Source organism: Kitasatospora sp. NPDC059648, assembly GCF_042734825.1.
Taxonomy (GTDB): domain Bacteria; phylum Actinomycetota; class Actinomycetes; order Streptomycetales; family Streptomycetaceae; genus Kitasatospora.
The window spans coordinates 99610-156811 of sequence record NZ_JBHWDU010000009.1; the positions used below are offsets into that span (position 1 = coordinate 99610).

Sequence of the window (57202 nt, forward strand, 5' to 3'; positions counted from 1 at the left end):
TCCCCCTGCCCCGGGCCGGTGCGAGGGCCGTGGCCACGGGCGCACCGGCGCCGGGTGGTGATTCTGACGCGCCATCATCCCGCATACCGGGCAGGCACGCAGGGCGGTTTCCGCAACGCTTCCAGAACGGTTGCCGGACCGGAACGAGGAGAGGGAGGCCCGAAAGGGGCAGGTGGTGACGGCCGGGAACGGGCCCGGGATCACCCCTCCTCGACCGGGCGCCCCTTCGGCTCCTCGACGATCCTGCGGGCGATCTCGGCGGGCCGCACCGGGCGGCCGAAGTGCCAGCCCTGCGCCCAGTCGCAGCCCATCTCGCGCAGCCGCTCGGCGTCCTTGCGGGTCTCCACGCCCTCGGCCGTGACGTTCAGCCCGAGCGCGTGCGCCATCGAAACCAGGCCGCTGACGATCCGCCACCCGGTGGCCCCGTCCTTCGCCGGGTCGTGGAGGTCGCCGACGAAGGAGCCGGCGATCTTCAGCCCGGAGACGGGCAGGTCGCGCAGGTAGGCGAGGTTGGACCAGCCGGTGCCGAAGTCGTCCACCGCCAGCGACACCCCGAGGTCGACCAGCCCGTGCAGGGTGCGCAGCGCCTCGTCCTCCGGGCCGACCACGGTCGACTCGGTGATCTCCAGCTGCAGCCGGGCCGGGTCCAGGCCGGTGCCGTCCAGGATCCGGCCGAGGTCGCTGACCAGCGCGGCGCTGCGCGCCTGCCGTACCGCCAGGTTGACGTTCAGCTGCGGTGCGGCGTCGCCGTACTGCTTGATCCACTCCGCGGCCTGGCCACAGGCCTGCTCCAGCACCCAGCGGCCGAGCGGCATGATCAGACCGGTCTCCTCGGCGGTTGTGACGAACTCGTCCGGGCCGAGCACACCGAGCTGCGGGTGGCGCCAGCGCACCAGCGCCTCCACGGCGGCCATCCGGCCGTCGGAGAGGCGGTAGAGCGGCTGGTAGTCGATGAAGAACTCGCCGCGGTCCAGGGCGGCCGGCATCCGGACCGACACCGCGTAGCGGCTGACCGCGCGGGCGTTCTCCTTCGGGTCGAACAGCGTCCAGCGGCCGCGGCCGGCCTCCTTGGCGCGGTACAGCGTGAGGTCGGCGGCCCGGACGGCGGCGCCCGGGGTGGTGGTGGACACCCGCCGCTCCAGCACGCCGACGCTCGCGCCGACGGCGAGCTTGTGGTTGCCGATCAGCACCGGCCCGGCCAGCGCCTTGAGCACGGTCTTGGCCGCGGCCACCGCCTCCTGCTCGCCCCGGCAGTTCTCCAGCAGGACGACGAACTCGTCGCCGCCGAGCCGGGCGACCAGGTGGCCGAGCGGGGTGAGGGCCGCCTTCAGCCGGGCGGCGACGGCGGACAGCAGCTGGTCGCCCATGTCGTGGCCGAGACTGTCGTTGACCACCTTGAAGCCGTCGAGGTCGACGTAGCACAGGCCGAAGCGGGCGCCCGGCTCCGGGGCCTCGAACAGCTTCTCCAGCCGTTCGAAGAAGGCTGCGCGGTTGGGCAGGCCGGTCAGCGGGTCGTGGGTGGCCTGGTGGCGCAGCCGCTCCTGGAGCCGGTAGCGGTCGGTGACGTCCTCCAGCATCGCGACCTGGTACTGCGGGACGCCGTCGTCGTCACGGATCAGCGAGACGGTCAGGTGGGTCCAGATGACCTCGCCGTCCTGGCGGTAGTACGGCTTGTCGAACTGGAAGTACTCCCGCTTGCCGCTGATCAGCTCCTCGTACGCCTCCCAGACGCCCGGGGTGTCCTCGGGGTGGACGAGGTCGCCGACCCGACGGCCGATCATGTCCTCCGGGCCCGCGCCGAACAGCTCCTGCAGGGCCTTGTTGACGGCCAGGATGTTGCCGTCGGTGTCGCCGATGCCGATGCCGATCGCGGCGCTCTCGAACAGGGCGCGGAACCTGGCCTCGGAGGCGCGCAGCGCGCGTTCGGCCTCCTTGCGGGCGGCGTCGGCGGCGGTGCGGATGGCCTCCTGCTCGCTCAGCGTGCGCTCGCGCAGGGCGTTCGCCCAGCCGGCCGCGAAGGCACCGGTGAGGGCGGGGCCGCGGTCGTCGCCGACCGGCTGGGACTGCAGCAGTTCGACCGCACGGGCGAGCAGGGCGGGGTCGGTGAAGTGCGCGTCGACCAGTTCGGCGCCGGCCTGGGCGGCCAGCCGGGGCTGGAAGGGCTCGTCCAGCTGGGCGCGGTGCAGCAGCGCGGCGGTGCGCGCGACAAGCCGACCGAGCACTCCGGGGTGGACGACGATGCCGTGGTCGGCGGAGAGCAGCCGGGACCAGTCCTCGTGGAACCGCTCGGCGGCGCCGTTCACCGGGGTCGCGCCGCTCATCCGGCCGCCCAGGTTCTGCGTCCGGTGCGTTCGGGCGTCGCGGACCCGGTGCCACGCAGGGCCGGGCGCCGGACCGTACTCGGAGCCGCACGCCGGGTCGTGCGCAGGGCCGGGCGCCCGGCGGCCGTCCCGTGGTGCGTACGGCCGTCGGTTGCGTGCCCGGTGCGGTCGTTCAAGGGCGGAACCCCACGCCCGCCACCCCGGCGATCCGCTCGGGGTGCTCGCCGACCGTGCCCGGCTGGTCCGGGCGCCACCGCGGCAGCGGGACCACGCCGGGCTCGACCAGCCGGAAGCCGGCGAACATGGCGGTGACCTGCTCGTTGGTGCGCATGGTCAGCGGGGTCGGGGTCATCCGGTAGAGCTTCTGGTGGTCCTCGGCCTGGTCCGGTCGGGCCTCCAGGGAGGCGTGCGAGAGGGCCAGCGCGCTGCCTGCCGGGAGCCGGTCGCGAATCGTGCCGACCAGCTTCCAGGGGTCCTCGTCGTCGCTGACGAAGTGGGCGACGGCCACCAGCAGGACCGCGACCGGCTCGCCCTCGGCCAGCAGCGCGGCCACCTCGGGGCGGCCCAGCAGGTCCTCGACGTCGCGCAGGTCGGCCTGGACGACGGCGCTGTCCGGGTCGCCCTCCAGCAGCAGGCGGCTGTGGGCGACGGCCACCGGGTCGCGGTCCACGTAGACCACCTTCGCCCTGGGGCGGACCGCGCGGGCGATCTCGTGCACGGCGCCGAAGGTGGGAATGCCGGAGCCGATGTCCAGGAAACGGGTGATGCCCTGCTCGGCGAGGAAGGTCACGGCGCGGCGCAGGAAGGCCCGGTTGGAGCGCATGATCTGGGGCAGCTCGGGCCACAGGGCGAGCGCCTTGCGGGCCATCTCCCGATCGACCTCGAAGTTGTGGGAGCCCCCGAGGTAGTAGTCGTAGACCCGCGCGGCGTTCGGTTTGTCCAGGTCCGTACCTTCCGGTACCCAGCTCGGTCGCCGCATGCCCGTGACTCCTTCACTCCGGTTCCGGGGGTGCAGCGCCTGGTGATGCTGCCGTGACTGCTGAGACTACAAGCACGCCAGATCCTCCCCCGCACCCCGAACGGGTGCAAGCGGAGTGTGGACCTCCCCGGGATCTGCACTCTTTGCCCCGAATTTACCGGGCATTCGATCGCCGCCGAGGGGCACGGATCGGCGGAATCCGGCCGACGGGCGCCGGCTCGACCCTCGTTCGCGACCGTTCGCGACCCTCCACGACCGTTCGCGCTCGTTCGGCCCTCGGGCGGCGGGTGCCCGACTAGGGTGGGCCCGTGGATCCCAACCGCTACCGCTTCCGGGGCGTGTGGCGGCTCGCCGCGCCCGCGCCGACGGTGTACGCGGCGCTGGAGGACGTCCGGAACTACCCCCTCTGGTGGCCGGAGGTCCGGGAGGCCCGGGAGGACGGGCCGGACGCCGGGGAGGTGGTGGTCCGCGCACTGCTGCCGTACCGGCTGGTGATCGGTCTGGAGACGCGACGGCGCGACCCTGCGGCCGGGGTGCTGGAGGTGGCGATGCGGGGCGACCTCGACGGGTGGTCGCGGTTCACCGTCACGGCGGACGGACCGGGCGGTGCACCTTGCCGGGTGCTGTTCGAGGAGGACACCCGGCCCGGCAAGCCCCTGCTGCGGCGCCTCGCCCTGCCGCTGCACCCCGTGTTCCGGGCCAACCACGCGGTGATGATGCGCCGGGGGCGCCGAGGGCTGGGGGCCTACCTGGCGGGCGGCGGCCGAGCGCACCCGACGGACGACGGACGAGAGGCGGCGAACAGATGACAGCCGACGACTTTCAGCGAACAGCTGACAGCTTTCGAAATCTGTCAGCTGTCAGCCGCACGCCCGGTTCTCCCTCCCCCGCTTCCTCTTCCTCCCCCTCTTCCTTCTTCTTCGACGCCCCCTTCGACCGCACCGGCACCGGCAGCAGCAAGTGGGCCCGGGCCGCCGCCCCCGGGGTGGTGCCGATGGGCCTGGCGGACATGGATCTGCCCGGCCCGCCCGCCGTCGCCGAGGCACTGGAACGGCGTGCCCGCCACCGCGCCTACGGCTACACCGTCTGCGACCCGGCCGGACGGACCCTGGTCGCCGCCTGGTACCGCGCCCGCCACGGCGCCGACGTCGACCCGGACTGGGTCCTGCTGCTCCCCTGCGGCCCGCGCACCGCCCTGCGCCTCCTCCTGGAGACCGTACGGACGGACACCGCGCACCCGCAGGCCCCCGTCCTCTTCCCCGCCCCCGAGTGGGGCGGCTTCGCCCAGCTCTGCCGCGCGGCCGGCCTCCCGTACCGCGAACTGCCGCTGCGTCTCCGCCCGGACGGCTACCGCGCCCCGCACGGCCCGCTCCCCGGCCCCGCGTCCGCCGTGCTGCTGAGCAACCCCCACAACCCCTCCGGCACGGTGTGGCCGACCGCCGACCTGCGGGGCCTCGCCGAGCGGGCCGCCGAGGCGGACGCCCTGTTCGTCTCGGACGAGGTGCACGGCGACCTCACCCACCCCGGCCGGGTCCACCCCGTCGCCGTCACCACCGTCGACCCTGCCCTGCGGCACCGCGTCGTCACCCTCAACTCCGTCGGCAAGACCTTCAACAGCTCGGGAATCCCCAGCAGTTACGCCCTCGTCCCCGACCCCGGCCTGCGCGCCCGCCTCACCGGCACCCTGGCCGGCTACGGCCTCTGGGAGGGCGGCCTGCTGGAGCAGACCGTGCAGCGCGCCGCACTGGCCGAGGGCGGCCCCTGGCTGGACGCGCTGCTCGCCCACCTCTCCGCCGCCCGCACCCGGCTCACCGATCGCCTCGGCCCCGCCGTCCGCTCCACCCCGCACGCCTCCTACCTGCTCTGGCTGGACGCCGCCACCCTCGGCCTGCCGCCCTCCGACGCCCGCGCGGCGCTGCTGGCGCGCTGCGGGCTGGAGGCCTCCGACGGCGCCGAGTTCGGCCCGGGCGGCGCGGGCTGCCTGCGCCTCAACTACGCCCTGCCGACCGCCGTGCTGAACACCGTCCTGGCGCGGCTGGACCGGCTGTGACCGGGGCGCATGCCCCTTCCGAACACGCCCCCGGCGCTCCTCGCCGCACCACCTCCGCCCCCGGATTCACCCGATTGCCACGTCCCTGACCTGCCGGAACGAACATTCACGCGATATTTGCGAAGCGGCCCGGCATGCTCCGTAGCAGACTGGGCAGGGTAGACCGGGCCGCAATCGTGATCCCGAGGATGGTGAGTCCGGTGATACCGACATCCCGCACCACTGCGCCCCACCGGCAGAGCACGCAACCGCCCCCCACGGGGGTCACCCCTTTGACCGAATCGGGGGCGCGCAGCCACGTGTCGGGTGTCTGTTTCAAGATCGGACCGCCCAGCCTGGTGGGCGTCGAGGTCGAATGGTTCGTCCATGACGACCGATGTCCCACCCGCCCCGTCCAGCCGGAACTGCTCCACGCCGCGCTGGAGTCGCTGCCCCTCGGCGGCCCCGACGGCACCTCGCTCCCCTCCGGTTCGCGCCTCACGCTCGAACCCGGCGGACAGGTCGAGCTCAGCTCCCCGCCCGCCTCCGGCCTCCTGGCCTGCGTCGACGACACCCGTCGCGATCTGACCGCCCTGCGGGCCGCCTTCGCGGCGCAGGGCCTGCGACTCACCGGCACCGGCACGGATCCGCTCGGCCGCCCCCGCCGGATGGTGCTGGACCACCCCCGCTACCTCGCGATGGAGCGGTTCTTCGAATCGGCCGGCCCCTGGGGCCGGGTCATGATGACCGGTACCGCATCCGTGCAGGTGTGCCTGGACGCCGGCGACGCCGACGGTCCGCACGCGGCCGAACGGCGCTGGCAGCTGGTCCACCGGCTCGGCCCGGTGCTGGTCGCCGCCTTCGCCAACTCCCCGCTCCTGGACGGCAAGCCGACCGGCCACCGGTCCACCCGGCAGACCGTCTGGTCCCGGATGGACCCGAGCCGCACCCTCGCCCCCGGGCTCGACCACGGCGACCCGCGGGAGGCCTGGGCCCAGTACGTGCTGGACGCCCAAGTCCTGTGCGTGCGCAGGCCGGAGGGGCTGCCCTGGACGGCCCCGCCCGACCTCACCTTCCGCGACTGGATCCGTGGCGGCGGCGAACGCCCGCCCACGCTCGCCGACTTGGAGTACCACTGCACCACGCTCTTCCCGCCGGTGCGCCCGCGCGGCCACCTGGAGCTGCGGATGATCGACGCCCAGCCCGGGGACGGCTGGATGGTGGTCACCGCGCTGGTCACCGCGCTGCTGGAGGACCCGGTCGCCGCCGACACCGTGTTCGCCGCCCTTGAGCCGCTGGACGCCCTCGACCGGCAGCGGGGCGCCGCCGCCCCGCGCCCGCCGCGCAGCGCCGCCTGGCGCCGCGCGGCCACCCTGGGCGTCGCCGACCCCGAGCTGCGCCGCGCCGCCCTCACCTGCTTCGCCGCCGCCGACGCGGCGCTGGGCCGCACGCCCGGCGCCGGGCCGCTGCGCGCCGCCGTCGCCGAGTTCGCCGAGCGCTACCCCGCGCGCGGCCGCTGCCCGGCCGACGACCAGCTGGACGCCCTGCGGTCCGGCACCCGACGCACTCCGCAGGAGGAGGCATCATGACCGACGTCCGACCGCCCGCCGCCCCCGGCACGGGCACGACGGGCACCGAGGCGCTGCGCGAGGCCATCGCCGCCGAACTCCTGGCCGCCCGCGCCCGGACCGCCGCACTGACCGACTGCGTCGAGGACGCCGACCTCACCGCCCAGCACTCCCCGCTGATGTCCCCGCTGGTCTGGGACCTCGCGCACATCGGCAATCAGGAGGAGCTCTGGCTGCTGCGCAACGTCGGCGGCCGCGACCCGATGCACCCCGAGATCGACCCGCTGTACGACGCGTTCCAGCACCCCCGGGCCGAGCGCCCCAGCCTGCCGCTGCTGCCGCCCGCCGAAGCCCGGGACTACGCCCACGAGGTGCGCGGCCGGGTGCTGGACCTGCTGGCCGCCAGCCCGCTGGAGGGCGCACCGCTGCTGGACGCCGGGTTCGCCTTCGGGATGATCGCCCAGCACGAACAGCAGCACGACGAGACCATGCTGATCACCCACCAGCTGCGCCGGGGCGAGCCCGCCCTGGCCGCTCCCCCGCCGCCGCCCGCCCCCGCCGACGCCGCCGCCCTGCCCTCCGAGGTCCTGATCCCGGCGGGCCCGTTCACCATGGGCACGGACACCGAACCGTGGGCGCTGGACAACGAGCGCCCGGCGCACACCGTCGACCTCCCGGCCTACTTCCTCGACACCACCCCGGTCACCAACGCCGCCTACCAACGCTTCATCGCCGACGGCGGCTACGACGACCCGCGCTGGTGGACCGAGGAGGGCTGGGACCACCGCCTGCGGGCCGGGCTGAGCGCCCCGCTGTTCTGGAAGCACCGGGACGGCCAGTGGCTGCGCCGCCGCTTCGGCACGGTCGAGCCCGTACCGCCGGACGAGCCGGTGCTGCACGTCAGCTGGTACGAGGCGGACGCGTACGCCCGCTGGGCCGGGCGGCGGCTGCCGACCGAGGCCGAGTGGGAGAAGGCCGCCCGGCACGACCCGGCCACCGGCCGCTCCCGCCGCTACCCCTGGGGCGACGGCCCGCCCGGCCCCGAGCAGGCCAACCTCGGCCAGCGCCACCTGCGCCCGGCCGCTGCCGGCAGCTACCCGGAGGGCCGGTCGCCGTACGGCGTGCGGCAGCTGATGGGCGACGTGTGGGAGTGGACGGCCAGCGACTTCCACCCCTACCCGGGGTTCCGGTCCTGGCCGTACAAGGAGTACTCGGAGGTCTTCTTCGGGCCGGAGTACAAGGTGCTGCGCGGTGGCTGCTTCGCGGTGGCACCGGTCGCCTGCCGGGGCACCTTCCGCAACTGGGACTACCCCGTCCGGCGGCAGATCTTCTCCGGGTTCCGCACCGCCCGCAGCCCGGAGGAGCTCTGATGTGCCGTCACATCGCCTACCTCGGTGAGCCGGTGGCACCGCAGGCGCTGCTGGTGCACCCGCCGTACGCGCTGTACCGGCAGTCCTGGGCGCCCCGGACCCAGCAGTACGGGACGGTCAACGTGGACGGCTTCGGGTTGGGCTGGTACGCGGACGGCGACGAACTGCCCGCCCGCTACCGCCGGGCCGGGCCGATCTGGGCGGACGCGACCTTCCCCGACCTCGCCCGGGTGATCCGAACCCGGGCACTGCTGGCGGCCGTCCGCTCCGCCACCGAGGGCTGCGCGGCGGGCGAGGGCGCGGCCGCGCCGTTCGCCGCCGGACGCTGGCTGTTCAGCCACAACGGCGCGGTGGCCGGCTGGCCCGCCAAGCTGGACGCGCTGGCCGCCCTGCTGCCGCCCGCCGAGCTGCTGGAGCTGGAGGCCCGCACCGACTCGGCCCTGCTGTGGGCGCTGACGCTGCACCGGCTGCGCCGGGGCGCCGACCTCGGCGAGGCGCTGGCGGGCACGGTGGCCGACGTCGCCGCACACACCACCGGGCGGCTCAATCTGCTGCTCACCGACGGCACCGCGCTCGCCGCGACCACCTGGGGTGACACCCTGCACCACCGGAGCCTGCCCGGACCGGGCACGGTGGTGGCCTCGGAGCCGTACGACGACGACCCGGACTGGGCGTCCGTCCCGGACGGCTCCCTGCTGCTGGCCGACGCCGGGGGCGTCCGCGTCCGCCAGCTCCCCAGCCACTACTGACCCTCAACTCTCCCTTCATCTTCTGAACAGAGGAACCACCCTGTCATGGACACCTTCGATCTCGCCCGACTGCTGCCCGCCGACCACTTCAGCACCGCCCTGCGCCACGACGTCCGACAGGGCCTGACCGCCGACCCCAAGTGGCTGCCGCCCAAGTGGTTCTACGACGCGCGGGGCAGCGAGCTCTTCGAGGAGATCACCCGGCTGCCCGAGTACTACCCGACCCGCGCCGAGCGGGCCATCCTCACCGCCCGGGCCGGCGAGATCGCCGCCGCCACCCGGGCCCGGACCCTGGTCGAGCTGGGCTCCGGCTCCTCCGAGAAGACCCGGCTGCTGCTGGACGCGCTGCGCTCGATCGACACCCTGGAGGACTACGTCCCGGTGGACGTCAGCGAGAGCGCGCTGACCTCGGCCGGCGCCGCGCTGGCCGCCGAGTACCCCGGACTGGCCGTGCACGGCGTGCTGGCCGACTTCACCGCCCGGCTCGGCCTGCCCCCGGAGGGCGGCCCCCGCCTGGTCGCCTTCCTCGGCGGCACCCTCGGCAACCTGCTGCCCGAGGAGCGAGCCGCCTTCCTGCGCGGACTGCGCGCCGCCCTGGAGCCGGGCGACTTCCTGCTGCTCGGCACCGACCTGGTCAAGGACCCGGCGGTGCTGGTCGCCGCGTACGACGACCGCGCCGGGGTGACGGCCGAGTTCAACCGCAACGTGCTCAACGTGCTCAACCGCGAGCTGGGCGCCGACTTCGACCCGGCCGCCTTCGAGCACGTCGCGCTCTGGGACCCGGAGCGGGAGTGGATCGAGATGCGGCTGCGCTCGCTGCGCTCGCAGACCGTGAAGATCCCGGCCCTGGACCTCCCGGTGCACTTCGACCGGGGCGAGGAACTGCGCACCGAGGTCTCGGCAAAGTTCCGCCGGGAGCGGGTGGCCGACGAGCTCACCGCGGCCGGGCTGCGGCTGACCCACTGGTGGACCGACCCCGAGGGCCGGTTCGGGCTCTCGTTGGCAGCCCCGGCGTGAGCTGCGGACGCGGTCGCCGGGAGTGCTCAATTTGCTTATTCACCTTACGAATTCTCGAAGCCCAACTTGGCGCCCCTGTGTACAAAGCTTGAACGAATAAGGGTTACGATCTCGACTACCGAGCTCAGTGTTGAGTACCAGGAGTCAAGATCGTGAGCGTCACCCAGAAGCCCTCCGGGGCGGCCGAGGCCACCGCGCCCGGCCGCCTCGGCTTCGTCGTCTTCATCACCGCCGCCGCGGCCCTCGGCGGCTTCCTGTTCGGCTACGACAGCTCCGTGATCAACGGCGCCGTCTCCGGCATCCAGGGGAAGTTCGGTGTCGGCAGCGGCGAGACCGGCCTGATCGTCTCCTCGGCACTGCTGGGCTCGGCGGTCGGCGCCGCGCTGGCCGGCCGCTTCGCCGACCGCTACGGCCGCATCAAGGTCATGAAGGCGGGCGCGCTGCTGTTCGCGGTCAGCGCCGTCGGCTCGATGCTGCCCTTCTCCCCCTGGGACCTCGCCCTGTGGCGCGTCCTCGGCGGCGCGGCCATCGGCATCGCCTCGGTGATCGCCCCGACCTACATCGCCGAGGTCGCCCCCACCAAGTACCGGGGCCGGCTGGCCTCCTTCCAGCAGGCCGCGATCGTGCTCGGCATCGCGATATCCCAGCTGGTCAACTGGGTGCTGGCGGACACCGCCGGCGGCGACACCCGCGGCCGGCTCGTGGGCCTGGAGGCCTGGCAGTGGATGCTCGGCATCTGCGTCGTCCCGGCCGTGGTCTACTTCGTGCTGTCCTCGGTGATCCCCGAGTCCCCGCGCTACCTGATCCAGGCCGAGCGACTGGACGAGGCCCGCAAGGTGCTGACCGAGGTCGAGGGCGAGGGCATCGACACCGACGCCCGGATCGCCGAGATCCAGTCGCTGATCGCCTCCGACCACCGTCCGCGCTTCCGCGACCTGCTCGGCGGCCGCTTCGGCCTGCTCCCGGTCGTCTGGGTCGGCATCGGCCTGTCGATCTTCCAGCAGCTGGTCGGCATCAACGTGATCTTCTACTACTCGTCGATCCTGTGGCAGTCCGTCGGCATCGACCAGAGCAACTCGCTGCTGATCAGCTTCATCGGCTCGGTCATCAACATCCTCGGCACCGTGATCGCGATCCTGCTGGTCGACCGGATCGGCCGCAAGCCGCTCGCCCTGATCGGCTCGGCCGGCATGGCCGTCACCCTCGCCGCGGCCGGCTGGGCGTTCTCCTCCGCGACCGGCTCCGGCGACAACGTCTCGCTGCCCGACCTCCAGGGCACCGTCGCGCTGATCTCCGCCAACGCCTTCGTGCTGTTCTTCGCGATGTCCTGGGGCGTGGTCGTCTGGGTCATGCTCGGCGAGATGTTCCCCAACCGGATCCGCGCCGCCGCCCTGTCCGTGGCCGCCTCCGCCCAGTGGATCGCCAACTGGGCGATCACCGTGTCGTTCCCGTCGCTCTCGCGCTGGAACCTCTCGGCGACCTACCTGGTGTACGCGGCCTTCGCGGCGCTGTCGATCGTCTTCGTGGCGAAGTTCATGAAGGAGACCAAGGGCATCCGCCTGGAGGACATGGGCTGACCGGCCCGCCCACCGGCCGGTCCGGCACCCGACCGGCCGGCCTTCGGCCCCCGCACCCTAGCGCGCTCGGCGCGGGTGCGGGGGCCGAATCGTTCACTCCCTGCGGTGGGTCCGCGGCCTCCGGTACTCCTGTGCGGCAGGAGGGATGTGTCCTTGATCTTCAACCGGCTCCGCACCCGCAGAACCGCCACCGCCCCGAGCGGCGGCTGTCCTTACGCCCAGGCCCACCCGGCCCACCCGACCCAACCGACCCACGCGGCACCGGGCGCCCTTGCGCAGCAGCCCGTACCGTACCGCCGTGGCTCGCAAGCGCCTTGCGCGCCAATACCGTTCACCGACCCCGACCGGGCCGCCGAGTTCATCCGCCAGTTCCACCGCGAACAGCCCGCCGCCGGTGACCCGGAGCCGAGGCTGCGCGCCGTCCGGGAGGAGATCGACCGCACCGGCAGCTACCGGCACACCCCCGCCGAACTCGCCCACGGCGCCAAGCTCGCCTGGCGCAACGCCGCCCGCTGCATCGGCCGGCTGTACTGGCGCAGCCTGGTGGTCCGCGACCTGCGCCACCTGTCCTCCGCCGACGACATCGCCGCCGAGTGCTTCGAGCACCTGCGGCTGGCGGGCAACGGCGGCCGGATCCGCCCGGTGGTCTCGGTGTTCGCCCCCGACCTCCCGGACCGCCCGGCCGCCCGGATCCTCAACCAGCAGCTGGTCCGCTACGCCGGGCACCGGGTCGACGGAGCCGTGGTCGGCGACCCTGCGGGCGCCGCGCTCGCCGCCCGGGCCCGTGAACTGGGCTGGAAGTGCGCCGAGGACCGCTTCGAGCCGCTGCCGCTACTGGTCCAGGAACGCCCGGGCGAGCGCCCGCACCAGTACGAGCTGCCGGACGACACCACCCTGGAGGTGCAGCTGAGCCACCCCGAGCACGCGTGGTTCGCCGAACTCGGGCTGCGCTGGTACGCGGTGCCCGCGATCAGCGACATGACCCTGGAGATCGGCGGCGTCCGTTACCCCACCGCGCCGTTCAACGGGTGGTACATGGGCACCGAGATCGGCGCCCGCAACCTCGCCGACGCCGACCGCTACGACATGCTCGGCACCGTCGCCGAGCGGCTGGGCCTGGACACCTCCAGCGACCGCACGCTCTGGCGCGACCGCGCCCTCGTCGAGCTCAACCTCGCGGTGCTGCACTCCTTCCAGGAGGCCGGGGTGACGATCGCCGACCACCACACCGAGTCGGAGCGCTTCCTCAAGCACGTGGCCCAGGAGCGGCGCCTCGGCCGCCCGACCCCGGCGGACTGGAGCTGGATCGTGCCACCGGTCTCCGGCGGGCTGACGCCGGTCTACCACCGGTACTACGACCCGGTGGACCCGGAGCAACGGCCGGCCTTCCTCGCCCGTGAGCCCTGGTAGGACGCCGGGCCCCGTGGCCCCGGCGCCGAAGTCCGGGCACCGTCGCCCGGGCACCGAAGTCCGGGGCTACGGGACCGCCGGCCGTGCGGCGAGGCGCTCGAAGCGAAGGGCGAGCCCGTCCAGCAGCGCCTCCAGCCCGGTCTCGAACGCGCCCTCGTCGACCGTCCCCCGGTGCCCGGCGAGCCGGTGCGCCTCGCCGAGGTGCGGGTAGTCGGCCGCGTCGTAGACCTCGGCGTCGGCGGGGAAGCCGGCCGCGAAGGAGGCGAGTGCCGAGCCGGTGACGAAGTAGCGCATCAGCGCGCCGATCCGGGTGGCCTGGCCGCGCGGCCAGCCGGACTCGACCAGGTGCCCGAAGACGGCGTCGGCCAGGCGCAGCGCGTTCGGCCGCCGCCCCGGCCCCTGGGCGAGCACCGGAACGATGTTGGGGTGTGCGGCCAGCGCGGCGCGGTAGGAGCGCGCCCACGCCCGCAGCGCCTCCCGCCAGGGAGTCTCCGGGCGGCCGAACATCGACAGGTCGACTTCCCCGATGACGCTGTCCACCACCGCGTCGAGGAGTTCGTCCTTGGTGGCGAAGTGGTTGTAGAGCGACGGCCCGCTGACCGAGAGCTCGGCGGCGAGGCGGCGGGTGGAGAGGACCTCCAGCCCTTCGCCGTCGATCAGCCGCAGGGCCGCGGCGACGATCCGGTCGCGGCTGAGCAGCGGGGTGCGCGGGCGGGCCATCGGGTCGCTACCTCCGGTCGGGTGGGTGAGGACCGATTCTGGCAGGTGCCCCCTTCCCAGCGCGGCGGGTCGGAGCTACAGTCCCCTCGTAAAACTTGCAACGCTAGTTTAACGAGGTGGGCACCGCCGTGAACCTGGAGTTGTCCGAGGAGCAGAGCGCCGTCCGGGACCTCGCCGCCGCCTTCACCGACCGCGAGATCGCGCCGTACGCCGCGGAGTGGGACCGTGCCGAGTCGGTGGACCGCTCGATCGTCGCCGAGCTCGGGAAGGTCGGCTTCCTCGGCCTGACCATCCCCGAGGAGTACGGCGGCAGCGGCGGCGACCATCTCGCGTACTGCCTGGCGCTGGAGGAGCTCGGGCGCGGCGACTCGGCCGTGCGCGGGATCGTCTCGGTCTCGCTCGGCCTGGTCGGCAAGTCGATCAACGGATTCGGCACCGAGGAGCAGAAGCGGCACTGGCTGCCCCGGCTCACCTCGGGCGAGGCACTCGCCTGCTTCGCGCTCACCGAGCCCGGCACCGGCTCGGACGCCGCCAACCTCACCACCCGGGCCGTCCGGGACGGCGACGACTGGCTGATCAGCGGCACCAAGACGTTCATCACCAACGGCACCTGGGCCGACGTCGCGCTGGTCTTCGCCCGCACCGGCGGCAGCGAGCACGAGCAGCGGGGCCACCGGGGCATCACCGCCTTCCTGGTCCCCACCGATCTGCCGGGCTTTGGCCGCACCGAGATCCACGGCAAGCTCGGCCTGCGCGGCCAGGCCACCGCCGAACTCTCCCTGGACGGCGTACGGGTGCCCGACGGCGCCCGGCTCGGCGAGGTCGGAAAGGGCTTCACGGTGGCGATGGCCGCCCTGGCCAAGGGACGGATGTCGGTCGCGGCCGGCTGCGTCGGCATCGCCCGGGCCTGCCTGGAAGCCGCCGTCCGGTACGCGGGCGAACGCGAGCAGTTCGGCAAGCCGATCGCCTCGCACCAGCTCGTCCAGGAACTGCTGGCCGGCATCGCGGTGGACGTCGAGGCCGCCCGGCTGCTCACCTGGAAGGTCGCCGACCACATCGAACGCGGCCTGCCGTTCGCCACCGAGTCCTCCGTCGCCAAGCTCTACGCGAGCGAGGCCGCCGTCCGGGCCGCCAACAACGCGCTCCAGGTGTTCGGCGGCTACGGCTTCATCGACGAGTACCCCGTCGGCAAGTACCTGCGCGACGCCCGGGTGATGACCCTCTACGAGGGCACCAGCCAGATCCACCAACTGCTCATCGGGCGCGCCCTGACCGGCGTCAACGCCTTCTGACATCGCAAGCGCATCCCACCCCTCTCGACAAGGAGCACGACGTGCGTCCCGTCTACTTCGCCGCAGCCCGCCGCACACCCATCGGCCGGCTGCGCGGAGCGCTCGCCACGGTCCGCCCGGACGACCTCTCGGCCACCGTGCTGCGCGCCCTGCTCGCCGACGTACCCGCCCTCGACCCGGCCCGCATCGACGACGTCTACTGGGGCGCCGCCAACCAGGCCGGCGAGGACAACCGCAACGCCGCCCGGATGGCCGTCCTGCTGGCCGGGCTGCCGGAGACCGTCCCCGGAGCCACCGTCAACCGGCTCTGTGCCTCCGGCCTGGAGGCCGTCACCCTCGCCGCCCGGGCCATCGGCTCCGGCGAGGCCGACGTGGTGCTGGCCGGCGGCTGCGAGTCGATGACCCGCGCGCCCTTCGTCCTGCCCCGCCCCGACGAGGCGCTGCCGCACCGGATCGAGACCCACGACACCCGGCTCGGCTGGCGGCTCACCAACCCGCGGATGGCCGAACTGCACGGCGTGCTCAGCATGGGCGAGACCGCCGAGGAGGTGGCGAGCCGGTACGGCATCGGGCGCGGGCGCCAGGACGCCTTCGCGCTGCGCAGCCACCAGCGGGCCGCCGCCGCCCGCAAGGACGGGCACTTCGACGCCGAGCTGATCCCGGTCGAACGGCCGGACGGAGTGACGGTGACCCAGGACGAGGGCATCCGCGAGGACACCAGCCTGGAGAAGCTCGGCAGGCTCAAGCCGGCCTTCCGCCAGGGCGGGACCGTCACCGCCGGCAACGCCTCGCCGATGAACGACGGCGCGGCCGGGCTGGTCCTGGTCAGCGAGGAGGCGCTGCGCGACCTCGGGCTGCAGCCGCTCGGCCGGTACGTGGCCGGGGCCTCGGCCGGGGTGCACCCGGACGTCATGGGCATCGGTCCGGTGCCGGCCACGGCCAAGGTGCTCGGCCGGGCCGGGTGGGACCTCGCCGACCTGGACACCGCCGAGCTGAACGAGGCCTTCGCCGCCCAGGCGCTGGCCTCCGCCGACGGCATCGGCTTCAGCCCCGAGCGGGCCGACGAGGTGGTCAACCCGAGCGGCGGGGCGATCGCCCTCGGCCACCCGCTGGGCGGCTCGGGCGCCCGCATCCTGACCACCCTGCTGCACCGGATGCGCCGCACCGGCGCCCGGCGCGGCCTGGCCACGATGTGCGTGGGCGTCGGGCAGGGTACGGCCGTGCTGGTCGAGAACGTCTGACGGAGATTCGAGTGAGCGGAGGAACTGACATGACGCGATTCGCAGGGAAGGTCGCCGTGGTGACCGGCGCGGCGCAGGGCATCGGCGCGGCCACCGCCCGCCGGCTGGCCGAGGAGGGCGCGACCGTCGCCGTGGTCGACCTGACCGCCGAGCGGGCGGCCGGGACGGTCGCCGAGATCACCGCCAAGGGCGGCACCGCCAAGGCCTACGGCTGCGACGTGGCCGACTACGAGGCCGTGGACGCGGTGTTCGCGCGTATCGCGGAGGAGCTCGGCGGCCTGCACATCCTGGTGAACAACGCCGGGATCACCCGGGACAACCTGTTCTTCAAGATGCCCAAGGCCGACTGGGACACCGTCCTGACCGTCAATCTGACCAGCGCGTACAACTGCAGCCACGTGGCGCAGAAGTACATGGTGGCCCAGAAGTACGGGAAGATCGTCTCGCTCAGCTCGCGCTCCGCGCTCGGCAACCGGGGCCAGGCCAACTACGCGGCCGCCAAGGCCGGCATCCAGGGGCTCACCGCGACCCTGGCGATCGAGCTCGGGCCGTTCAACATCAACGTCAACGCCGTCGCCCCCGGATACATCGCCACCGCGATGACGGCGGCCACCGCCGAGCGGGTCGGTGCCACCGCCGAGGACCACCAGGCCGAGGTCGCCGCCCGCACGCCGCTGCGCCGGGTCGGGCAGCCGGAGGAGATCGCCTCGGTGGTGGCCTTCCTGGCCAGCGAGGAGGCCTCGTACGTGAGCGGGCAGACGCTCTACGTCAACGGCGGGGCCCGGTAGTACCGGCGGCCGGGTCGATTCCGGCGGCTCGGGCGGCCCCGGATTGAAGTGGGTGGGGAATGGGTAGATACGGTTAATATTCATTGAATATTACTGACGTGTCATCAGATGGCTGTCCCAGGAGTGCGGTTACTTTCTCCTGGGACGGCCTTTACCTTTTCGCGTGGCCGATCATGACCATGTGCCTGGTCGGACGACCCCACCAAATGACTATGGCATGATCATGCGGCGCTCGATGGGATGTCCAAACCGACCCGACCGGACCAGGTCGGGCCCTCTGCGTCCCAAGGAGTCCCATGGGCAGCCCCGCCACCCTCCGCCGTGCCCTGGCTCTGCTCGCCGTGGGGGCCACCGCCCTCACCGCCGGCACCATCGCCGTTCCGGCCGTCGGCGCTGCGACCGCCGCCCCGGCGAACGACCTCTCCGGCGTCCACGTCCGCCCGGCCTCCTTCGGCCACCACCTCGCCACCACCCGCCCGGCGCCGCTGACCACCACCCAGTGCGTCAGTCAGATCGGCATCCACTGCTACTCGCCCGTCCAGTACCAGGCCGCCTACAACCTGGCGCCGCTGTACAAGGAGGGCATCACCGGCAAGGGCCGCACGATCGTCATCGTCGACTCCTTCGGCTCGCCGACCATCCAGCACGACCTGGAGGTCTTCGACAAGCAGTGGGGCCTCAAGGACACCCAGGTCGAGGTGCGCAAGTGGGGCAACGTTCCCGCCTTCGACCCGAAGAACCCCGACCACACCGGCTGGGCCGGCGAGACCACCCTGGACGTCGAGTACGCCCACGCGATCGCCCCCGACGCCCACATCGTCCTGGTCGAGACCGGTGTCGCCGAGACCGAGGGCACCACCGGCCTGCCCGAGATGATGGACGCCGAGAAGGACCTCATCAAGAAGGGCATCGGCGACGTCATCTCGCAGAGCTTCGGCGCCACCGAGAACACCTTCCCGGGCTACGACAAGGGCGACTTCAAGTCGCTGACCGACCTGCGCTACGCCTTCAAGGCCGCCGCCGCGCGCAACGTCACCGTCCTCGGCGCCTCCGGCGACAACGGCGCGACCGACGCGCAGTCCAACGGCACCGACCTGTACCCGTTCAAGGTCAACTCCTGGCCGTCCTCGGACCCGCTGGTCACCTCCGTCGGCGGCACCCAGCTGACCCTGGACGACAAGGGCAACCGCACCGCGGCCGACAAGGTGTGGCACGACAAGTCCGGCGCGGGCGGCGGCGGCGTGTCCGGCATCTTCGACCGCCCGTGGTACCAGGCCGGCGTCGCGAACGTCACCGGCAACCACCGCGGCACGCCCGACATCAGCATGAGCGCGGCCGTCGACGGCGCCGCCTGGACCTACGAGTCCTACGACCCGACCGCGGTCGGCTGGCACCTCACCGGCGGCACCAGCGAGTCCACCCCGCTGTTCTCGGGCATCGTCGCCCTCGCCGACCAGCTCGCCGGCCACCGCCTCGGCCAGATCAACCCGAGCCTGTACGGCCTGAGCCTGCTCCCGAGCAAGTGGAGCGGCATCGTGGACGTCAAGGAGGGCGACAACGGCTGGGGCGGCGTCACCGGCAACAACGCCACCGAGGGCTACGACCTCGCGAGCGGTCTCGGCACCATCGACGGCGCCAAGTTCGTCCACGCGCTCGCGGGCGACGTGTGGGGCAACGACAACAACCAGGGTGACGAGCAGTAAGCAGGCACGGCCGGCCGGTGCGTGGCGGTCCCTACCTGGACGAATGACGGCTCGCCGGTGACGGCTGACAGGTAACAGCGAACGGATAACAGATTTCATAATCTGTTATCCGTTCGCTGTTTTCTGTCTGCTGTCTGCTGTCACCTGTTCGCCCGGCGCTCGGGGGGCCGGGGACCGGGAACGGGGCCTGGGACCGGGGCCGGGGGCCGGGGCCGGGGCCGAGCGGGCTGTCAGGCCCGGTCGGCCGGGGCCGGGGTGGCGGCCAGTTGTGTGAGGTAGCGCTCGGCGGCCCGGAGCTTGCGGTTGTCGGGGCCCGGGAGGAACGCGCGCAGCTCGATGATCTCCGGGGCGATGCGGATGGCCTCCGCCCGATCGGTGATCGAGCGCCAGCAAGCCTCGGCGTTGGTGGCCGCCCGCTGGGTCTCCGGGTGGTCCGCGCCCTGCGAGCGGAGCAGCGTCATCGCCACCTCGCGGTAGATCTCGGCCGCGTCCACCGGTCGGCCCGCGAGCCGGCACACGTGGGCCCGCACCTGGCGCACCTGGAGCACCGTCTCGGAGACGGCGCCGTGCTCGGCGATCGCCTCCAGTTCGAGGGCGAAGGCGAGATCCGTGGCGGCGGCGTGGTCCCCGGCGTCGGCGCTCCGAACGATCCGTCCGATGACCTCGCGGTAGTCCGCGCGCGGCGCGTCGGAGGCCGGGGTGTCGGCCTGCGGGGCGGCGGGGGCCGGGGTGTCGGCCTGCGGGGCGGCGGGGGCGACAGCGGCGGCCGGGGGCCCGGCCGGTACCGACGGACCGTCCCCGCCGGCCAGTACGGACGGTTCGTCGGACGGCACGGCGTCGGGCACCTGGTCCTGCGGCGCCTCGGCCGGGAGGGCGTCCTGGGAGTCGTCCGCGACCTCGTCCGCGACCTCGTCCGTCACCTCGGCCACACCCTCGTCGGCCTGCTCGGTGACGTCGACGACGGCATCCTCGGCGGCCTCGGCCACGCTTTCGTCCTCGGCAGCCGGCGACGACGGAACCTCAGCCGCGACCGCACCGGCCTCCGGGGCCTCCGGTCGGGCCTTGCGCAGCGTGACGCCCGCCGAAGGCGCGACGTCCGCCACCGCCGCCACCACGTCGGCGGGAAGGGCCTTGCGCAGGCTCACGTTCGACGGCGCCTCCACCGGCTCATCGCCCGCCTTCTTCAGGCTGACCGGGCGGGAGGGTCGGGGCGGCGCGGGCGGCACGCCGGGCTTGATCAGGCTCACCGGACCACCGACCGGCGTGACCGGCACCGGCGGCCCAGCCGCGGCCTCGGCCTCAGCCTCGGCCGCCGGAGCTGCCGACATCCGCTCGACGGGGACCACGGCATCCTGCGGCTCCGCCTGGTGCGGCAGCGGCGGGACCACGGCCGGAGCCGGACCGGCGGGAGCCGGAGCGTCCGGAGCCGGAGCGTCCGCGAGCGGCAACGCGTCCGTCACCGGCAGCACGACGTCCGCCGGCTGGGCCTCGCCCCGGCGGGCGGTGTTGCGGAAGACCGGCCGGTCCGGGGTGTGGGTGGCCAGGATGACCACGTCGGGCCGCAGCACCGAGTACACCTGCTGGCGCAGCTGCTCGGGGGCGAGCACGTCGCCCGCACCCGGGCGGCCGCCGTGCAGCGCCTCGATCAGGGCGCGGGTGAAGGTGCCGATCTGCTCCGGGTCCGGACTGACGACGGCCCACAACGGGATGCCCTCGCTGAGCGGTGAGACGGTGCCCTGGAGGTACGGCCAGGCGTTCTGGTCCGCGCTCAGGTCGGCGATGACCAGGGTCTGCCACTCGGCCGGACGGTGGCTCAGTTCTGCGGCGACGGCCTGCCAGGGCAGGCCCTCCTGCTTGGCGTCTCGGAGGGTGAGCTGCAGCTGCCCCCCGCGCTTGTCGGCGACGACGTGGCCGCCCAGGTGGACCAGCAGCGGTCCGGGGTGCCGGGAAGCGGCGCGCAGGTGGGCGAGCACGGTGTGCGGGTCGCTGGCGCCGGGGAGGTGGACGGCGTCCACCGCGTCCGCGGCGAGCAGCACCTGCGGCGAGACGGCGGCCAGCATCGCCGACAGCACCGGCGCCTGGGCGGGGCCGCCCCGGCCCCAGGTGCGGCGACCGGAGTTGCCGTAGCCGCCCTCGATCACCAGGATCCGGCCCCGCGGCGACGCCCCCAGTCCACCGGGGCCCGCGGCCGAAGCCGGGGCCTGAGCCGCGCCGGCGGCCGCCGGGGACGGAGCACCCGCGGCGGGCAGACCGGTGAGGGTCCATCCGGTGGGTGCGGCCGGGGGTAGGGGCGGCAGCGGAGCCGCCGGCACCGAAGCGGCCGGGACCGAAGCGGCCGGGACGGAAGCAGCCGGTGCCGGAGGCGCCATCGGGGGCGCCGGGGGCGCGGGCGGCGGCTCGTACAGCGCGGCGGGCCCGGGCGGGTGCTCCTCGGCGGTCCGGCGTACGGGCGGCGGCGGTACGGCGTCCCAGGGGCCCGAGTCCGCTGCCGGTTCGGGGCCTCCGGAAACAGCTGTCGTCTCCGCCATCTTCTGGTCACCGCCCCGCCCCGCCGCTTCCACGGCGTCTGATGCCCTTGCCCTCGTGGTGCCTGCCACCACAATCCGTGCGCGCCACCCTACGAGATCCCGGCACGCCCGAGCCAGGCCGGGTGGCCGATCAACGTGCCACGCCGTCGGCACCGGCCGCTATCGTGCGGTCATGACCGGTTCCGGCCCGCCCCTGCTGTTCCTCGACGTCGACGGTCCACTCATCCCCTTCGGCGCCCCGACCCCGGGTGGCTACCCCACTTACCCGGGCCCGGGTTCGGGGCCGTCCGGCAACCCGCTGGTGGCCCGGGCCGACCCGGGTCTCGGGCGCCGACTGCTGGGCCTGCCCTGCGAACTGGTCTGGGCCACCACCTGGCTGGCGGACGCCAACGACTGCCTCTCGCCCCGGCTCGGCCTTCCACAACTGCCCTACGTGGAGCTGCTTGTGGCCGACGAAACCGGCGGGAGCAGCCAACTGCACTGGAAGACCCGAGCCTTGGTCGACTGGGCCGGCGGACGCCCGTTCGCCTGGGTGGACGACGAGATCACTCCGGCCGACCGCCGCTGGGTCGACGCCCACTCCCCCGGCCCCGCACTGCTCCACCGGGTCGACCCCCGAGTCGGCCTCACCCCGGCCGACTTCACCGCCCTCGACGCCTGGCTTCGCACGGTCTGACCACCACGCCGACGCCACGGCGTCCCCGCCCGCCTCACCCCCTCCGGAGCCTCCTCGGCGCAGTAACCGGCCGCCCGGGCGCCCGGGCGGCCGGGCGGCCGGCGGTGGCCGGGCGGTGGCCGGGCGGTGGCCGGCCGCCGGCTCAGGAGCCCGCGAGCAGGTCCCGCAGCAGGGCGACCGTGTCGGCGTCCAGGTCCCGGCCGGTACGGCGGCTCAACGCGTCGAGGCGGTTGACGGCGCGCAGGAGCTGGTCGCGCGCGCCGGCCGAGGCGTAGGCGTAGAAGAGGTCCCGGTGCAGGAGTTCGACGTCCGGGGCGACGGCGAGGCCTCGGAAGACGGCCGCCTCGGCGCTGCGGTGGTCGCCGTACTGGAGGCGGCGGGCGGCGAGTTCGTGAGCGGTGTCGACGATCGCGGCGATCATGTCCTGGCGCTCCGACTCGGCCCAGCCGTAGGAGGCGGGCGGGGCCTCGGCGAACGGGGCGCCGCGTACCAGGGCCAGGGCGTGGGCGAGGGCGGCGTCGGCGGTCGCGCTGGTGCTGCGCATGCCGCGCCGGTAGAGGCCGCGGAACTCGTCCCAGTCGCAGGTGACGGCCGGGGCGAAGGCGTAGCCGTCGGTGGTATCGGTGGGCAGGTAGGCGCGGCCTTCGGGCGAGCTGCCGAACCAGGCCGCCAGATCGGCGAGTTTGGCCGGGAGCGGGCTCTTGGCGTCGGACGCGGTGGGGTGCGGGTCGAGGTGGGCGGCGCCGGGGTGCAGGTCGTGGTCGAGCGCGTGGTGGTCAGCGCCCGGGCGCAGCGCCAGGTAGACGGCGAGTTCGGTGAGCCTCGGCAGCGCGCCGGGCTCGACGGCGCCGGGGGTGCCGGCCACGTCGACCGGCCCGAGCAACCGGATCCGGGGGGCGTTGCGCGGCGTGTGCGCCTCCGGGGAGCGGAGGATGGCGAGCAGGTCGTCGCAGTCGCTGCGGCCGGGGGTGGTCCGGGCGACCGGGGCCACGGCGGCCGGACCGGGCTCCACCGCCGTCTCCGCCCCGGCTCCGGACGGGCTGTCCTGGACATCCGGGCTGTCCGGGACATCCGGGACCTCCGGACCGGACGCACCGGACGTGCCGGACGCACCGGGGCCGGGCTCCGGCCGGGCCGGGACGCGCGGATCGGCGCCGGTGGGCGCGGGCGCGCTCTGATGCGTCGGCGCGGGCTCCGCGGGCCGTACGGGCTGAACCGGCTGGACGGGCGGCACGGGCTGGACGGGCGGCACGGGAAGCACCGTCACCGGCGCCTCCGCCGGTGACGCCTCGGCGGCCGTCCCGGCCGCGTCCTCCGCCCCCGTCTCAGCCGGCTGGGCCGTTTCGGCGGGGCCGCCGCCCGGCAGCCGCAGGTCGCGGGTGGCCTCGTCGGCGGGCTGCTCCGTCCCGGTGGCCGCCTGCCGCCCCTGCCCGTTGACGGCGAACCGCGCCGGACCGGCCGACGGGGGAACCGGCGCGGGAACGGCGAGCGGGGCAGGCGCGGGCGCCGGCGCCACCGGGTCGGTGCCCGCGAACGGGCTTGCGCCGGTCCCGATGACCCGGGTCAGCAGCCGGGGCCCGGCAGCGGCGTCCGCCTCCTCCTCGGCCGTCGCGCCCGGGGCGCCGACGGCCGCCAGCACCGGTACGGCGACGGGCAGTTCGGTGGTGTCGGTGTCCTCGTCCTGGTCCGGGTCGAGGCCGGGACCGTCCAGAGTCCAGGCGGGCGCCGGGTGCTGGGTGGTGTCGTCGGCGGCCCGGAGCAGTTCGGCCACCTGGTCGTACTGGTGGTCGTCCAGCCGCTGGAGCTCGACGGTCAGGTGCAGGCCGGGGATGGCGGCCTGGCCGGTGGTCGGCAGGGTCCAGCGGGCCACCGGTCCGGTGCCGCGCTCGGGGGCACGGGTGATGACGGCGACGCAGGTGCGCGGGCGGGCGTCCAGCAGTCGGCCGAGCTCGGCGGGCACGTCGCCGCCGGGCTGCTGGGCGCAGAGCACGATCTCCGGCACCCAGGACTCGTCAGCCCGGCCCCGGCTGCGGGCCTCGCGCGGGCTGGCGGCCTCGGCCGCGATCAGGGTGGCGCGGGCCTTGGCGGTGCGCGGGCCGAGAGCGGCCAGCGCGGCCTCCAGGGTGGGGTGGCGGTGGATCCGCTCGGCGGCCGGTCCGCTGATCGGCACCTCCTCGGCGAGGTCCACCAGGTGGAGGTGGAGCCGGTCGGCCAGCGGGCTGTGGGCGAGTTCGATGGCGAGGGTGCGCAGCACGTCGCGGGCGTCGTCGGGGTGCCCGGACAGGTGCAGCAGCCGGACGGCCTCCAGGTCGGCGAGGACCACCGAGCCGTCGGGCGAGGTGCCGAGGGTGACCAGCGCGGGGTAGGGCGCGGCGGTCTTGCGGGCCTGCGCGGGGCTCAGCAGGTCGCCGGACTCGTCGCTGCACCACCAGACGTTGGCGGCGTGCGCGGCGCGGAACGGGGCGATCGGGGTGGCCGGGCCGGACAGGTGCAGTTCGATGGTGTGCTCGGGGGTGATCCGGGCCGCGACGATCGCGGGCAGCCGCTTGCCGCCGCGGACGGTGTTGCGGGCCAGGGTGCGCAGGGCGCGGTCCAGCAGCTCCAGCCCGGCCTGGTCCTGGCGGGCCATCAGTTCGTTCTCGAAGGCGGCGGCCTCGGCGTCGGGCATGGCGATGCGGTGCCGGGGGCGGCGGCCGCGCAGCTGGGTGCCGCGCTTGTAGGCGACGGTGCCGACCATCATGGCGGCGAGCAGCACGCCGACGGTGGAGGCGCCCAGGGCGATGCGGTAGTCGTCGCTCGGTGCCGGGTCGGCGTGCGCGGCGGGGGCGGGCGTGTGGGCGGGCGCGTGGGTCGGCGCCGGGTCCGTCCGCGGCGCCCCCCGGCTGGGCGCGGCCTGACTGGGCGCGGCCTGACTGGGCGCGGGCGCCGGGGTCTGGGGAGCAGGGTTCTGGGCTGCCGGGGTCTGCTCGGGCGCACCCGAGGGAGCGGGCGCCTGCTCGGAACCGGCCGCGGGGGCGGGAGCCTGCGCGGCCGCCCCCGGTACGGTCAGCACCATCCCCGGCTCCAGCACGTCCGGATCGGTCAGCCGCTCCCCGTCGGGCGCCTGCACGCCCTTGTTCGCCTCGAACAGCTGGGGCCAGGCCTCGGCGTCCCCCAACTCCCGCTGGGCGATCGCCGACAGGCTGTCCCCGGACTGCACGGTCACCTTCTTCTGCCCGCTCGCGCCCGACTCCGTCCCGGACTGCGGCGTCTGCGCCGGAGCCGGCGTCTGCGCCTGGCCGGGAGCGGGCGCCGGTGCGGAGGCGGGGGCGGACGCCTTCGCCTCGTCCGGCTTGGCGTCCGCCGGCATCAGCAGCTCCCACCCGGGCTGGATCGGCCGCTCCGCGTCGAAGCGGGTGCCCGAATCGTCCATCGCCCGGCCGTCGTTGAGCTTGGCGATCTCCTCCCAGCGCTCCCCGGAGCCCAGTTGGCGCTCCGCGATGGACCACAGGCTGTCCGCCGGGCGGCTGTCCCGCACGGTGTACGTGGGGTGCTGGTCCGCCGCCGGGGCCGGCGCGGCGGCCGGCCGGGCGGCGGGCAACGCGGCGCGCTGCACGCCCGGGGTCAACTGCGCCTGGACGGACGGAGCGTGGGCGGCATCGGGCACGGCCGCGAAGGCCGAACCGGCCACCGGCAGCAGCGCGAGCACCGAGCCGACCAGCCCGGCCGCGAGCCGCTGGCTCCAGCCGAAGGCCGGGATCCGGCGGGCGATCCGGCCGCGCAGCTGGGCCGGGACCTCCAGCAGGACGGAGAGCGCGAAGCACGCCCAGGCAAGCCACCCGACCACCACCAGCAGCCAGAGGAACAGCCGCCCGTCGTCCGGCCCGGTGAGCGCCTCCCCCACCCCGCCGGACGCGACCCCGCCCATCGAGGCGACCGCCTGGGTGCCGTACAGCAGCAGCGCGGGGACGCCGAACAGCAGGGCGAGCAGGGTGACCAGCGCGGCGAGCGCGGTGATCAGCGCGCCGCCGCGGCCGCCTCCCGCCCGGCGCCCGCTCCGGGCGTGCCCCCTCACGGATCGCATCCCGTCCCTCCCTGATCCCCCGGATCCCGCTCCCGATCCCGACCCACCGGTACGGGCCTGGGCGGTACGGGCCTGGTCCTTGGCACGTGGCGCGGCCATCAGTCGGTCTCCGCTTTCTTGACTCCGTGGACGAGGGTCGCACTGCCCTTGCCCGTTACCTTCCGCTGCCCGAGGGCGCCCAGCAGCACCGGCCGGTAGTCGGCCCGCACGGTGACGGTGACGACCTTGCCGTCGTCGGAGAACGCGACGTCGTCGACCTGCAGGCCGTACAGGTTCAGGTAGGCCGCGGCGGCCTGCCGGACGTAGTCCTGCTGGACCTTGAAGCCCTTCCCCTGCAGCACGGCCGCCTGGTCGAGCCGCTGTCCGCCGACCCGTGCGGCCTCCTGGGCGTAGGCGTCGGTGCGTTCGGCGACCCGCAGCCGGCCGCCCGCGTCGATCACCAGGGCGATGACGAGCACCAGGTAGGCCGCGCAGATCGCCACGAAGAGGGCGACCGCGCCGCGGTCGGACCGGCGCCCGGCCGGGCGGAGGCCCGGGCGTCGCAGTCGGCTCAGCATCCGCATCCCCTCCCCCCGATCCGCACGATGTCTCCCCACCGGCCCCCACCGGGCGCCGCTCGGTGCCGTTGCGTCATCCCCCGAGCGCTCTCCGCTTGCGTCTCCCCCGCACGGGCCGTCCCCAATCCCCCCGGCCGGGCCCCTTGCGGCCCGGCGGCCGCCGCGTGCCGCCGTCACGTGCCGCGGTAGCGGTCCATCACCGAGATGAACTCCCCGCTGAGGTGCTTCGTCACGGGCAGTCCGGACGGTCCTCCGAGCAGGTCGGCGAGTTCCACGTCGCAGTCGACGGTGACCTTGACGGTCACCACCGGGCCGTCGTCCAGCTTCAGTTCGTCCGTGGCGACCCGGACGTCCTCGTGGCGGCAGGTGACGCCCTGCTGGTGCAGCGTCGCGAGGGCGGAGTCCTTGGCGGGCTTGTCCACCCCGGCGACGCTGCGCTGCAGCGAGCCCGTCCGGGCCCCGGCGCGGGCCGCGGCCTCCACCGTGCCGGCCGCGGTCTGCACCCGTCCGGCGGCGATCGCCAGCAGGACCAGCCCGACCACGCCCGGGACGACGATCGCGGCCTCGATCGCGATCCCGCCGCCGTCGGGCCGGCGCGTCCGCCGACGCGACCGCCGGCGCCGGCCGTCGACGAGCCCTCTCACGGCGTCACCGCCGGCGGGACGAAGCGCTCGCGCGGCGCCTCCGCGTACTGGCGGACGCTGGGCCCGGTGAGCCCGGGTATCAGCAGCGGAGGCGTCAGCTCCACCGTGACCCTGATCGTGTCCGTCGTGCTCCCGCCGGTCTCCACCTGGTAGGCGTGCACGCCCTGCCGGTCCAGGAAGTCCCGGGCCTGGCGCCGGGCGGCCTCCTCCGCCGCCGGCTCCGTCGCGTTCCCCTGCACCCGTCCGGCGTCCACGCCCTCGCGGGCGGCGGTGAGCGCGACCTGCCGGTCGTACCAGATCAGCGCGGCCTGGACGACGAGCAGCAGGAGCAGCAGGACGACCGGGAAGACGATGGCCAGACTGATGCTCATCGATCCCCGGTCGCCGCGGCGGCGAAGCGGGCCGATCACTTGGTGGCGCCGCCCGCGCCGCCACCACCGGGCAGGTTCGGGTCCTGCTCGACCTTGGTGACCACCTTGTCCTTCAGCAGATACAGCGCGGTCGCGACGGCTCCCGCGACGAACACCAACGCGATGATGGCGAGGGCGAGTTCGATGCTGATGGCGCCGCGGTCGCCGCGCGCCCGGGCGGCGCGCAGCCGGCCCAGGCGCAGCGTGAACAGCAGCAGGGCGAACTGCACGGGCAGCAGCACGGGCCGCAGCACCCGTCCTGCCAGCTGAGCGAGTCGTACGGTCATCGGGATCTCCGGGGGTGAGGTGTGGTGTCAGCTGCTCTGTGACGCGGGTCAGTCGAGCATCTGGTGGAGCGCCGGGAAGACGATCAGGACGGTCATCAGCAGGGTCAGGGCGGCGCCCGGCGCGACCATCCGCTCGCTGTCGGCGTTGGCGCGGGCCAGGTCCTCGGCGAGGAGTTCGCCGCGCAGGCCCTTGGCGCGGGCCCGCAGGGTGTCGTACACGGCGGCGCCGTCGGTGCCGGACAGCCGCATGATGTCGGCCACGTCCTGGAGCGGGCTGAGGCCCAACTCCTCCGCCAGCGCGTCGAGTCCGGCCCAGGGCGGGAGCCGGTCGGTGGCCGCGCGCTCCAGCGCGTCGCGGATCCGCCGGAACACCGCGCCCTGCCCGACCGAGGCGGCGCGGCGCAGCGCCTCGGCGGGGCCGCAGTCCGCGGCGCGCTCCAGCGCGACGAGTTCCAGGTAGGCGGCGATGCCGTGCAGGTACTCCGTGCGGGCCTCCTTGGCCTCCCCCCGCACCACGGCGTCCGGGACGAACCACAGCAGCCCGGCCAGCAGCGGTCCGACCACCAGCGGCAGGGCGAAGGGCAGGCCGACGTCCGTCAGCGCGGCCATCGCGCCCAGGTAGGCGGGCAGCACCAGGCCGAGCGCGGCGAACAGCAGCTTGTGCACCATGAACCGGGCCGGCGTGCGGCCGATCAGGGCCAGTTCGCGGCGCGGGATCGTCACCCCGCGCAGGGTGAGCGAGCGCTCGCCGATCCGGTCGTACCAGCGCGGCCGCTCGTCCGGGTCCTGCTCGCGGTCCGCGGGGGCGCGGTGCAGCCGCTCCAGTGCCTGGCCGAGGTCCGGCGGCGCGGGCCGCAGTTCGGCGATCAGCAGGGCGATGCCCCCGGCCGCGACGGCGCCGGCCAGCACGGGCCACGGGGAGATCACCGGACCTCCCCGAGCCGCTCGACCGGCTCCCGCGCCGGCTCCCGGCGGCCGCCCTTGCTGCGCCGGTCCGGGGTGAGCAGCCGGGGCACCGGCGGGTGCGAGGCCAGGGCCCGCATCCAGGCGATGATCGCGACGAACAGGGCGGCGACCACGGCGAGCACGACCTGGCCGAGGAAGGTCCCGTACGGGCGGGTGTACTCGGTGTTGAAGGAGCCGACGGTGACGACCAGCACGATGATGCCGACCAGCCAGCGGATCGTGGTGCGGTGCTTCGCGCGGTCGGCCTCGATGGCGCGGCGCTGGCGGACCTCCTCGCGCACCGAGTCGGCCATGTCGGAGAGCGTCCGGGCCAGGCCCGGGCCGCTGTCCCCGGCCCGCAGCACCAGCGCGGCGAGCACCTTGTCGGCGGTGGCGTCGGCCAGGCTGTCGGCGAAGGCGTGCAGCGCCTCCTCGGGCCGCCAGCGGGCCTGGAGCCGCGCGGCGAGCTCTCCGATCTCGTCCTCCAGGGCGGCGGGGGCGGTGCGGCGGCTGGTGACGATGGCCTGGTTGAGGCCGACCCCGAGCAGCAGCACGTCGGCGATCCGCTGGGTCCACTCGGACAGCGCCTCCAGCCGTTCGATCCGGTGGGTGTCCGGGCGGGTGGTGTCGAACAGCCAGGGCAGGCCGAAGACGGCCAGCGGCACCAGCAGCGCGGTCAGCGGGATGCCGGTGAACAGCCAGCCCAGCGGGGCGCCGACGAGCGCCAGCGGCAGCTGGAGGCGACGCAGCCGCACCATCCGCAGCGAGGCCGCGCCGGGGGCGCCGTACCAGAAGACGTGGGCGCGGCTCGCCAACGGGTTGTCCCGGCGGGCGGGCTCGTCCTCGTCGACGGGCTCGCTGCCGCGGGCCCAGGCCACCAGGGCGACCAGGCCGCCCGCGACCGCCAGCCCGCACAGGGCGAAGAGCAGCATCACCGCGCGCCACCGCCGATCCGCAGTTGCAGCGGGGTGGCCCAACTCCCGTACCGGGAGCCGAGCAGCGAGGCGTCGAAGCCGGCCCTGCGCAGGTCGTCCAGGCACTGCGGCGGGGTGTGCGGGACGGCTCGTGGCTCGCCGAGGTCCGGCCGGGGGCCGAAGACGGTGTTCAGCGCGGGCCGTCCGCTCTCACCGAGGCCGGTGACCTCCAGGACGTGGGAGACGAAGCGGTGCCGGCGGCCGCCGACGGCGGTCTCGTCGACCATGCTGACGTGCACGATGAGGTCCAGGGCGTTGGCGGTGAGCCGGTAGGCGAGCGCGTCGGTCATGTGCGAGCCGTACTCCAGGCAGAGTTCGGCGATGCGGTCGACGACCATGTGCGGGCCGCGGGCGTGCAGGGTGCACATCGAGCCGCCCTCGCCGTTGGTCATGACCCGCAGCATCGGGACGACCTCTCCGGAGCGGACCTCGCCCACGATGATGCGTGAGAGCGTCATCCGCAGCGCGGCCGGGATGAGGTCGCCGATGCTCAACTCCCCGGCCAGGCGCCCCTCGACGCGCTCCCCGTTGCCCTCGCGGGCTTCCATCGGGACGACCTGGCGCAGGTGGCCGAGGGTGTGCAGCCAGAGCTCGAACTCCGACTCCAGGGTGCCGATCCGCTCGTCCGGCGGGATCTCGGCGGCCATCGCGCGCAGCAGGCTGGTCTTGCCGACGCCCTGGGTGCCGGTGATCATCACGTTCTTCCGGGCCCGGATCGCGGCGGCCAGGAAGGCGGCCAGGGTGGCGTCCAGGGTGCCGAGTTCGACCATCTCGGGCAGCGTCGCGGAGGCCACCCGGTGGCGGCGGATCGCCACGTACGGGCGGGGCGTCACCTCGGTGAGCGCCTGCAGGCGCATGCCGCCCTCCAGGCGCAGCGCGAGGGTCGGGCTGGCGGTGGACAGGCTGCGTTCGCCGCCGCCGTGCTGGCGGGCCAGGTCCTGGAGCAGTTCGACCAGTTCGGCGTCGCTGTCGGCCACCGGCGGTACCTGGCGCAGGGGTTGGTGCACCCTGGAGACCCAGACGTCGTCGCAGCCGTTGATCAGGATGTTCTCGATGTCCGGGTCGTCCAGGTAGGGCTGGAGTCGGCCGGCCCGGAACAGCAGGTCGAAGACGGCTTCGGCGAGGGCGCGGTCCTGCTCCCGGGTGGGCGGGATGCCGTGGGTCTGGGCGTAGGCGTCGGACCAGCGGGCGACCGACTCCTCGATCAGCGCCCGGCCGCGCTGGCGGCGGGTGGCACGGTCCGGTTCGGAGCCGGAGGCGGTGGTCAACCGGGTGATCTGCTGGTGGAGTTCGGCGGCGACCTGGCGCTTGAGCTCGCGCGCGACCTGCGGGTCGACGGCCGGGCGGGCGGCGGCGGCGCGCAGGTCCAGCGAGGGCAGCTGGGAGGGCACGGCGGTGGGCCCGGAGGCCTCCCCGCCCGGCGCGACGGGCTGCGGCGCGACCGGGCCGGGTCGGTACGCCTGCGGCTGCGGCTGCCGCTGCGGCTGCGCGGCGGCCGGTGCGGGCGCGGCCCAGGGCAGGGCTGCGGGGTCGGCCGTCGGGTGCTGGTGCAGGGGGCTACCGCGCACGGAGCACCTCCCCGGGGTTGTGCGGGTACTGGTCGTCCATCTGGCCGTCGGTCACCGCCGGCCGCTGCAAGCGGTACTGGCCGTCCTCCTCGGCCGCTCCGGCCGCCTGGACGTGCGCCGGGAACGGCGCCGGGGCGGCGGGCTGCGGCGCCAGCCCGGCGAGCGGTGCGACCGGGCCGGTGGTGATCACCGGCGGGGTGTAGGAGGGCGGCTCGGCCTCGGCCTGGCCGTAGGCCGTGTGCGCGTGGACGGGCGGGCCGTAGGACTGCCCGTAGGCGGACTGCCCGTAGCCGGGCCGAGCGTGGCCGGGGTGCCCCTGCCCCTGGTTCTGCCCGTGGCCCTGTCCCTGGCCCTGTCCCTGGCCCGGCTGCCCGTGGACCGGCTGCCCGTACGGGGCCGGTCCGGGCACCGGCGACGCCTGCGGCAGCGGAACGGGCGGCGCCGCCACTGGCCCGGGCGCGGCGGACACCGGCCCGGGCGCGGCGGGCACCGGCCCGCCCGGCGCCGGAAGCTGCGCCGCGGGGGCAGCCGCAGCCGCCGCGTTGGGCGCGAGCCGCTGCCGCCGGCGCCGGACCAGCAGCTGCACCTCGTCCGCCGCCGACCGCGCCGTGCGCATCAGCTCCGAGCGGACGAACCGCCGGTCGGTGGTGTCCCCGCCGTCGGAGAGCACCTTCGCGGTGCGGGTGGCGTGCGGCAGCACCCCGAGCAGCGGCAGGCCGAACTCGCGCGACACCTCCGCCCCGGAGTACGGCCCCTCCGCGACCAGGAGCAGTCCGAGCGCGTCCGTCCCGGTTCCGGCGGCGGCCAGGTCCTCGCCGAGCGCGGCGAGCCTCGGGCGGGCCGCGCTCAGCCCGCGCAGCGTGCTGCGGACGGTCACGGCCACCACGTCCGCACGGCGGGCCAGCACGCCGCTCGCTCCGGTGGCACCGGAACGGCCGAGGTCGACGATGACGTCGTAGCCCTGCTGCTCGATGCCGTGCAGCAGTTCGGCGAGCGGCTCCCAGGTGTAGGCGAGGCCGGGCGCCTGGGCCGGGTCGGTGAGGCCGGGCAGCAGCAGCCGTTCCGCGTTGCCCTCGGGCGAGAGGTCGATCAGCTGCTCCCAGATGGTCTGGGCGAGCAGCCCGCGCCGGTCGGCGACGGCCAGGTTGCGCAGCCCGTACACCGCCTCGACCCGGCCTTCCAGGGCGCCGGCGAGCACCGCACCGCCGTCCGGGTCGGCCTCGACCAGCAGGATCCGCCGGCCGGGTGGGAGCGGCCAGGCCAGCAGCAGGGCCAGGGCGGTGGTGGTGGCCCCGGGCGCGCCCGGCCCGCCGACCACCGCGATCACCGCCATCAGGCGCCACCCGTTCCGGCCGGGGCCGTCGGCGCGCCCGCCCCGCCGGAGGGCGCCCCGGAGGGCGCCGCGCCGGTGGAGGCGGCCGGGGGTACGGCCGAGGGGGAGGCCGGGGTGCCGGATCCGCCCGGGCCGGATCCGCCCGCGGCCCCGCGCGGGGCCAGCAGCACCTGGATCCGCCCGCCCGCCACCCACTGCGCCAGCCGGGGGCCGTCCGACGAGCCGACGGCCACGTCGATCACCTGGCTGCCGTCGGTGTCCACCCGGCCGACCGTGATGACCGTCGCGGCCAGCGAGTCGGGCCGGCCGTTGTCGGGGGTGTTGACCACGACGATCTGCACGCCGGGCTGGAGCCGGCTCGCGGGCAGCTGGGTGCGCTTGGCGGACACCCCGACCACGATCTGCCCGGGCTGCACGGTCAGGCCCTGCGCCAGGTCCGAACCGGTCAGCATGGCGCCGCGCTTGAGGTCGGTGGCGGCCCGCATGCCGACCGCCCTGGACCGGTCCTGGGCGGAGACCGGCCGCAGTGCCGGGTCGCCCGCGATCCGGGCGACCACCAGGTCGTCGTCGGTGATCACCTGCCCCCAGGGCACGTCCCGGGCCAGCGCCAGCACCGCGACCCGCTGGCCGGTGCTGTTGTAGAGGGCGGCGCCGCCGAGGCCGCCGGCCGCGATCAGCGCGACCGCCATCGCCAGCACCGCGGGGCGCCGCCGCCGGGCCCGCATCGTCCGGCCGGGCGCGTGCGGCACCGCCCGGCCCCGGCCCCGGCCGCCTCCGCCGCCCTGCTCCTGCTGCTCCGGCAGCGCCACGGACACCGCCGCGCCGGCGGGTGTGCCGGATCCCGGCGTCGCGAATGTACGGTTCTCCACCGGGTTCCGCCCTTCCCTCGTTCGCATTCCGGTCCGTCGGTGGCCGGATCGCCGCCGTGCCGCACTCAGTTGAGGACCTGCACCTCGGCGACCCTGACCGTGAAGGGGTCGCTGTCCTGCGGGGGCATCTGGATCGTGTACTTCTCCGGCTTCGGCCCCGTCACGACCACGTCGGCCACCCAGTGGGTGGACACGGTGGCGGTGAAGACGCCGTTCTGCCTGGTGCCCGAGCCGACCGTGAACTCGTAGCCGCAGTCCGGGGACTCGGTGGCGCCGTACTTGGGGTCGTACGGCGTACCGGCCGTCGCGCACTCCTTGGTGCGGCCGTCGCCGAAGTCCCAGGTGGCACCGGTCAGTCGGGCCGTGACGGTGACGCTGACGCCACCGGAGGCCGCGTTCCCCGGCTTGGGCGGCGCCGCGTTCTCCGCCCAGAGCCAGACGGGCGCCTTGACCACCGCCGTGCCGCTCGGTGCGACCCGGCCCGCCGGTGCCGGGAGGTGGACCCGGTCCTGAGCCTCCTGCTTGAGTTCCGCCACGCTCTTCACCCGCTGCCCGGTGGGCACGAAGACGAACTGGGCGCCGTCCTGGCCGCCGCTGGTCTGCGGGCAGACCTTCGAGTAGATCGAGCCGTCCGAGGGCTTGTTCGCGCCCCAGGCCGGGTCGTCCGCCGGGGGCTGCTTGTCCAGCTCGCGGTAGTAGCAGCCCTCGCCGCTGTCGAAGGAGCCCCACTGCGGGTCGTAGCACGCCCACTGCACCCCGTGGTAGCTGCACAGCTCCGGCCCGCCGCCCGACGCTCCGCCGGTTCCACCCGGATTCGGGGTGGCGGTCGTTCCGCCGGAACCGGCGTGCGCGCAGATCACGTTGGGGAAGCACTGCTCGGCTCCGCCGCTCGGCGGTTCGTCCGCCGTCGCCGTCGCCGCCGAGGACAGCAACAGGCCGGCCGACAGGGATGCGACGGCCACGAATCGTCCGGCCGGTTTCCGCGCGTTCAGCATGTCCGGTCCACCTCCCGTGTGAACTCGTAGATCAGCCAATGTGCTTGGAACCTGCGCAGGGAAGCGCTCGCGACGTACCGGTTCAAGCGGCCGCCCGGATCCTTCGCCGCCCCGGTGACGGCGTCGACCCGGTGCCAGTCCGAGAGATCGACGCAGTCCTCGATCACGGCGGTCTGCGGATCGGCTTTCAGATCAATCGTCTTCACCACCGCGGAATTGCGCGGCGTTCCGGTCATCACCACTTTGGCGCCGTGGAGTTGGCTCAGCCCGACCAATGTGTCGGACAGGGCGCGCCCGGAGGAGTAGCGCGCCAGCGCCGAGCCGTCCGAATCCGTACGCCCGAACGCCTCGGCCTGGGCCTGCCACCAGTCCTGATAGGTTTTCACCGCCAGCCGGCCCATGGCCCCCTCCGGCCCGTCGGTCGGCGCGATCGTGGCGTTTACCGAACCACCCGAAGGAGTTAACGGCCCCACTCCCGCAACCGTGGACGCGGGCGAACCGAGACGATCGACGGAACCACTCGCACCACCGCTCGCACACCCGCCGAGCAGTAACACCAGAACCGCCCCGCCAGTCCCAACCGCCCCAGGGCGCAACACATTTCCGCGCTGCCGCATCGCCCCACCTCGTCGCGACCGAGCCGATCCGTGATCCACGGCCGCCAGGAGAATTCCGCCGTCCCGCCGATGTTTCCGCTGGGGATCGATTCTTCGCCAACCCACCCCATCACGGCAACACCTCAGGCCCCCTGACCTTACGCGGAAGGCGGTTCCCTCGGGGCACTTTCCCGCCACAGGACGGCCAACAGTTCTTCGGAAAGCGACAATCCGGCCAATGCGCCCCGAACCGCGGCCCGATTGCGCATCAACAGGCGCCCGCCGTGCGGCGGAACGAGCAGGCGCGCGCCCGGCGCACCCGAACTACCGGACGGATCTCCCCCGTCGAGCAACCCGGCCACGGCGGGCTGGAGGTCCAGCGGGGCGACGGCCGCGGGGGCACCCGGGACGCCCTGCCGCAGGACGGTGGTGAGCGCCCGGCTGAACGAGCCCTCGTCACCCGGCAGTACGGCGTCCCGGCCGCGTCTGCCCGGGGCGTACCGGCCGATCCGGCCCCACAGCGGGACCCTGGAGTAGCTGAGCAGTTCGCCCGCGGTGTCCTCGCCGGTGCGCTCCAGCGCCGTCCAGGTGTCCCGGTCGGCCACCGCGTCGACCATTAGCAGCGCCTCCTCGTGGTCGCCGTGCACCATCGCGCTGACCACCCAGTCCCAGGCCAGGCCGCGCCGGTAGGCGTTGTCGGTGGTGCTGCCGCCGGTGACCAGGGCGAGCCGGCGCCCGCGCGGGTCGGCCACCAACTGGCCCACCAGGCACACCACCAGCCAGCGGCCGGGGTGCTGGGCGGCGTCCCGGACGGCGGTGAGCATCGCGTTGGCATCCGCGTCCGGCGCCACGGCGCTCACCCGGCAGCCCGCCGCGCCGGTGTCGAAGCACATCCCGGGCAGCACCTCGGCCAGCAGCCGGGCGCCCGCAGGGGCGTGCGCCGAACCGCCGTACGCCCGGTCGGGCCCGCCGTCCGCCCCGATCACCACCAGATCGACTCCGCCGGCCATCCGTCCGCCCCCTCCTCCGCCCGCCCCGCCACCGCTACCGCCGCGGACACCGCCACCGGTCCCCCCGCCGGGCAGGCTACCGCTCCGGGCGGGCGCCGACGGGGCTCACGGCCCGTCCGCGCCGGGACCATGGGCCCTATCGACGCGCGCGCCGACCGAGGACGATCGGACGCATGGAGCGTGAGGACCGTGCGGAGACCCTGAGCGAGGCCGAGTGCCTGCGGCTGCTCAGCACCGTGCCCGTCGGGCGCGTGGTGTACACCGAGCATGCGCTGCCGGCCGTCCTGCCGGTCTCCTTCGAGGTCCTGGACGGGCGGCTGGTGCTCGCCGTGCGCCGGGGAAGTGCCACCGCGCGCGGGCTCGACGGCACGGTGGTGGCCTTCCAGGCGGACCTGCTGGACCCGGTCACCCGTACCGGGTGGAGCGTGCTGGTGCACGGGCGGGCGGACGCGGTCAGGGACCCCGAGCAGGTGCGCCGGGTGCTGCGCTCAGGGCTGCGGCCGTGGGTGGGGGACCCGGAGCCGCTGTTCGTCGCGCTGGTGCCGGAGCTGGTCAGCGGCCGCCGGCTGTTCCCGACCGGGCGGGGTGTGCCGGGGCAGGGGGCACCGGGGCAGGGCACCGTCGGGCAGCCGCTGCTGCGGCCCTGAACCGGCGTTTCGCATTCCGCTCCTGACAGGTACCGGTGGGTAGGCATACGCTTCCGGCGTCCTGCCCCTCCCCGGGGCCCGTCCCCCTCCAGGAGCGCACCGTGAAGACCTTCGCGTCCCTCGCCGAACTGACCGCCGCCGTCGGCACCGAACTGGGCACCAGCGAGTGGCACACCATCGACCAGCGGAAGATCGACCTCTTCGCCGAGGCCACCGGGGACCACCAGTGGATCCACGTGGACCCGGAGCGGGCGAAGGAGAGCCAGTTCGGCTCGACCATCGCGCACGGCTACCTGACCCAGTCGATGATCCCGGTGCTGGCCAAGGAGTGCTACGCCGTCGAGGGCGTGCGGATGGCGCTGAACTACGGCTCGGACAAGGTGCGCTTCCCGGCCCCGGTGCCGGTGGGTACGGCGATCCGGGCCACCGCGGAACTGCTCTCGGCCACCGAGGTCCCGGGCGGGGTCCAGGCGGTGGTGCGGTTCACCGTCACCAGCGAGCGGAGCAGCAAACCGCACTGCGTCGCCGAGGCGATCACCCGCTTCTACGCCTAGCCCTAGCGGCGTAGCAGCGGGGGCGCCGGGGGCGGGCGGGCGCCGGGTACGCCGATTGGACCGCGCCGGGCCCTCCACCGGGTCCGAACGGCCCACTGCGAGTAACGTCCGACGAGATGGTTGTCGTACTCCAGCGGCCCCATGAGCCCCGGGGTACGCGCCCCGGCCTGCCCGGTAGCCGTGACCGTCGTCCCTGGAGGAGCCGTGCCCCGCCCCGCCCCGTGGTTCTCCCGCCTCGCCGGTCTGGCCTCGCAGTTCGTCCCGCCGCCCGCCGGCAAGCCCGCCGTCCCGGTCCGGGCCGTACCGGAACGCGCCGTTCCCGGCCTGGCCGGGCTCCCCCGCGCCGCCTGGCACCGGGTCCGCACCGAGGCCTTCGGGGCCGAGCCGAAGGGCGAGCGGCTGGCCCGGATCCGGCGCTCGCCCCAGTTCTCCGACGGCGCCTTCCGCAACCCGGTGCCGACCCGCCGCCTGGTCTACGAGCGGAGCCCGCTGGAGATCACCCTCGCCCAGCTGAGCGCGGACAAGACCCGCCGGTCCCCGGCCGCCGCCGTACCGGTGCACCGGCTGCTCCCGGTCGACCTGGCGAACCCGCCGGCCTCCGGGCTGCGGCTCACCTGGCTCGGTCACGCCACCGTGCTCGCCGAGATCGGCGGACGGCGCGTCCTGCTCGACCCGGTCTGGGGCGAGCGCTGCTCCCCCTTCGACTGGACCGGGCCCAAGCGGCTGCACCCGGTGCCGCTGCCGCTGTCCGAACTCGGGCCGGTGGACGTGGTGGTGATCTCGCACGACCACTACGACCACCTCGACATGGGCACCGTACGGGCCCTGATCGGCAGCGGCGCGGTCTTCGCCGTACCGCTCGGGGTCGGGGCGCACCTCGAACACTGGGGGGTGCCGGCCGGGCGGATCGTCGAGCTGGACTGGTGGGAGTCGGCCGAGGTCGCCGGGCTGACCGTGACCGCCACGCCGGCCCGGCACTACTGCAGCCGCGGTCCGCGCACCAGCACGCTGTTCCTGTGGGCGTCCTGGGTGGTGGCGGGGGGCGGGCACCGGATCTTCCACAGCGGGGACACCGGGTACTTCCCCGGCTTCACGGAGATCGGGCGCCGGCTCGGCCCGTTCGACGCCACGATGGTGCAGGTCGGTGCGTACAGCGAGTTCTGGCCCGAGGTGCACATGACCCCCGAGGAGGGTGTTCAGGCGCACCTGGACCTGGGCGGGCAGCTGATGCTGCCGATCCACTGGTGCACCTTCAACCTGGCGATGCACCCCTGGGAGGAACCCGCCGAACGCGTGGTCGCCGCCGCCCAGGCGCTCGGCGCCCACCTGGCCGTCCCCCGCCCCGGCAAGCCCTTCGAGCCCGTCGACCCGCCGGCCCTGCGGCTGTGGTGGCGCGCCGTCGCGGCCAAGCCGCGCGGCGTCGAGCCGCTGGCCGCGGGGCGGCCGGAGGGGCGGGAGCGGGTGACGGGCGTCGGCGAACAGATTTCAAACACTGTCAGCTGAATTCCGTCCGCTGAATTCCGTTCGCTGAAATCTGTCAGCTGTCGTCTGCTCGCCGCCGCCGTCGCCGCCTCCCCCGCTCAGCCCGCGAGGACGTCCCGCAGCGCCCGGGCCTCCTTCGCCACCCGGCCCGACCCGCCCCTCTCCGCCGCCGCCGTCACCTCGGCCAGCGGCCCCCGCGCCCCGGTCCGCCGGGCGCAGTCGGCGCCGAGGCCGACCAGGTCACCCAGTCCGCGCACGGACGGCTCGGCCGCACCCAGCAGCCCCGGCAACGCCGCCCGGAGCACCGACCAGACCGTCCCGTACGCGCCGGTCTGCGCCGCCAGGCCGAGCGCCGCCACCAGCCGGTTCGGCTTGACCGAGCCCGTCCCCACCAGCTCGCCCAGCTCTCGCCCGAGCAACCCGCCGTCCAGGTCCCCGCGCGCCGCGAGCACCAGCAGCGCGTCCACCGCCCCGGTCCGGTCCTCGGGGTGCCGGGCGCCCAGCCCGTACGCGACCACCAGGTGCGTCGCCAGACCGGCCGGGCCGCCGGACTCCGCGAGCAGCGGCAGGTACCGGCCCGCCCCGCGTTCGTCCCGGTCGGCCCCCGCCGCGAAGTGGTCGAGCCAGCGCGCGGCCAGCTCCTCGCGGTGGTGGGGCAGCATCGCCGTCCAGTGCCGGACCGGCCGCCAGGCCCAGTCGTGCTCGGCGCGGGCCCGGGAGACGCTGGGCTCGGTCGGCTCCAGGAGCTTGCGGAACTCCGGGGCGAGCCGCTGCCCGGCCGGCCCCTCCGGGCCGGGGCCGGTGCCCGGCTGGGCGACCGCGATCCGCCGGAGGTCCTCCCACCAGCGGTCCAGGTAGGTGTGGCCGCGCTTCGAGCCCCGGCCGGGCGCGAACAGCACCCGTTCGGAGGGCTGCCCGGGCAGGCCGCCGGTGCGCAGCCAGTGCGCCAGCCACCGCCCGGCCGGCGAGGTGAGCGCCTCGGCGGCCCGCAGCACCTCCCGGTCCGCCCCCTCCCGGTCCGCCACCGGCCCGACCCGCAGCAGGGCCGCGCAGAGGTCGGCCTCGCCCGGGATGACGCCGGCTGCCTCGTACCCGGCGAGGCGCCCGACCAGCACACCCGGCTCGATCCCACCGGTGACATCGGTCGGGGTGGCGAGCAGGTACGGCGGCCGGTAGGCGGTCACCTGCCAGGCGGCCTCCTCCAACCGGGCGGCGAGGACGGCGCCGTGCGCACTGGCGCGGGAGGTGCGCAGCGGAGTGCGGCCGGTGCCGCTGAGGGCGTCCCAGAGCCGGCGCGGCGGCGTCTCCCCCGCGATCGCGGCCACCACGAACAGCACGTCGCGGGGTGTGCAGTCCGCCCATTGCGCGACTCCCCGCCAGGGGTGCGCCCGGCGGACCGGTTCCAGCGCCCGGAGCAGCCCGGCGCGGTCCAGGTGGGCCTGCCGGACCAGTCCGTCCAGCACCCGTTCGAAAGCGGCGACCTCGGGCTCCCGGGCGACGAGCAGTGCGGCCAGCTCCTCGGCCAGCTCGGCGGCCGAGCCGATCGGCGGCCCGACCGGGGACGGCTCGGTCACCGGCGGCAGGATCTCGTCCCGCCCGGTGTCCGGCCCGTCCCCCTCGCCGCCGCCGACGGGCGCGCCGAACAGCCCGCCGGCCCGCGCGTGGTGGACGGGGTTCAGCAGTCCGGCGGCGCGATGCAACTCGGGCAGCACGGCCTCCCCCGCCGCCCCGAGGTGCCGGGCCACCACGTTGAGTGCCCGCTCCTGGACGCCCGTGTCCGGGTGCCCGAAGGCCTCGGCCGCCGCGAGCACCACCGGGCCGGAACGTCCGGGCGCCCGCCGGGCGGCCTTCTCCAGCATGCTCAGCTGAGCCCGCACCAGCTTCTTCTCGGTCCGGAACAGCACCACCGACGAGGCCTCGACGAGCGCCTCGGGCCCGATCAGCCCGGCCTCGTCCAGCCGGGCGAGCACCTCCTGGGCGTGCGCCGCGATCGCCGACAGGCCGTCCAGCAGCGCCAGCACGTCCCGCAGCCGGGCCGCGTACTCCCCGGGCGTCGGATCGAGTGCCCGCAGCACCTCCAGGAAGGCCCGCTGGTCGGCCGGCTTGCCGCCGCGCAGCAGCCGGGCCAGGCAGCGGTCCAGCAGCTCGGTCCGGTCCACCGACCCGGCCGCGGCCAGTCCGGCGATCGCCTCGGTCCAGACGTCGCCGGGGCGCGGGCTGCTTCGTTGCGTCAACTGCCAGCTGACGTCGGAGAGTTCGAGGAGGCGCGGCAGCAGTACCGGGGCCAGGGCGTCGGCGCGCAGCCGATCGACCAGGGGCGGCCGCGGGCCGTACTCGCGGGTCAGGCCGTCGAACCAACCCCGGACGAAGGGCTCGTCCGTCGGCACCGGGCAGCCGGTGCGCCGGACGATCGCCTCCGCGAGCGCGTGCATCGACGAGCCCCAGGAGCGCGCCGTCCGCGCGGCGAGCCGGGTGGCCACCTCGATCTGCCACTCCGGCGGCTGCGCCTCGACGACCTCGTGCAGCGACGGGTGCCCGGCCCAGTCGCGGGGCCCGAAGTCGGCGCCGCCGAGCCAGCTCGCCGCCCCGGCCGGGCCGGCGTGGCACCCGGCCCCGGCGACCAGCAGCGCACCCTTGGCGTCGGCGGCGGACCGCGACCGGTCCTGGCGCAGCTCCTTGCGCAGTTCCTTGAGCCCGGCCAGGCAGGTCCGCCGCTGGGCCCGGTCCAGCCCGGCCAGCAGCGCCGGCACGGCCCCGACGAACCCGCCCCGGACGGCCGCGAGCAGCTCCTCGACCGGCCCCGGCCGCTCCAGCGCGGTCTCCTTCCCGGAGCTCATGCGCCCGCCTCCCGCACCATCGCGACGGCCAGCGCGTGCTTGCACGGCCCGCGCCCGCCCCGGTACTTGCCCCACCACAGGCAGGTGCAGCTCGTCCGCCCCGACGCGTCCGTGCGCACCCGCTGGACGTGGTCGTCCACCGTGACGACAGCCGTCGCCCCGGCGCCTTCCAGCCGTACCGCGCCCGCCGCGACCAGTTCCCGGGCGGCCCGCAGCCGGGGGTTGGCGGCCTCGGCGCGCCCGGAGTCGTACGGGAGCCGGCGGTGGAAGTACGCGGCCTCGGCGGTGTCGTAGCCGATCTGCCCGGCGGTGCCCAGGCGGGTGAGGGCGGCTCGGACCCGCTCGGCGCTCAGCCCGGACTGCTCGGCGAGCTCGGCGACCTCGATCCGCGGCTCCCAGGCCAGCAGCACCGCGACGAGTTCGGCGTCCCGCTCGGCCGTCCCGGTGGCGAGCGCGCCGAGCACGCCGCCCTCGCCGGAGAAGCCGCGTGAGGCGTCGGGCGAGAGGGTCAGGGTGAGCCGCATGCCGGGCAGCGCCACCTCCCAGGCCGAGGCCGTCGGTTCGCCGGCCGCGACCGGCCCGTACACCCGCAGGGCGAGCGCGTGCCGCAGCACCCGCCGCAGCGCGACCAGCCGCTCGGGGCCGGGCAGGCAGACCGCGCCGGGCACGGGGCGGGTGGTGGGACGCAGGGTGCGCACGGCCGGGACGACCCAGCCGACGCCGGCGCGCCCGCCGCGCGGCAGCGAGCGCAGGAAGCGGACGGCCTCGGCCGCGGTGAGTTCGGCGCGCAGGTCGAAGCCGGCGGCGATCACCTGGGTCTCGGCGAAGCCGCGCAGCCAGCGCTCCGGCAGTGGCACCTTCTTCTCGACCAGCGGGCCGTCGAAGCAGGTGACCTCCAGCGCGTCCGGGCCGACCGCGAGGTGCAGCGGGTCCGCCGGGCCGATCCTGGTGAGCGCCTCCCGCAGCGGGTCGTTGACGTCCACGTTGGTGGTGCCGTGGCCGATCTCGTCGCCGTCCAGCCCGGCCCGGAGGACGTCGAGCCGGGCGTACACGCCGCAGCAGCCGGAGAAGGACTCGAAGCGCAGCCGGTCCCCGTCGGCGGTGACCACCGGGTCGAGCGAGGCGCGCAGCCGCGGCTGGTGGTAGCGGGCGGCGGCCACGTCCGCGACCGCGAGCAGCGCGGCGGCCGCCGGCGCCGGGTCGGCCAGGAAGCCCGCGAAGAACCGCGGGTGGGCCTGCGCCCCGAGCGGGGTGGCGCCGCCGGAGGTGGCCAGGTCGAGGCTCTTGCCGGCGGGGCCGTCCAGGACGGCCGACGGGCGCAGATAGGCGTACGCGTGTCCGGATTGCGTCATGCGGAGCACGCTAGGTGGCGGGACTGACAGCTCATCGACCCATGCCTTTGGTGAAACGCGTTCTACTAGACCTGAGCGTTATCCAGGTCACACCACCGCACGGTTGGCTTCTGCCACTATGAACCGGTGACCGACCTGACAGAACAGCAGAGGCCGACCGATCAGGCGCCCGGCCCGGCCGCCCCGTTCGCCGAGCTGCTGGAGATCGAGCGGCTGGACGAGAACACGTTCCGGGGCCACTGCCACGCCGGTGCCCCGATGCGCGCCTTCGGCGGCCACGTCGCCGCCCAGGCCCTCGCCGCCGCCGGACGCACCTGCCCCGCGAAGCGCGCGGTGCACTCGCTGCACGGCTACTTCATGCTGCCCGGCGACCCGGCCCGGCCGATCGACTACCAGGTCGACCGGCTGCGCGAGGGCTTCACCTACACCACCCGCAGGGTCCGGGCGGTGCAGGAGCGGAGGGAGATCTTCAACCTCACCGCCTCCTTCAAGCTTCCCGAGCCGGCCGCCGGCGACCGCCACCGCGGGATGCCCCCGCTGCCCGTCCCGGAGAGCCTGCCCGACGCCTTCTCCCACTGGGACGAGGAACTGCGCGCCGCGATCAGGAGCACCGACGGCTTCCGCGACCTCGAACTGCGCTTCGTGCCGCCGGACGCCCCGGGCGTCCCGCCGGCCGTGGCCGGGATGCCGCAGCAGTTCGTCTGGCTGCGCATCGCCACCCCGCTTCCGGCCACCGAGTCGCTGCTGCACACCTGCGCGCTCACCTACCTCTCCGACCTCACCCTGGCCTCCACCGCCGGTCTGCACGAACAGCCGAACTTCTTCCAGCGCACCGAGCCGCCCCGGCTGCTGATGACCTCGCTGGACCACGCGATGTGGTTCCACCGGCCGTTCCGGGCCGATGAGTGGCTGCTGTTCGCCCAGCGCAGCCCGTCCGCCTCGGACGGCCGCGGCCTGTCGCTGGGCGAGTTCTACGACCGGGACGGCCGACTGGTGGCCTCGGCTGTCCAGGAGGCGCTGATCCGCAGGCTGCCGTAGCGCTCGCCGCCCCCTGCGCTCGGACACCCCGGCGTTCGGACACCCCGGCGCTCCGGCGCTCCGCCCGCCGCCCGGAGAGCCGCCGGACACCCCGGCGCGCCCCCGGAGGAAGCCCGGTTGCCACCGGGCGAACGGAAGGGGGCCGGTCGGCGTCATACTCCTGAGCGGCCCCGGCCCGTATCATGGTGCGGGTGACCAAGGTTGACCTGTCACCACGGCCGGTGGAGGCGATGTCTCCGCGTCAGCTCGAACGCCGCGAGAGCCTGATCGCGGCCGCGCTCGCCCTGGTGAACGAGATCGGCGTCGAGCGGCTGCAGATGAAGCAGGTCTGCGAGCGGTCCGGAGTCGCCCTGGGGACGGCGTACCGATACTTCTCCTCCAAGGACCACCTCCTGGCGGCGGCGATCGCCGAGTGGCACCGCCTGCTGCTGGCGGACCTGGTGGCCGAACTGCGGGGGCCGCGCGCCGGACTGGGGGCCACGGACCGGGCGGTGCGGTTCGTCCGGGGCGGGATGCGGGCGTACCAGCGCCAGCCCGAACTGGCCCGGCTGCGCGTGGCCGTCGCCGCCTCCACCGATCCCTTCGCCAGCGAGGCGCTGCAGGGCATGGCCCGGGCCGACAGTGCCGCCCTCCAGGCGGTGACGGCCGAGGTGCCGGCCGCCGCCAGCGACCTGGTGCGACACATCGTCGCGCACGCCTGGCAGGGCGAGCTGACCGCCTGGGTGACCGGCCGCACCACGCTCGGGGACGCCCGACGGCGACTGGAGGACGTGGTGCGGCTGGTGCTGACCCCGTACGAGACCCACTACCCGGCCCCGTACGAGGTCCAGTCCACCGGCTGAGCCGGGAAGGCGGAGGCGCTCAGACCACCGTCACCGGGTGCGCCACCACCGCGCCGAACAGGTAGCCCTCGCGGTTGAAGGCCTCCCGTTCGGGCTGGGTGGCGCCCCCGCGGTCCGTCGCGCGGGCGCGCAACTCGTAACGGCCGGGCCTCCCGGGGTGCCAGACGGTGCTCCAGCGCGTCCAGTCACCGGCGCACGGCTCCTCGTCCAGCTCGGCGGTCCGCCAGCTCAGACCGCCGTCCGTGCTCACCTCCACCTGCCGCACCGGTGCCGTGCCGGACCAGGAGCGCCCGTGCAGCCGGTGCTCGCGTCCGGCCTCCAGCCGCGCGCCCTCGGCCAGTTCGAAGGCGGACTTGACCACCTGGGTGGTGAGCGCGGCCCCGCCGCCGGGCGGGTGGCCCGGGCCGAACATCCGGTAGAAGACGGTGTTCCACGGCGAGTGGAGCGGGTGGTCGGCGACCTCGATGCTGCCGACCCACTTGATCGAGGCGATGCCGACCCAGCCGGGCACCACCAGCCGCACCGGCGCGCCGTGGTCGGGGGTCAGCGGCTCCTCGTTCATCTCGTACGCTAGCAGCGTGTCGTCCAGCGCCTTGGCGATCGGCAGCGGGCGGCGCACCGGGCCGTAGTTGGTGCCGTCGAGGACGTAGTCCGGGTCCAGCCCGGTGGGCAGCACGTCCACCGCGGCACCGGTCAGCCCGGCGGCCCGCAGCACCTCGGCCAGCCGGACGCCCCGCCAGCTCGCCGAGCCGATGCTGCCGAGCGTCCACGGCGTGCCCGGGGTGAGCCGGCCCTGCTGGCGGTGGAAGTAGCTGCGGCCGTTGCCGGCGCACTCGATCAGGGCGTGGATCCGGGTGTCGGGCAGCGCCCGCAGGTCGTCCAGGGAGAACTCCACCGCCCGCTGCGGCGCCGGGGCGCCGTGCAGACCGCTGCCGAACAGCTTCAGCCGCCAGCCGACCGGATCGATCAGCGGGGTGCTGGTGTGGTTGCGGACGAAGAACCGTTCCACCGGAACATGGCGGCCGACGACGGCCCGGCCGTCGGCGTCGCGCAGCGCCTCCCAGCGCATCTCGGCGTTGGTGTCGCGCCGGACGAACCACTGGGCAGGCAGCGGCTTGACGATTCCGGGCACGTTGACGATTCCGGACACGGGCCTGGGCACCTCCTCGGCGACCGCCCGGCCCGGGGCGAACACCGGAGCGGCCAACGCGGGCACGGTGAGCGCCCCGGCGACGGAGCGCGGCGGCATCCGGACGGCACTGTCCGGATGGCGCTCCACACCCCAGCGTAGGTGCTCCGGCCCGTTCCGTGACCGGCGCGGACGCCCGGGCTTGCCGCTTGACCTTCTCACCGGTGTGAGTACCTAGCTTTCCCGGTGTCGGAACGAGCGCCCGCCCGGGCAGCCCGTACGACGACGCAGTCCGTCCCGCCGAGGAAGCACCGAGGAGCCCCCGTGCCGTCCACCGCCCCCGCCCCCGCCCCGCTCGCCCGGATCGTCCAGGGCTCCGGCCCCGGCCTGCTGCTCGCCCACGGCGCCGCGGGCAGCGCCCGGGACAACTGGGGCCCGCTGCTGCCCGACCTCGCCGCGCACCGCACCGTCGTCGCCCCCGACTACCCCGGCTCCGGCGACAGCCCGTACGAGCCCGCCGAGCCCGGCCTGGACGAGTACGCCGACCGGCTGGTCGCGGCCGCCGAGGAGGAGGGCCTCGACACCTTCGACGTGGCCGGCTTCTCACTGGGCGCCGCCGTCGCCGTCCGGATCGCCACCCGCCACCCCGGGCGGGTGCGCTCGCTGCTGCTGATCGCGGGCGTGGCCGGCGGGTCGGCCCGGCTGAGCGCCCTGTCCGAGCTCATGGTCAGGCTCCGCGACCGGCCCGCCGAGCTCGCCGACCTGATGCTCACCGTCGTCCTCGGCCACAGCTGGGTGGACGCGCTGCCCGCCGACCAGCTCGCGGCGCTGCGCGAGGGGCTCCGGTCCCCGTTGCCGGCCGGCTTCCCGCAGCAGTTCCAGCTGGCCGCCCGGACCGACGTCCGCGCGGAGTTGGCCTCGATCGCCGTGCCCGCGCTGGTCGTCGGCGCCGCGGAGGACATGCTCGTCCAGCCGTCCCAGCACCGCCTGCTGGCCGAGGGCATTCCCGGCGCCCGCTTCGTCGAACTCCCCTCCGGTCACCTGCCGATGGTCGAGGCACTGCCCCAACTGCGCGATGTGGTGCTGGAGTTCCTGAAGAACTGAGCCGGGGGAATCCGGGCCGGGGACGGGCGAGGCCGGGAACACCCCCGCGGCGGCCGGCGTTGACCCGACCATGCGCATCGGAGAACTCGCCCGCCTGACCGGGGTTTCCGCCCGCCTGCTCCGCTACTACGAGGAGCAGGGCCTGCTCCGGCCCGCCCGCACCGCGGCCGGCTACCGCGAGTACGGCGAGGAGGACACCGTACGGGTGTGGCAGATCCGCAGCCTGCTCGCGGCCGGCCTGCCCACCCGGATCATCGCCGAGATCCTGCCCTGCGCCACCGGCCCGGTGCCCGCCCTGACGGCCTGTCCGAGCCTGCTCGCCACCCTTCGCGGCGAACTCGCCGACCTGGACGCCCGGATCGAGGACCTCACCCGTAGCCGCCGGGTGCTCTCCCACTACCTGGCGACGGCGCACGCACCGAGCGAGGAGCAGGCGGCCTGACCGGACGGGCCTGACCGGACGGGCCTGACCGGACGGGCCGGGCCCGCCGTCCTGGTCACGCTGCCCTTCGTCGTGCCGATGCCGCTGCCGTGCGGGTCCCCGGTGAAGGAACCCAGCGAGGGGCCGGCCGCCGGCCCCTCCCGTTCCACAACCGCCCACGGCCTGCGGGACGCCGTGCGGCCGGCCGTCAGCGAGGCCCTCGCCGAACCCGGACGGCCCCGCTGACCAGCGCATACGCCCCGCCCGCGGGTCTGGTGGGGCGTATGCGGCCAACCGACGCCCAACCCCCGCCCGGACTTCACCCGCGCGTACCGACCGTTCACACCGCGCTGGAACCCTTCCTGCCATGAACGCCAGCCCTCAGGCGCCCTACCAGGAACCGCGCTTCCCGCTCCCCCAGCGCCACCGCCGCCTCCTCGCCTGCACCGCCGTCCTCGCCTCCATCGCCCTGGGCACCCTCGGCGTCGGCGCCACCGTGGAGACCGTCCAGCACGGCCCGCTCGCCACCGCCACCGCGAGCAAGTAGCCGACGCCTGCCGCGGGGAACCAGGGTCAGCCTCCAGTTGAAGATCGTTGCGTACTACGATTACCCCGCAACACGACGCGAAGGGGACGCGGTGGCGCGGGTTGCGATCATCGGTGGCGGTATCAGCGGGCTGGGGACGGCGCTCATGCTCGGCCGACGGGGCCACACGGTCACGTTGTTCGAACAGGACATCCGGCAGGCCCAGGAGGACCTGGACCAGGACTTCTACCGGTGGAACCGGCCCCGCGTCCCGCAGGCCAACCAGCCCCACTCGTTCCTCGCACCCGTACGCACCGTGCTGCGCACCGAGGCCCCGGACGTCTACGCGGACCTGCTGGCCCGCGGAGCCCGGGAGTACCACGACTTCGACTGGTTCGACGAGCGCCCCCCGCACCGGGCCGGTGACGAGGAACTGGTGACCCTGCGCACCCGCCGCATCGTGCTGGAGGCCGCGCTCACGGCAGCCGTACGGCGGGAACCCACCGTCGAGATGCGGCGGGGCACCCGGGTGATCGGCCTCACCGTCGAGGCCGGCGACCCGCCCCGGGTCGCCGGCGTGCGGACGGACGCCGAAACCCACCCGGCCGACCTCGTCGTCGACGCGGCCGGCCGCCGGTCACCGGTCCCCGGCTGGCTGGTCGCGGCCGGCTGCCGCCCGCCGGTGGTCGACAGCCACCGCACCGGGATCACCTACGTGTGCCGCTGGTACCGCCTGCGCGCCGACGGCCCGCGCGACCCCGGACGGGTGAAGACCGGCTCCGCCGCCGGGTTCGCGCTCGCCGGCGTCTTCCCGTCCGACAACGACACCTTCGCGCTCAGCATGGTGCTCTCCACGGGCGATCCCACCCGCGGCGCCCTCACCGCCCCCGCCGTGTTCGAGGCCCTCCTCCGGCGCTTCCCCGCCTGTGCCGCCTGGCTCGACCTCGATCCCGAACCCCGGTCGCCCGTCCTGGCGATGGCGGGCCTGGACAACCGCTGGACCTCCCTCGCCGACCACACCGGCCCCGTCGTCACCGGCCTGGTCAACGCCGGGGACAGCCTCGTCCACACCAATCCGACCCTCGGCCACGGCGTGGCCCTCGGACTGCGCGCCGCCCAGTACCTCGCCGGGCACGCCGACCAGGTCGCCGCCGACCCCACGGGCTACCACGCCTGGACCACCGGGACCATCCGCCCCTGGTTCGACGCCCAGGTGACCGCCGACCGCACCAACGAGCAACGCCTCAAGGACGGTCCGGCCCTCCCCGACCGCCGGGCCGCCGCCCTCGCCGCCTGCGCCTTCGACGACCCGGTCGTCATGCGGGCCCGCGCCCACGTCCGCCACCTCGTGCAGACCCCCGACGTGGCCTACGCCACCGAGGAAGTCGACCAGGCCGTCACCACCTGGCTCGCCGCCCGGCCCGACTTCACCCCCCACCACGACGGCCCCACCCGCGACGAGTGGGACGCCCTCATCCCCGCATGACCTTCGCCGCGGCCCGGGCGCGGCCCGCGTGCCCGCCGCTACGCGCGCATGCCCTCGTGGGGCGGGGGTGGAGCAGCAGGACGGGAGTGGCGGCCGGTGCCGGGGGTGGGCCGGAGGTCGGGAGCCGGGGCGTAGCGGGCGGCCGGGGGGCGCAGGAGCCAGGTGGTGCGGGGAGTGGGGGTGATCAGGTTGAGGCGGTGGAGGAGGCCGAGGGCGTCGCGGCGCAGGGCGGTGCGGTCGGCGAGGTAGCGGGCGGGGAGGTCGTGGTCGTCGGCGATGTCGCCGAGGGCCCCGTCTATCAGCGCGTCGGGGATCGGGACGTCGCCGCCGGTGTCCTCGCCCGGCAGCGGGCGGACCTCCTCGACCAGGCGTTCCACCAGCAGCAGGGTGGCCTGGGCGAGGGTGCCGGCACCCGGGAGGGCGAGGTCGGTGAGTTCGGCGGCCGGGTCGAGCAGGGCGACGCCCTCGGCGCGCAGTTCGGCCTCCAGCCCGAGGAATTCGGCGAGCGCGGCCGGGCCGCTGAGCCGGTGCTCGCGCAGCCACTCGCGCTGGTCCTCGGGGAGGTCGGCGGCGAGGACGGCGGGCGTCTCGGCGAGGAGGCGGCGCACGGCCGTTCCGGGCTCGGCCTCGGCGGCGCGCCGGATGAGGTCGGCGGCGTCGTCGGCGAGCGCGGGCGGGCCGGCCGGGACGGCGCGGGCGAGTTCGCGGTCGACCGTCAGCACGAAGGCGGTGTCGCCCGGGTCAGTCGGCAGTTCGCCCAGCACCTGCCAGTCGGCCAGCGCGGCGAGCGCCATGTCGAGCGCCGCGTCGGCTCCCTCGCCCCCCTCGGCGACGAGCTCGGGCGCGGCCGCCCGCATCGCCCGGAGCAGACGCCCGTACGGGAGTTGCTCGGGGGCGTCGACGAGCAGGGCGAGCGCGAGCGCGAGCCGGGCATAGCCGGCCGGGGTGAACGGGGCACCGGTGGCGGGGTGTTCGAGGCGGCGGGCGGCGCCGGGGCCGAGGCCGGCCTTGCAGAGCCGGGCGTGCCAGGGGCCGACGACGAGGCGGTAGCCGAGCAGGGTGTCGAAGCGTTCGGTGAGCCAGTCGCGGTGACGGCGGATCAGCGGGAAGCCGTCGGCGTGCGGGCCGGACGCGGTGACCAGCGGGTGGGCGAGCAGCAGCCGGGCGGCGATGCGGCGTTCGGCGTCCGGCAGTTCCCCACCGGAACGGTCCTGCACGTCGCAGGGCAGCTCCGGGAGTCCAGGGCTGCGCTCCGGCCTGCGGTGCCTGCCGGGCCCGCCCTGCTTGGCGCCTGACCGGACGACGGGCAGTGCGGCGGCGTCGCGGCGGGCGCGGCGCAGGCCGCCGTCGGTGCGGGCCTCGCGGGCGCGCGGGACGGCGGCGTGGGCGGTCGGGCCGTGCCACCAGCTGACGGCGGGCTCTCCGGGTGCGGCGGCGGCGCCCAGGTGGCGGGCGGGGTAGAGACCGAAGGAGGCGGTGCACAGGTCGTCCGCGGTGCCGGGGGTGGCGGCCGCGAACCAGTGGGCGAGCCGCAGCAGTCCGGGGTCGGGCGAGAGCTCTTCGGCGGAGGCCTGCGGGTCGTCAGCTCCGTTGTCGGCCACGGCGCCGCCGGGGCCGGCCTCGCGGTCGGACCGGCACGCGGCTCCGCGTTCGGCTCCACGTTGGGCTTCGCGTACGGCGAGGACGGCGTCGGCGGGTCCCCGGCCTGCCCCGCCCGCGCGTCCGTCCGGCCTGCCGGCGGCCACCCGGGTGGCGCCGACCGCGTACTCCTGCTGCTCCATGTCGGGGTCAAGACTAGACGGTGACGGGTCACCCGGTGGCAGCAACCGCCCTCCTGAGGAAGTCTCCGCAGGAGCCCTCGAACCGGCCGCCCGCCCTCCGCTCCCCCGGCCGGGCCGTCACAGCCCGTGCCCCACGCGGGTTACGCACCGGTAACCCGGTCTTCCCCCGCCCGAGCGGCTCCCGTAGGGTCGGTGGATCTCCCCAGCCGAGCGACCTCGGAGGCACTCCCCGCATGAGCATCCGTACGACCACCCGCGCCGCCGGCCTCGGCGGGCGCCTGCGTTCGGCCACCGGCCTGCTCGGCGGCTTCGCGGCCACCTCGGCGGCGCACCTGGGTTCGATCCTGTCCGGGGCCTCGGTGCTGCGGAACGCCACCAAGCCGGCCCTGATGCCGCTGCTGGCCGCGCACAGCGTGTCGGCGGCGACCGCCGCCGGGCGGGAGGCGCCGAAGCTGCTGGCCCCGGCGCTGCTGGCGAGCGCGGGCGGGGACGTGCTGCTGCAGCTGAAGGACGACACCGCGTTCCTGGCCGGCATGGGCTCGTTCGCCGCCGCGCACGTCTGCTACGTCACGATGTTCGTCCAGCGCGGGGCGTTCACCGACCGCCGGCGCACGCTGGTGGTCGCGGCCGCCTACGCGGCGGCCTGGGTGGGCCTGGTCGGTCAGCTCTGGCCGGACCTCGGGGGGCTGAAGGTCCCGGTGGCCGGGTACAGCCTGCTGCTCACCTCGACGGCCGTCACCTCGGCCGGGCTGGGCTGGCGGACCGGGCTGGGCGGGGCGCTGTTCCTGCTGTCGGACACGCTGATCGCCACCCAGCTGGCGAAGTGGCGCGAGCTGCCGGGGCATCAGTTCTGGATCATGGCGACGTACGTGCTGGCCCAGTACCTGCTGGCCAGCGGCATCCTCCGGCACGAGGAGCGACAGGAGCCGCAGGAGCCGCACGAGCAGCAGGCGCTTCTGGCGCAGCCGGCCGTCTGACGCGTCGAGGCGCCGCCGGTCCCGTCAGGGTCCGGCGGCGCGACGCGCGGGCGCGGAGGGAGCGGGGCCGTCAGCCACTGCGCCTCCGGAGCAGCCAGAAGCCGCCGAGGCCGCCCGCGACCAGCGCCAGCCCTCCGGCCAGCTCGGCGGGGTCCGCCGCGACCGAGCCGCCGAGGCCGGTCTCCACCGCGCCGTGCGGGGCGACCTGCTGGCTGCCGGCGCCGGACTGGCCGAGCGAGCCGGCCCACTCCCCGGCCGCCTTGCCCCAGTCGCCGAGGCCCTTGTCGGGGCCGGAGGCAGCGACGGTGGTGACGGTGACGCTGGTGGAGAAGGCGCCGCCGTCCGGGCAGGTGCCGTCGACCTTGCTGTTGCCGTTGTGCTGGGAGGCCAGCCGGGCGGAGCCGGTGTGCTTGCCGTCGGCTCCCAGGGTGAGGGTCGCGGGGCCGCCCTCGAAGGCGGCGGAGTGGGCCGTGATGGTCTTGGCGTCGGGCCTGTCCGACTTCTCACAGGAGACCGCGACCGTCACGGTCTGGCCCGGTGCGGCCTGGGACGGGCTGACCGAGGCCGCGCCGTCCCGGGCTGCCGCGAGGGGGGCCGTCAGACCGGTCAGCACCGTCGCGCCGATCAGAGCGGCGGCGGCCGTACGCATGGGGCGCATGCCGGAACCTCCGGGATTCTCGGGCACAGCCGGGGACTCCCATGTCCACGTGGTGTTTCAACTGCACCCGGTCATTCACCGACGGTAGGCAGGGGCTCCGGGCCCGGCCACCGCTCAGGACCGTTCGAGCGACGGCCCGTCGCGCATCGTGACCGATCGTGACCATCGGCGCGGAGCCCTGCCCCCTCAGAGGTCGAGGTCCACCACGACCGGGGCGTGGTCCGAGGTGCCCTTGCCCTTGCGGGCCTCGCGGTCCACGTAGCTGTCGGTGACGGCGTCGACGAAGGGCTTGTTGGCGTAGGTGAGGTCGATCCGCATGCCCCGGTTCTTCGGGAAGGCCAGCTGGCGGTAGTCCCAGTAGGTGTAGGGGCGGTCGTACTTCAGCGGGCGCGGCACCACGTCGTGCAGGCCGATCTCGCCGAGGGCCTCCAGGGCGGCGCGCTCGACCGGGGTCACGTGGGTGAGGCCCTCGAAGGCGGCGACGTCGAAGACGTCCTCGTCGGTGGGGGCGATGTTGAAGTCGCCGAGGACGGCGAAGGGGCGCGGGCCGGCCGCGTCCTCGGTGGCGGCCTTGCGCAGCGCCTCCAGCCACTCCAGCTTGTAGCGGAAGTGGGCGTGGTCGACCTCACGGCCGTTGGGCACGTAGACCGACCAGACCCGGACGGGGCCGCAGGTGGCGGCGACGGCGCGCGGTTCGACGTCGGGCAGCAGCGCGCCGTCGGCCAGGTAGCCGGGCTGGCCGGGCAGATCGCGCACGACGTCCTCCAGGCCGAGCCGGGAGACGATCGCGACGCCGTTCCAGCGGCCGGTGCCGTGCGCGGCCGTCTCGTAGCCGAGCTCGCGGACCTGCTCGTACGGGAAGGCGTCGGCCGCGCACTTGAGCTCCTGGAGGCAGAGCACGTCGGGCTTGGCGCTCTCCAGCCACTCCAGGAGCTTGGGCAGCCGCGCGGTGACGGAGTTGATGTTCCAGGTGGCGATGCGGACGGTCACGGCGGGCGGCCTTCCCGGTGGTTCGGTCGGTGCGGACGGGGTGGGCGCGCCCCCGGAGGGAGGCCCACCCCGAACATACCGTCCGGCACTGACAACCCGGCCCGGTCAGGCGCCCGGGCGGGCGTCCGCACGGGTCAGCGCGAGGCCGCGGGCCGCACCACAGCGGCCGAGCCTCCGCCGCGCCGCACCGGTTCGGCGGCGGCGACCCAGCGGCCGTCCGGCAGCCGTTCCACGCCGGTGGCGGCACCGATCTCGCCGCCGTTGGTGAACTTGTGCCCGAGGGCCTCCAGCTCGGCCCGTTCCGGCAGTGCCAGGAAGCCCGGCTCGGCCTGGGTGACGGCGGAGTTGCGCTGGCTGGCGCGCGGCGCGGCGATGGCCTGTTCCAGGCTCAGCCCCCGGTCGAGGCGCCCGAGCAGGACCTGGAGGGTGGTGGTGACGATGGTCGCGCCGCCGGGGCTGCCGGTGGCCAGCAGCGGCTCGCCGTCGCGCAGGACGACGGTCGGGGACATCGAGGAGCGCGGCCGCTTGCCCGGACCGGGCAGGTTCGGGTCGGGGACGCCGGCGGTGAGCGGTGCGAAGTCGAAGTCGGTCAGCTCGTTGTTGAGCAGGAAGCCCCGACCGGGGACGGTGATGCCGCTGCCGCCGGTCTGCTCGATGGTGAGGGTGTAGGAGACGATGTTGCCCCAGCGGTCCGCCACCGTGAGGTGCGTGGTGTTGGGGCCCTCGTAGGGCTCGGCGACGCCCTGGCCGGTGTCGGCGCAGTCGGCCGGGTGGCGCGGGTCGCCGGGGGCGAGCGGGCTGGTGAGGGCCCGGTCGGGGCTGATCAGGCAGGCCCGGGAGGCGGCGTAGCGCTCGGAGAGCAACTGCTTGGTGGGGACGTCGCTGAAGGCCGGGTCACCGACCCAGCGGTTGCGGTCGGCGAAGGCGATCCGCGAGGCCTCCAGGAAGTGGTGGTAGTACTGCGTGCTGCTGTAGTCCGAGAGGTCGCCGTCCTCCAGGATGTTGAGCGCCTCGCCGACGGTGGTGCCGCCGGAGCTGGAGGGGGCGATCGAGTAGACGTCGTAGTCGCGGTAGGCCACGTGGGTGGGCGCCTGGCGGCGGACCTGGTAGGCGGCCAGGTCGGCGGTGTCGACCTTCCCCGGCCGGGCGTTGCGGCCCGAGGCCGGGTCGACCGGCGGGTGCTGCAGGGTGTTGACGATGTCCTTGGCCAACTCGCCCTGGTAGAAGGCCTTCACGCCGTCCTTGGCGAGCAGCTCGTACGTCGCGGCGAGGTCCGGGTTGCGCAGGACGGAGCCGACCTCCGGGGGCTTGCCGTTCGGCAGGTAGAGCTTGGCGGTGGCCGGGAAGTCCTTGAACCGGTCGTAGTTGCCGGCGGTCTGGCCGCGGAAGGTGTCGTCGACGACGAAGCCGTTCTCGGCGATCCGCTCGGCGGGTTCCAGGGTCTGGGCGAGCGAGCGGGTGCCCCACTGGCGCAGCGCGGAGTCCCACGTGGCGGGGGTGCCGGGGACGCCGACGGACAGGCCGCTGGTGACGGCGTCGGCGAAGGCGAGGGGCTTGCCGTCCTCCAGGAACAGCCCGCTGTCGGCGGTGCGGCCGGCCACCTCCCGGCCGTCGATGGTGTGCACCCGTCCGGTGGCGTGGTCGTAGTAGACGAAGTACCCGCCGCCGCCGATCCCGGACGAGTACGGCTCGGTCACCCCGAGCGCCGCGGCCACGGCCACCGCCGCGTCCACCGCGTTCCCGCCCTTGCGCAGCACCTCGATCCCGGCGGCGGTGGCGTCGGCGTCCGCGGACGCCACCGCCCCGCCCCACCCCACCGCCTCCGGCACCTTCGGCGGCGGCGCCGCGGCCCCGGCGGGTCCGGTGGTGGCCCAGACCAGTGCGGTGGCGAGCAACAGTGGTGGCGCGAGACGGGTCAGAGCCCTCATCCGAGTCCTCCTGAGTCGACGTCAACTCACCAGTTGTTCCACAGGAGCGGTAATCCGACAACCACACCGCACTTCTACCCATGGGTAGTTGACCTGACGACAGGACCGGGCACTTCAGGAGGCCGACGGGCGGCAGCCGAGGCCGACGACTGACAGCTGACAGCTGACGACTGACAGCTGACGACTGACAGGTTTCAGCGAACAGATGACGTCATCTGTTCGCTGAAACCTGTCTTCCGAAAGTGGTCAGCCGTCAGCCGTCGGCCGCCCCCGGCCGCACCCCCGCTACAGCGCGCTGCGCTCCACCCGCCGCCGCTTGATGGTGCGGAACCGCCGCGCCACCTGGCGGGCCAGGTCGGCCGCGCCGACGAGGCCGGCCTCGTTGCCGAGGGCGGCGTGGACGATGGCGGCCTCGGGCCGGAAGCCGCGGCCGGTCAGGGTGCGGCGGAAGGTGTCCCGGGCCGGGCCGAGGAGGAGGTCGCCGGCCTCGGAGACTCCGCCGCCGATGACGAAGCGTCCGGGGTCGAGGCCTGCGGCGAGGTTGGCGATGCCGACGCCGAGCCAGGTGCCGACCTCGTAGAGCAGCTCGACGGCGGTCGGGTCGCCGTCCTGGGCGGCCTCGGTGACCAGCGGGCCGGTGATCCCCTCGACCGTCCCCCCGGCGCGGGCGAGCAGCGGCTGCACCACCGGGGACTCCTCGGCGACCAGTTCGCGGGCGTCCCGCACCAGCGCGTTGCCGGACGAGTACTGCTCCCAGCAGCCGCGGTTGCCGCACGGGCAGCGGTGCCCGCCGGGCACCACCTGCATGTGCCCGAACTCGCCCGCCAGGCCGTACTTCCCGCGGTCCACGTAGCCGTCCCGGACGACCGCGCCGCCGATGCCGGTGCCCAGGGTGAGCATCACCATGTGGTCCTCGCCGCGCCCGGCGCCGAAGCGCCACTCGGCCCAGGCGGCGGCGTTGGCGTCGTTCTCCACGATCACCGGGAAGCGCAGCCGCTCGCTGAGCGCCTGCTGGAGCGGTTCGTTGCGCCAGTTGAGGTGCGGGGCGAAGAGCACCCGGGAGCGGTCGGCGTCGACCCAGCCGGCCGCGCCGACGCCGACCGCGTGGACGTCGTGCCGGTCGGCGAGCTGGAGCACCAGCTCGACGATGACGTCCTCGACGACCTTGGCGCTCTTGCTCTTGTGCGGGGTGTCGGTGCGCAGCTTCTCCAGCACCTTCCCCTCACCGTCG

Annotated in this window: 48 protein-coding genes (1 of these 48 cut by a window edge); 23 read left to right on the forward strand and 25 right to left on the reverse strand. The window is 74.9% G+C overall.

The window, feature by feature from the left end; translation table 11 throughout:
• Positions 1–200 precede the first annotated feature (200 nt).
• Together ACFV1W_RS08600 and ACFV1W_RS08605 are read right to left on the reverse strand one after the other, a co-directional pair.
• On the reverse strand, positions 201–2321 hold the full coding sequence (locus tag ACFV1W_RS08600) for a putative bifunctional diguanylate cyclase/phosphodiesterase (protein ID WP_380414351.1): 2121 nt from the start codon (positions 2319–2321) through the stop codon (positions 201–203).
• A gap of 172 nt (positions 2322–2493) precedes the next feature.
• Positions 2494–3300, reverse strand: a complete 807-nt coding sequence (locus ACFV1W_RS08605; RefSeq protein ID WP_380414352.1) for an SAM-dependent methyltransferase — start codon at positions 3298–3300, stop codon at positions 2494–2496.
• A 308-nt stretch (positions 3301–3608) separates the two neighbouring features.
• Here ACFV1W_RS08605 and ACFV1W_RS08610 point away from each other — a divergent pair, with 308 nt between their 5' ends.
• From ACFV1W_RS08610 to ACFV1W_RS08645, 8 genes are all read left to right on the forward strand, one after another.
• Complete coding sequence (locus ACFV1W_RS08610) at positions 3609–4109, forward strand: SRPBCC family protein (RefSeq protein ID WP_380414354.1); 501 nt, start codon at positions 3609–3611, stop codon at positions 4107–4109.
• Positions 4106–5350: a MalY/PatB family protein gene (locus tag ACFV1W_RS08615; protein ID WP_380414356.1), complete on the forward strand. Its 1245-nt coding sequence runs from the start codon at positions 4106–4108 to the stop codon at positions 5348–5350. Before ACFV1W_RS08610 ends, ACFV1W_RS08615 begins: the two co-directional genes overlap by 4 nt.
• 299 nt (positions 5351–5649) lie before the next feature.
• A complete protein-coding gene (gene egtA, locus ACFV1W_RS08620; RefSeq protein ID WP_380414358.1) occupies positions 5650–6918 on the forward strand; it encodes an ergothioneine biosynthesis glutamate--cysteine ligase EgtA in 1269 nt (422 codons plus the stop codon).
• Positions 6915–8267 (forward strand): ergothioneine biosynthesis protein EgtB, encoded by a 1353-nt coding sequence (egtB, locus tag ACFV1W_RS08625; protein WP_380414360.1) that lies wholly within the window; start codon positions 6915–6917, stop codon positions 8265–8267. The genes egtA and egtB overlap by 4 nt, the downstream gene beginning before the upstream one ends.
• Positions 8267–9016: an ergothioneine biosynthesis protein EgtC gene (gene egtC / locus ACFV1W_RS08630; RefSeq protein ID WP_380414362.1), complete on the forward strand. Its 750-nt coding sequence runs from the start codon at positions 8267–8269 to the stop codon at positions 9014–9016. The genes egtB and egtC overlap by 1 nt, the downstream gene beginning before the upstream one ends.
• Before the next feature lie 45 nt (positions 9017–9061).
• Positions 9062–10033 (forward strand): L-histidine N(alpha)-methyltransferase, encoded by a 972-nt coding sequence (gene egtD / locus ACFV1W_RS08635; RefSeq protein WP_380414364.1) that lies wholly within the window; start codon positions 9062–9064, stop codon positions 10031–10033.
• A 152-nt stretch (positions 10034–10185) separates the two neighbouring features.
• Entirely contained in the window at positions 10186–11610 is a 1425-nt protein-coding gene (locus tag ACFV1W_RS08640; RefSeq protein WP_380414366.1) for a sugar porter family MFS transporter, read from the forward strand.
• 324 nt (positions 11611–11934) lie between these two features.
• The gene (locus ACFV1W_RS08645) at positions 11935–13020 is read left to right on the forward strand and encodes a nitric oxide synthase oxygenase (RefSeq protein WP_380414440.1); all 1086 of its coding nucleotides are present in this window, start codon (positions 11935–11937) and stop codon (positions 13018–13020) included.
• A gap of 66 nt (positions 13021–13086) precedes the next feature.
• Here the strand turns inward: ACFV1W_RS08645 and ACFV1W_RS08650 are convergent, their stop codons facing one another.
• Entirely contained in the window at positions 13087–13740 is a 654-nt protein-coding gene (locus ACFV1W_RS08650; RefSeq protein WP_380414367.1) for a TetR/AcrR family transcriptional regulator, read from the reverse strand.
• 128 nt (positions 13741–13868) lie between these two features.
• Between ACFV1W_RS08650 and ACFV1W_RS08655 the strand changes: the two genes are divergently transcribed.
• The 4 genes from ACFV1W_RS08655 to ACFV1W_RS08670 all read left to right on the forward strand — a co-directional run bounded on the left by ACFV1W_RS08655 (position 13869) and on the right by ACFV1W_RS08670 (position 18764).
• On the forward strand, positions 13869–15032 hold the full coding sequence (locus ACFV1W_RS08655) for an acyl-CoA dehydrogenase family protein (RefSeq protein WP_380414442.1): 1164 nt from the start codon (positions 13869–13871) through the stop codon (positions 15030–15032).
• 41 nt (positions 15033–15073) lie between these two features.
• On the forward strand, positions 15074–16273 hold the full coding sequence (locus tag ACFV1W_RS08660; protein ID WP_380414369.1) for a thiolase family protein: 1200 nt from the start codon (positions 15074–15076) through the stop codon (positions 16271–16273).
• 29 nt (positions 16274–16302) lie between these two features.
• Positions 16303–17061, forward strand: coding sequence for a 3-oxoacyl-ACP reductase FabG (gene fabG, locus ACFV1W_RS08665; RefSeq protein WP_380414371.1), 759 nt, complete (start codon positions 16303–16305; stop codon positions 17059–17061).
• 296 nt (positions 17062–17357) lie between these two features.
• A complete protein-coding gene (locus ACFV1W_RS08670; protein ID WP_380414373.1) occupies positions 17358–18764 on the forward strand; it encodes a S8 family serine peptidase in 1407 nt (468 codons plus the stop codon).
• A gap of 230 nt (positions 18765–18994) precedes the next feature.
• Here ACFV1W_RS08670 and ACFV1W_RS08675 read toward each other — a convergent pair whose 3' ends face one another.
• Positions 18995–20905, reverse strand: a complete 1911-nt coding sequence (locus ACFV1W_RS08675; protein WP_380414375.1) for a hypothetical protein — start codon at positions 20903–20905, stop codon at positions 18995–18997.
• Between the two features lie 559 nt (positions 20906–21464).
• On the opposite strand from ACFV1W_RS08675, the gene ACFV1W_RS08680 reads away from it, so the two are divergent.
• Entirely contained in the window at positions 21465–21968 is a 504-nt protein-coding gene (locus ACFV1W_RS08680) for an HAD domain-containing protein (RefSeq protein WP_380414377.1), read from the forward strand.
• A gap of 142 nt (positions 21969–22110) precedes the next feature.
• Here the strand turns inward: ACFV1W_RS08680 and ACFV1W_RS08685 are convergent, their stop codons facing one another.
• The 13 genes from ACFV1W_RS08685 to ACFV1W_RS08745 all read right to left on the reverse strand — a co-directional run bounded on the left by ACFV1W_RS08685 (position 22111) and on the right by ACFV1W_RS08745 (position 36219).
• Positions 22111–26031 carry a LysM peptidoglycan-binding domain-containing protein gene (locus ACFV1W_RS08685; protein WP_380414379.1) on the reverse strand — a complete coding sequence of 1307 codons (3921 nt, stop codon included), beginning with the start codon at positions 26029–26031 and terminating at the stop codon, positions 22111–22113.
• 98 nt (positions 26032–26129) lie between these two features.
• Positions 26130–26588: a TadE/TadG family type IV pilus assembly protein gene (locus ACFV1W_RS08690; RefSeq protein ID WP_380414381.1), complete on the reverse strand. Its 459-nt coding sequence runs from the start codon at positions 26586–26588 to the stop codon at positions 26130–26132.
• A 173-nt stretch (positions 26589–26761) separates the two neighbouring features.
• Complete coding sequence (locus ACFV1W_RS08695) at positions 26762–27232, reverse strand: TadE/TadG family type IV pilus assembly protein (RefSeq protein WP_380414382.1); 471 nt, start codon at positions 27230–27232, stop codon at positions 26762–26764.
• The gene (locus tag ACFV1W_RS08700; protein ID WP_380414384.1) at positions 27229–27603 is read right to left on the reverse strand and encodes a TadE/TadG family type IV pilus assembly protein; all 375 of its coding nucleotides are present in this window, start codon (positions 27601–27603) and stop codon (positions 27229–27231) included. The genes ACFV1W_RS08695 and ACFV1W_RS08700 overlap by 4 nt, the downstream gene beginning before the upstream one ends.
• A 35-nt stretch (positions 27604–27638) precedes the next feature.
• Positions 27639–27929, reverse strand: a complete 291-nt coding sequence (locus ACFV1W_RS08705) for a hypothetical protein (protein WP_050366440.1) — start codon at positions 27927–27929, stop codon at positions 27639–27641.
• 48 nt (positions 27930–27977) lie between these two features.
• A complete protein-coding gene (locus ACFV1W_RS08710) occupies positions 27978–28856 on the reverse strand; it encodes a hypothetical protein (RefSeq protein ID WP_380414385.1) in 879 nt (292 codons plus the stop codon).
• Positions 28853–29806, reverse strand: a complete 954-nt coding sequence (locus ACFV1W_RS08715) for a type II secretion system F family protein (protein WP_380414387.1) — start codon at positions 29804–29806, stop codon at positions 28853–28855. The genes ACFV1W_RS08710 and ACFV1W_RS08715 overlap by 4 nt, the downstream gene beginning before the upstream one ends.
• Positions 29806–31416 (reverse strand): CpaF family protein, encoded by a 1611-nt coding sequence (locus ACFV1W_RS08720; RefSeq protein ID WP_380414389.1) that lies wholly within the window; start codon positions 31414–31416, stop codon positions 29806–29808. Before ACFV1W_RS08720 ends, ACFV1W_RS08715 begins: the two co-directional genes overlap by 1 nt.
• Positions 31406–32749 carry a hypothetical protein gene (locus tag ACFV1W_RS08725; RefSeq protein ID WP_380414391.1) on the reverse strand — a complete coding sequence of 448 codons (1344 nt, stop codon included), beginning with the start codon at positions 32747–32749 and terminating at the stop codon, positions 31406–31408. Before ACFV1W_RS08725 ends, ACFV1W_RS08720 begins: the two co-directional genes overlap by 11 nt.
• Positions 32749–33618: an SAF domain-containing protein gene (locus tag ACFV1W_RS08730; RefSeq protein ID WP_380414393.1), complete on the reverse strand. Its 870-nt coding sequence runs from the start codon at positions 33616–33618 to the stop codon at positions 32749–32751. Before ACFV1W_RS08730 ends, ACFV1W_RS08725 begins: the two co-directional genes overlap by 1 nt.
• A 65-nt stretch (positions 33619–33683) precedes the next feature.
• On the reverse strand, positions 33684–34580 hold the full coding sequence (locus ACFV1W_RS08735; protein WP_380414395.1) for a hypothetical protein: 897 nt from the start codon (positions 34578–34580) through the stop codon (positions 33684–33686).
• A gap of 26 nt (positions 34581–34606) precedes the next feature.
• Entirely contained in the window at positions 34607–35014 is a 408-nt protein-coding gene (locus ACFV1W_RS08740) for a hypothetical protein (protein WP_380414397.1), read from the reverse strand.
• Positions 35015–35367: 353 nt separating this feature from the next.
• Positions 35368–36219 carry a hypothetical protein gene (locus ACFV1W_RS08745; RefSeq protein WP_380414399.1) on the reverse strand — a complete coding sequence of 284 codons (852 nt, stop codon included), beginning with the start codon at positions 36217–36219 and terminating at the stop codon, positions 35368–35370.
• A 173-nt stretch (positions 36220–36392) separates the two neighbouring features.
• On the opposite strand from ACFV1W_RS08745, the gene ACFV1W_RS08750 reads away from it, so the two are divergent.
• The 3 genes from ACFV1W_RS08750 (at position 36393) to ACFV1W_RS08760 (ending at position 38923) form a co-directional block, all read left to right on the forward strand.
• Positions 36393–36866 (forward strand): pyridoxamine 5'-phosphate oxidase family protein, encoded by a 474-nt coding sequence (locus ACFV1W_RS08750; RefSeq protein ID WP_380414400.1) that lies wholly within the window; start codon positions 36393–36395, stop codon positions 36864–36866.
• Between the two features lie 101 nt (positions 36867–36967).
• A complete protein-coding gene (locus ACFV1W_RS08755; RefSeq protein WP_380414402.1) occupies positions 36968–37420 on the forward strand; it encodes a MaoC family dehydratase in 453 nt (150 codons plus the stop codon).
• Between the two features lie 324 nt (positions 37421–37744).
• The gene (locus ACFV1W_RS08760; protein ID WP_380414443.1) at positions 37745–38923 is read left to right on the forward strand and encodes an MBL fold metallo-hydrolase; all 1179 of its coding nucleotides are present in this window, start codon (positions 37745–37747) and stop codon (positions 38921–38923) included.
• A 77-nt stretch (positions 38924–39000) separates the two neighbouring features.
• Here ACFV1W_RS08760 and ACFV1W_RS08765 read toward each other — a convergent pair whose 3' ends face one another.
• Together ACFV1W_RS08765 and ACFV1W_RS08770 are read right to left on the reverse strand one after the other, a co-directional pair.
• Positions 39001–41739, reverse strand: coding sequence for a DUF6493 family protein (locus tag ACFV1W_RS08765; protein WP_380414404.1), 2739 nt, complete (start codon positions 41737–41739; stop codon positions 39001–39003).
• Complete coding sequence (locus ACFV1W_RS08770; protein ID WP_380414406.1) at positions 41736–43091, reverse strand: SWIM zinc finger family protein; 1356 nt, start codon at positions 43089–43091, stop codon at positions 41736–41738. The genes ACFV1W_RS08765 and ACFV1W_RS08770 overlap by 4 nt, the downstream gene beginning before the upstream one ends.
• A gap of 126 nt (positions 43092–43217) precedes the next feature.
• Between ACFV1W_RS08770 and ACFV1W_RS08775 the strand changes: the two genes are divergently transcribed.
• Both ACFV1W_RS08775 and ACFV1W_RS08780 read left to right on the forward strand, forming a co-directional pair.
• Positions 43218–44129, forward strand: coding sequence for an acyl-CoA thioesterase (locus ACFV1W_RS08775; protein ID WP_380414407.1), 912 nt, complete (start codon positions 43218–43220; stop codon positions 44127–44129).
• Positions 44130–44320: 191 nt separating this feature from the next.
• Complete coding sequence (locus ACFV1W_RS08780) at positions 44321–44971, forward strand: TetR/AcrR family transcriptional regulator (protein WP_350512702.1); 651 nt, start codon at positions 44321–44323, stop codon at positions 44969–44971.
• A 19-nt stretch (positions 44972–44990) separates the two neighbouring features.
• Here ACFV1W_RS08780 and ACFV1W_RS08785 read toward each other — a convergent pair whose 3' ends face one another.
• The gene (locus tag ACFV1W_RS08785; RefSeq protein ID WP_380414409.1) at positions 44991–46220 is read right to left on the reverse strand and encodes a sulfite oxidase; all 1230 of its coding nucleotides are present in this window, start codon (positions 46218–46220) and stop codon (positions 44991–44993) included.
• 204 nt (positions 46221–46424) lie between these two features.
• Here ACFV1W_RS08785 and ACFV1W_RS08790 point away from each other — a divergent pair, with 204 nt between their 5' ends.
• The 4 genes from ACFV1W_RS08790 (at position 46425) to ACFV1W_RS08805 (ending at position 49637) form a co-directional block, all read left to right on the forward strand.
• Complete coding sequence (locus ACFV1W_RS08790) at positions 46425–47204, forward strand: alpha/beta fold hydrolase (RefSeq protein WP_380414410.1); 780 nt, start codon at positions 46425–46427, stop codon at positions 47202–47204.
• Between the two features lie 70 nt (positions 47205–47274).
• Positions 47275–47646, forward strand: coding sequence for a MerR family transcriptional regulator (locus ACFV1W_RS08795; protein WP_380414411.1), 372 nt, complete (start codon positions 47275–47277; stop codon positions 47644–47646).
• Positions 47647–47992: 346 nt separating this feature from the next.
• On the forward strand, positions 47993–48172 hold the full coding sequence (locus tag ACFV1W_RS08800) for a hypothetical protein (protein WP_380414412.1): 180 nt from the start codon (positions 47993–47995) through the stop codon (positions 48170–48172).
• Positions 48173–48263: 91 nt separating this feature from the next.
• Positions 48264–49637 carry an NAD(P)/FAD-dependent oxidoreductase gene (locus ACFV1W_RS08805; protein WP_380414414.1) on the forward strand — a complete coding sequence of 458 codons (1374 nt, stop codon included), beginning with the start codon at positions 48264–48266 and terminating at the stop codon, positions 49635–49637.
• Between the two features lie 38 nt (positions 49638–49675).
• Here ACFV1W_RS08805 and ACFV1W_RS08810 read toward each other — a convergent pair whose 3' ends face one another.
• Positions 49676–51418 carry a DUF2398 family protein gene (locus tag ACFV1W_RS08810; protein ID WP_380414416.1) on the reverse strand — a complete coding sequence of 581 codons (1743 nt, stop codon included), beginning with the start codon at positions 51416–51418 and terminating at the stop codon, positions 49676–49678.
• A gap of 233 nt (positions 51419–51651) precedes the next feature.
• On the opposite strand from ACFV1W_RS08810, the gene ACFV1W_RS08815 reads away from it, so the two are divergent.
• The gene (locus tag ACFV1W_RS08815; protein WP_380414418.1) at positions 51652–52395 is read left to right on the forward strand and encodes a lysoplasmalogenase; all 744 of its coding nucleotides are present in this window, start codon (positions 51652–51654) and stop codon (positions 52393–52395) included.
• A gap of 70 nt (positions 52396–52465) precedes the next feature.
• Here ACFV1W_RS08815 and ACFV1W_RS08820 read toward each other — a convergent pair whose 3' ends face one another.
• The 4 genes from ACFV1W_RS08820 to ACFV1W_RS08835 form a co-directional block, all read right to left on the reverse strand.
• Positions 52466–53053, reverse strand: coding sequence for a hypothetical protein (locus ACFV1W_RS08820; protein WP_380414419.1), 588 nt, complete (start codon positions 53051–53053; stop codon positions 52466–52468).
• Positions 53054–53239: 186 nt separating this feature from the next.
• Positions 53240–54043 (reverse strand): exodeoxyribonuclease III, encoded by an 804-nt coding sequence (locus ACFV1W_RS08825; protein ID WP_380414421.1) that lies wholly within the window; start codon positions 54041–54043, stop codon positions 53240–53242.
• A gap of 134 nt (positions 54044–54177) precedes the next feature.
• A complete protein-coding gene (gene ggt / locus ACFV1W_RS08830) occupies positions 54178–55971 on the reverse strand; it encodes a gamma-glutamyltransferase (protein WP_380414422.1) in 1794 nt (597 codons plus the stop codon).
• A gap of 285 nt (positions 55972–56256) precedes the next feature.
• Positions 56257–57202, reverse strand: the 3' portion of a protein-coding gene (locus tag ACFV1W_RS08835; RefSeq protein ID WP_380414424.1) for an ROK family glucokinase. The gene runs 161 nt beyond the window's last position; 946 of the gene's 1107 nt are visible here — the last part of the coding sequence; its start codon lies off the right edge, out of view; the stop codon is at positions 56257–56259.

Bases quoted from the DNA above. Each gene is read 5' to 3' on its own strand.
- ACFV1W_RS08600 (WP_380414351.1), bottom strand. From the start codon at position 2,321: ATGAGCGGCGCGACCCCGGTGAACGGCGCCGCCGAGCGGTTCCACGAG.
- ACFV1W_RS08605 (WP_380414352.1), bottom strand. From the start codon at position 3,300: ATGCGGCGACCGAGCTGGGTACCGGAAGGTACGGACCTGGACAAACCG.
- ACFV1W_RS08615 (WP_380414356.1), top strand. From the start codon at position 4,106: ATGACAGCCGACGACTTTCAGCGAACAGCTGACAGCTTTCGAAATCTG.
- egtB (WP_380414360.1), top strand. From the start codon at position 6,915: ATGACCGACGTCCGACCGCCCGCCGCCCCCGGCACGGGCACGACGGGC.
- egtC (WP_380414362.1), top strand. From the start codon at position 8,267: ATGTGCCGTCACATCGCCTACCTCGGTGAGCCGGTGGCACCGCAGGCG.
- egtD (WP_380414364.1), top strand. From the start codon at position 9,062: ATGGACACCTTCGATCTCGCCCGACTGCTGCCCGCCGACCACTTCAGC.
- ACFV1W_RS08650 (WP_380414367.1), bottom strand. From the start codon at position 13,740: ATGGCCCGCCCGCGCACCCCGCTGCTCAGCCGCGACCGGATCGTCGCC.
- fabG (WP_380414371.1), top strand. From the start codon at position 16,303: ATGACGCGATTCGCAGGGAAGGTCGCCGTGGTGACCGGCGCGGCGCAG.
- ACFV1W_RS08670 (WP_380414373.1), top strand. From the start codon at position 17,358: ATGGGCAGCCCCGCCACCCTCCGCCGTGCCCTGGCTCTGCTCGCCGTG.
- ACFV1W_RS08680 (WP_380414377.1), top strand. From the start codon at position 21,465: ATGACCGGTTCCGGCCCGCCCCTGCTGTTCCTCGACGTCGACGGTCCA.
- ACFV1W_RS08685 (WP_380414379.1), bottom strand. From the start codon at position 26,031: ATGCGATCCGTGAGGGGGCACGCCCGGAGCGGGCGCCGGGCGGGAGGC.
- ACFV1W_RS08690 (WP_380414381.1), bottom strand. From the start codon at position 26,588: ATGCTGAGCCGACTGCGACGCCCGGGCCTCCGCCCGGCCGGGCGCCGG.
- ACFV1W_RS08700 (WP_380414384.1), bottom strand. From the start codon at position 27,603: ATGAGCATCAGTCTGGCCATCGTCTTCCCGGTCGTCCTGCTGCTCCTG.
- ACFV1W_RS08705 (WP_050366440.1), bottom strand. From the start codon at position 27,929: ATGACCGTACGACTCGCTCAGCTGGCAGGACGGGTGCTGCGGCCCGTG.
- ACFV1W_RS08715 (WP_380414387.1), bottom strand. From the start codon at position 29,806: ATGCTGCTCTTCGCCCTGTGCGGGCTGGCGGTCGCGGGCGGCCTGGTC.
- ACFV1W_RS08725 (WP_380414391.1), bottom strand. From the start codon at position 32,749: ATGGCGGTGATCGCGGTGGTCGGCGGGCCGGGCGCGCCCGGGGCCACC.
- ACFV1W_RS08740 (WP_380414397.1), bottom strand. From the start codon at position 35,014: ATGGGCCGGCTGGCGGTGAAAACCTATCAGGACTGGTGGCAGGCCCAG.
- ACFV1W_RS08745 (WP_380414399.1), bottom strand. From the start codon at position 36,219: ATGGCCGGCGGAGTCGATCTGGTGGTGATCGGGGCGGACGGCGGGCCC.
- ACFV1W_RS08750 (WP_380414400.1), top strand. From the start codon at position 36,393: ATGGAGCGTGAGGACCGTGCGGAGACCCTGAGCGAGGCCGAGTGCCTG.
- ACFV1W_RS08765 (WP_380414404.1), bottom strand. From the start codon at position 41,739: ATGAGCTCCGGGAAGGAGACCGCGCTGGAGCGGCCGGGGCCGGTCGAG.
- ACFV1W_RS08770 (WP_380414406.1), bottom strand. From the start codon at position 43,091: ATGACGCAATCCGGACACGCGTACGCCTATCTGCGCCCGTCGGCCGTC.
- ACFV1W_RS08785 (WP_380414409.1), bottom strand. From the start codon at position 46,220: ATGCCGCCGCGCTCCGTCGCCGGGGCGCTCACCGTGCCCGCGTTGGCC.
- ACFV1W_RS08795 (WP_380414411.1), top strand. From the start codon at position 47,275: ATGCGCATCGGAGAACTCGCCCGCCTGACCGGGGTTTCCGCCCGCCTG.
- ACFV1W_RS08800 (WP_380414412.1), top strand. From the start codon at position 47,993: ATGAACGCCAGCCCTCAGGCGCCCTACCAGGAACCGCGCTTCCCGCTC.
- ACFV1W_RS08810 (WP_380414416.1), bottom strand. From the start codon at position 51,418: ATGGAGCAGCAGGAGTACGCGGTCGGCGCCACCCGGGTGGCCGCCGGC.
- ACFV1W_RS08815 (WP_380414418.1), top strand. From the start codon at position 51,652: ATGAGCATCCGTACGACCACCCGCGCCGCCGGCCTCGGCGGGCGCCTG.
- ACFV1W_RS08820 (WP_380414419.1), bottom strand. From the start codon at position 53,053: ATGCGCCCCATGCGTACGGCCGCCGCCGCTCTGATCGGCGCGACGGTG.
- ggt (WP_380414422.1), bottom strand. From the start codon at position 55,971: ATGAGGGCTCTGACCCGTCTCGCGCCACCACTGTTGCTCGCCACCGCA.